The following is a 56,003-nucleotide window of genomic DNA, read 5'->3' on the forward strand; positions in this document are numbered from 1 at the left end:
GATCGACGCCGATCTGTTCATTGGCGCCGGTGGTGGTACCAGTTGGGAGCGTGCCGCAATGGGGTTGCCAACAATTTGCATCGCGGTATCGAATAATCAGCAGGCCAATGGTGAGGTGATGGCGATCTCCGGATCCCATATTTATCTCGGTCGCCACGAGGAGGTCAGTGTCGAACAGTTACGCCAGGCCATTGGGTTTGTCGCAGGCAATCAAGACCTGCGCAGGAGTTTGGCCGAGCGCTCCCGGCAACTGGTCGATGGCTTGGGCGTCCAACGGGTCGCTGTCGCGTTGGCCGGTGCAGTGTTGCGAGTTCGCCCGGCCACACAAGACGACGCCCAATTGCTTTTTGATGGCCGTAACGCCGAGGCTGTGCGCCGTGTGTCGTTGGATACATCGGTGATCGACTGGAGCCGCCATTGCCAATGGCTGCAAACAAGCCTGATCAATGCGCAACGCCTGTTGCTGATCGGCGAAGCGGCAGATGGCCCGGTGGGTGCATTGCGTTATGACCTGCAGGGTGACGAGGCGCTCGTGTCGATTTATCTATTCGAAGACCGGATGGGGATGGGGTGGGGCAAAGCGTTGCTGGCCCGTGGCGAAGCGTTTGCTGCTGTCCACTGGCCTCAACTGCGGGTTCTTACCGCGCAAGTCCTGCCGGCCAATCAAACCTCCCTGAGCCTGTTTCGCCAGGCCGGTTTTATTCAGAGTACTTGCGTGCTCACGCGCGTATTGAAGGACCACCCTCATGAGTAGTTTCAAGATCGGCCACCGTATCATCGGGGCGGAGGCGCCGCCGTTCATCATTGCCGAGATGAGTGGCAACCATAACCAGTCCCTGGAGTTGGCATTGCAGATCGTCGAGGCCGCTGCCCGGGCAGGGGCGCACGCCTTGAAGCTGCAGACCTACACTGCCGATACCATGACGCTGGATCTGAACGAGGGCGAGTTTTTCATCAAGGACCCTAACAGCCTCTGGGCTGGAACGTCGCTTTATGATCTGTATGAAAAAGCCCATACGCCCTGGGAATGGCATGCGCCGATTTTTGCCCGGGCCAAGGCGTTGGGCATGCTGGCGTTCTCGACGCCGTTCGACGAAACGGCGGTGGATTTTCTTGAAAGCCTGGGTGTGCCGGCCTACAAGATCGCCAGTTTCGAAAACACAGACCTGCCACTGATCCGCCGGGTTGCCGCTACTGGTAAACCGTTGATCATTTCCACCGGCATGGCCAGCATTGCCGAACTCGACGATACCGTGCGCGCCGCCCGCGAGGCCGGTTGCAAGGACCTGGTGTTGCTCAAATGCACCAGTACTTATCCGGCCACACCGGCCAATAGCAATGTGCGCACGATTCCCCATCTGCGAGCGCTATTCGGTTGTGAAGTGGGATTGTCTGATCACTCCATGGGCGTCGGAGTGTCTGTTGCCGCCGTGGCATTGGGCGCGACCGTGGTGGAAAAGCATTTCACCCTCGACCGCGCGGCCGGTGGGGTGGACGCCAGTTTTTCCCTGGAACCGTTGGAGCTGGCGGCGTTGGTCGTCGAAACCGAACGCGCCTGGCAGGCCATGGGGCAGGTGCACTATGGCGTGACCGAGGCCGAGCGCAAGTCGCTGGTCTACCGCCGTTCGCTGTACGTGACGAAGGATATGAACCCCGGCGAAACCTTCACGACGCAAAACGTCCGGGCTATCCGCCCGGGCCTGGGACTGGCCCCCAAACATGCGGATGCGTTGATGGGGCGTCGAGCTCGCGAGGCCATCAAGCGTGGTACGCCAATGGCCTGGTCGCTGGTTGAATAGCTTTTTGAGTGAGCTTTATCGGCAAAATAGCGTGACCTGCGAGTCATAACGCGCATCTTCACTGTATTGTATTGACCGGGAAGATGGCGCCTGGCCCTTATCAGGCCCAGTGATAGCCCTTTACACTTCCCGTTTGTCGGCGCCCCTCGATTCCTTGCGAGCGGTGGTATTGGGCTGTTTTTGATTGGGAAGCCGTAATGATTGGCATAAAAAGCATTGCGAGCTACGTTCCTGTAGCCGGCGTGGACAATTACGCACAAGGTGCGAAGTTTGAAAAGGATGAAGAATTCATCCTGGGCAAGATCGGTTCGGCCTTCTTGCCACGCAAGGATGACGGGCAGGAAACCTCGGACCTGTGTGTCGAAGCGGTCAATGCGCTGTTTGCCAACAACCCCGGCCTGAAACGCGAATCCATCGACGTGCTGATCGTTGTCACCCAGAACGGCGATGAAGAAGGCTTGCCGCACACGGCGGCTATCGTCCAGGACAAACTCGGCTTGCCGACCACCGTGGCGGCGTTCGACATCTCCCTGGGGTGTTCGGGTTATGTCTATGGCATCTACGCCATCAAGGGCTTCATGGAGGCCGCTGGCCTGAAGAATGGCCTGTTGGTGACGGCCGATCCGTATTCGAAAATCGTCGACCCGGAAGACCGCAACACCACGATGCTGTTTGGCGACGCCGCCACCGCCACTTGGATGGGTGAAGATGCGCCGTGGCAACTGGGCAAGGCCAAGTTCGGCACTGACGGTTCCGGCGCGCCGCACCTGAAGGTCAGCGACGGCGTGTTCTTCATGAACGGCCGCCAGGTGTTCAACTTCGCCTTGCTCAAGGTGCCAGCCCATCTGCATGAGTTGCTCGCCGATTCCGATCTGCAAGCCAGCGACATTGATGCGTTTTGCATTCACCAGGGCAGTGCGGCGATTGTCGATGCCGTGGCGCGGCGTTTCGAGGGCGAGCCGGAGAAGTTCATCAAGGATATGGTCGAGACCGGGAACACCGTGTCGTCGAGCATTCCGTTGCTGCTGGAAAAGCACGTGCTCGATTCCGAGTGGAAGCGCGTGGCCTTGAGCGGTTTCGGCGTAGGCCTGTCCTGGGGCTCGGCGATCATCTATCGCCCGTGAGCCACTAAAACCCGGGCACAAAAATAGCGTCCAAGGTGTAACCTTGAACGCTATTTTTTTGCCTGATCGAAAAGCGAGGCGCCATGAGCGAGTTTTTTCAGCGCAATCTCCAGGTGATCGAGCAACGCTGGCCGGCGCTGGCCGAGCGGCTGCTGCTGGAGGATGCTGGTGCGTTGCAGGCAGATTTGGTCGAGGGGCTTGGATCGACCTTGAGCATCAATGGCATCCAGTTGACCAGCCGCCATGACCGTCTCGCCGAGGCTGACCTGCAAGCCGCCAGCCTACCGCCGGACGCCGCCGTTGTGCATGTCTATGGCACCGGATTGGGGGACCTGCAAAACCATATGCTGGAGCGGGCAGGGGTTGAACGCCTGTACGTGCATATCCTCAATGGCTCAGTGTTTGCCCTGGTGTTGCAGTTGCTGGATCAATCGCCATGGCTTGCCGACTCGCGGGTTGAACTGCTCTATGCAGGCGATCTGGCGGAAATCCAGTTGCCGTTTTTCGCATTGCCCGCCGAGCTGGTGCTGGCCGATGATTTCAATGCAAAAATTCGCGACCGATTGATCAGTGAAATCCATCTGGCCTTCAGTAATCGGGAATTCGACCCCAAGGCGCCGGAGATCATCGAGCGCCTGCAAGCCACTTTCAATCTTGTGCAAACGGATCACGACGTCACCGAGCTGTTTGGCTCCTTCCATGGACGGGAGGCGTTGGTCATTGCCACAGGACCCAGCCTTGAGCAGCACTTCGAAACATTGCGCAAACTGAATGACCAGGCCGAGCGGCCGCTATTGATTTGCGTCGATACGGCCTACCGACCGCTGATCAATCACGGCATTCGACCGGATATCGTGGTCAGCATCGATCAACGCATCTCGGCGCGCCATCTCCCGCCTGAAGACACCGGCGATATTGCACTGGTTTACCTGCCAATGGCTGAGCCTTCAGTGATTGAAGCCTGGCAGGGGCTACGTTACGTCGGTTATTCCGCCAGCCCCATCTATCACCAGATGCGACAGTTACTGCGCCGAGGTGAACTGTACGTGGGCGGGAGCGTGATTCATCCGGCGGTGGACCTTGCGGTGAAAATGGGCGCGGCGCAAATCACCCTCTTCGGCGCCGACTTTGCTTTTCCCCATGATAAAACCCACGCCGGCTGGGGCGACGGTGATCTGGGGCCACAACTGGGCGTGGCAAAACACTGGGTGCTCGATGGTCATGGGCAGCGGGTCAAGACCCAACTCAACTTCCGCAGCTATCTGTGTGAGTTGGAGCGTTTTATCGCCGGGCATCCCCTGGTACGTTTCTATAACAGCAGTCGGGACGGGGCGCTGATCGTCGGCGCTGATTTCCATCCGGAGTACGTGCAATGACCGGGTTTCAAGGGGTAATCGATGACGCCCGTGAGTGCGCACGGCTGTTTCGCTTGGGGCGAGATGTCGAGGCGGGGCTGGCGATGGTTGCATTGGTCGAGGCGGCGCAACCGTTGGTCGAGCTTATGCAGAGCGACGTCCAATCATCGTGGAACGGGCTGCTGGGGCTGATGTTCAACGATCAGCAGGCTCAGAACTGGCTCTCGCTGGCGGACTATCTTGAGTACGAATGGGTTGAGCTGTTGACCGCTGGTCAGGCGGTGTAATTCCTTTTCTTGATGAGCTGGCGCCGCTGCCCAAGCGAATCGCGCCCCGGCATTTCCCTGGCGTCATTTTTTCACCTGTCGAGCGCCGCCAAGTCCTTGATTTACGAGGGGTGGCACCCTGATGGCAAAATTTTTGAAAAAACTGCTAAAGCAAGTTCCGATTACGACGATAACTATTACGAAGGTTCTCTAGGCCACACCCGGCGGTTGCCAGGGCCGGAAGCCGCAGTACCCAACCAACGAGGAATTCGTCATGGCTTTAACAGTAAACACTAACGTCACATCGTTGAACGTTCAGAAGAACCTGAACAAGGCTTCCGATGCTCTGTCCACTTCGATGACCCGTCTGTCTTCCGGCCTGAAAATCAACAGCGCCAAAGACGACGCCGCCGGCCTGCAGATCGCTACCCGTATGACTTCGCAAATCCGCGGTCAGACTGTTGCGATCAAGAACGCCAACGACGGTATCTCTATCGCTCAGACCGCTGAAGGCGCTCTGCAGGAATCCACCAACATCCTGCAGCGTATGCGTGAACTGGCTGTCCAGGCTCGAAACGACTCCAACGGTACTGCTGACCGTGACGCTCTGAACAAAGAATTTGCTCAGATGTCGGACGAACTGACCCGTATCGCTGATTCGACCAACCTGAACGGCAAGAACCTGATCGACGGTTCCGCTGGCACCATGACCTTCCAGGTCGGTTCCAACACCGGTGCTACCAACCAGATCACTCTGACCCTGGATAGCGGCTTCGACGCTGCAACTTTGAGTGTTGACTCGGCAACCATCAGCATCGTTGGTTCCGATAGCACTGACTCAGAAGCCAAAACCTCGGCGGCAATCGATGCAATCGATGCGGCTCTGGCAACCATCAACTCCAGCCGTGCTGACCTCGGTGCTGCACAAAACCGTCTGACCAGCACCATCTCCAACCTGCAGAACGTCAATGAAAACGCCAGTGCTGCACTGGGTCGTGTACAAGACACCGACTTTGCTGCTGAAACTGCCCAACTGACCAAGCAGCAGACTCTGCAACAGGCTTCCACTTCGGTTCTGGCCCAGGCCAACCAACTGCCATCCGCTGTACTGAAGCTGCTTCAGTAATAGCCGGATGAGTTTTAGCGGGGGAGTGCGCTTGCGTACTCTCTCGCTTTTTCCGTTCAAGAGGTGATGGACATGGATATGAGCGTGAAGCTGAACTTGTCTTATCCAGCTGCGAAGCCGGCGACGACATTTGCCGACAAACCAGTGGAGAAGCCTCGAACCGATGCTGCCACCGTGGTACCGGTCAAGGATGAGCCAAAAGACGCTGTGGCCGAACAAGAGAAATTGAAGAGGGCGGTTCAGGAAATTGAAACCTTCGTTCAGTCGGTCAAGCGCAACCTGGAGTTCTCAATCGATGAGCCTTCAGGCAAAGTAGTTGTCAAAGTGATTGCCAGTGGTTCCGGTGAAGTGATTCGCCAGATCCCTAATGAAGAAGTGCTTAAACTGGCGAACAGTTTGAATGATGCAAGCAGCCTGCTGTTCAGCGCACAAGCCTGATAGCTGGCACGAATTTTGTTGTTTGGTTATTTTGAGCGGTTGTAAAGGTCAAAAGGCCGGCGACACACTGAAGGGAGTCCCACATGGCAAGTCCAATTCTACCTGGCTTGGGTTTAGGCTCTGGCCTTGATACCGGTGCTATCGTCAAGGCATTGGTGGATTCTGACAAAGCAGCCAAGCAAGGTCAGATTGACCGCGCCACCAAGACCAATACGGCCAATATTTCGGGGATCGGCACCCTGAAGTCGCTGCTGGATACCTTTCAATCCGCGCTGAAAAGCCTGGGCAGCACGACCACGCCCCAATTTACTGGGGTCGCCGCGACTTCGGCCAACACCAGTGCATTGACGGTGACGGCCGGCAACTCGGCGGTTAGTGGTATTTACACGGTAAACGTCACTCAACTGGCAACTTCCTCGAAAGTTGCGACGGCTGCTTTCGCAGGCGGTGCTTCCAGCGCAGTGGAGACCGGTACGCTGACTATCAGCCAGGGCGGCACGGATTACACCCTTGATATCCCTGCTGACTCAACGCTGCAGTCGGTTCGGGACGCTATCAATAGCAAATACTCCTCCAGTGGCCTGGCCGCTAACATCGTGACCGACAGTTTCGGTTCGCGTCTTGTGGTGGGATCGACTAAGACCGGTGCGGGCAACGATATTTCCCTCAGCGGCATTGCCAGCCTCGCAGCTGACGGCTCCGTAGCCATGGCCTCATCACCCACCGCGACTTCTTCGGGTTCGCTGGGGTTTGCCAAGGACGCTATTTTTACTGTTGACGGCTTGGCAATGACCAGCCCGACCAACAAGCTGGATAACGTGGTCTCGGGCTTGAGTATGACGTTGCTCGTTGAGGATACCGGCCCAACAACCGTCACTGTTGCCGCTAACACCGACGGCCTGAAAGCTTCGATCCAGAAATTTGTCGACGCCTATAACGCCATCGCGAAGGCTGTGACTTCGTTGACCAGGCCATCGACAGACGCTGAGGGTAACTCGGTTCCGGCAGCATTGACCGGCGACTCGTTGCCTCGCTCGCTTTTGGCGGCCATTCGCGCGCCTTTGTCCGAAACCGGTGCTGGCGATAAGCTGACCGTGTTGTCCCAGTTGGGGATTACGACCAACCAGACGACTGGCGCCCTGGATTTTGACAGTACAAAGTTCGCAACTGCCGTGAACGAAAAACAGTTGGGTGGCGAAATCCAGACCCTGTTCACTGGCGAGAATGGCCTGATCGAGCGCATGCAGAATGCACTCAATCCCTACACGGAGACCAGCAAGAAGGACTCCAATGGGAAGACCGTCGATAACATTCTGACGGCGCGCTCCAAGAATCTTGAAATTCTCAAGGCGAAACTGAGCGAGGACCAGTTGGCCCTGGATCGCCGCGTTGAAACCCTCACCGCCGTACTGACCAAAAAGTACAACGACATGGACACCCTGGTAGGCAGGCTGAAAGCCACCGCCAGCAACATCACCTCCATGTTCGAAGCGATGACGGCACAGCAGAAAAACAGCTGATTTTCGACCGATGCAAAAAGCCCGGCAACGTTTTGACAACGTTCCGGGCTTTCGGCTTTTCGACCTAAAGTTTTTTGACGCAGCGTCGATACGCTGTTTATACGAACCGAAGTTTTTTGATGAGGTAGAACATGAATCCGATGTTAGCCCTTCGCCAATACCAGAAGATTGGCGCCCAGGCGCAAACCTCCGAAGCAAGTCCCCATCGTCTGGTGCAGATGCTCATGGAGGGCGGGCTGGATCGCATTGCCCAGGCCAAGGGTGCGATGGAGCGCAAGGATATCGCCAACAAAGGCGTACTGATCAGCAAGGCCATCGGCATTATCGGCGGTTTGCGTGAAGGCCTGGACCTGGAAAACCGGGCCGAGTCGGTAACCGAGCTGGATAACCTCTACACCTACATGATGAAACGCCTGGCCGAAGCCAACGCCAAGACCGATCCGAAGATCCTCGACGAAGTCGCCGATCTGCTTGGCACGGTCAAGGAAGGTTGGGATGCCATCGCTGTACCGGGTCCGCAATTCTAAGGAGTACGCTCATGAGTCTTGTCTTGCAGCGAATCGAACAAACCCGTGATGCCTTGGTCGATGCCCTGGCTGAGCGTAACTGGGAGGCCATCGGTCAGTTGGACCTGGCCTGCCGTTCCTGCATGGAAGACGTCCTGAGCGAGTCTCAGGTGGATGAGGCGGCGTTGCGGATCAATCTTGAGGAATTGCTGGGGGTGTATCGGCAATTGCTGGAGGCGGCGACTGGAGAGCGTCAGGCGATCGTCGACGAGATGCAACAGATCCATCAAGCACAGAACGCTGCAAAGGTTTACCATCTGTTCGGTTAATGCTCAGTTAATCCGAGCCCGTTGCGCCATAAATTTGACTGTGCACGGTTTTTTGACTTAACTAGTAGCTGTTTACAGATTTAAGGCGTCTACAGGCATGACAAGTCTGCAAGCGTCTAGCTTGCCCCCTAATTTCGGGCATTGGGTTGACTAGGGAAGTTGCTATTGCATGTGGCGTGAAACCAAAATTCTCCTGATCGATGACGATAGCGTCCGCCGCCGCGACTTGGCGGTGATCTTAAATTTTCTTGGCGAAGAAAATTTACCCTGCGGAAGCCATGACTGGCAGCAGGCCGTCGGCTCTTTGTCGTCCAGTCGCGAGGTCATTTGTGTCCTTATCGGGACCGTGAATGCCCCCGCAACGCTTTTGGGCTTGCTAAAGACACTCTCAACCTGGGATGAGTTCCTTCCGGTTTTGTTAATGGGCGAAAATTCTTCCCTTGACCTGCCTGAAGACCAGCGCCGCCGGGTACTTTCCACGCTCGAAATGCCGCCCAGCTACAGCAAGCTGCTTGATTCGCTGCACCGCGCGCAGGTTTATCGCGAGATGTACGACCAGGCCCGCGAGCGCGGTCGGCATCGCGAACCCAACCTGTTCCGCAGCCTCGTCGGCACCAGTCGGGCGATCCAGCACGTGCGGCAGATGATGCAGCAGGTCGCCGATACCGACGCCAGCGTGCTGATCCTGGGCGAGTCGGGCACCGGCAAGGAAGTGGTCGCGCGCAACCTGCATTACCACTCCAAGCGCCGTGAAGCGCCGTTCGTGCCGGTCAACTGTGGCGCGATCCCGGCCGAGTTGCTGGAGAGCGAGCTGTTTGGTCATGAGAAGGGTGCCTTTACTGGTGCGATCACCAGCCGCGCCGGGCGTTTCGAATTGGCCAACGGCGGTACGCTGTTTCTCGACGAAATTGGCGACATGCCGCTGCCGATGCAGGTCAAGCTGTTGCGGGTCCTGCAGGAGCGCACCTTCGAGCGCGTGGGCAGCAACAAGACCCAGAGCGTCGATGTGCGCATCATCGCCGCCACGCACAAGAACCTCGAGAGCATGATCGAGGTTGGCAGCTTCCGCGAAGACCTCTATTACCGCCTCAACGTTTTCCCGATCGAAATGGCGCCACTGCGTGAGCGCGTCGAAGATATCCCGTTGCTGATGAACGAGCTGATCTCGCGCATGGAGCACGAAAAGCGCGGTTCGATCCGCTTCAATTCGGCGGCGATCATGTCCCTGTGCCGCCATGGGTGGCCGGGCAACGTCCGGGAGCTGGCCAACCTGGTGGAGCGCATGGCGATCATGCACCCGTACGGGGTGATCGGCGTGAACGAACTGCCGAAGAAGTTCCGCTACGTCGACGACGAAGACGAGCAAATGGTCGACAGCCTGCGCAGCGATCTGGAAGAGCGGGTGGCAATCAACGGCCACACACCGGATTTCACCGCCAATGCCTTGTTGCCGCCCGAAGGCCTGGACCTCAAGGATTACCTGGGAGGCCTGGAGCAAGGGCTGATCCAGCAGGCGCTGGACGATGCCAACGGTATCGTTGCCCGCGCGGCAGAACGCCTGCGCATCCGCCGTACCACCCTGGTGGAGAAGATGCGCAAGTACGGCATGAGCCGTCGCGAAGGAGATGAACAGGCGGATGATTGACGCCTGTTTTCCAACCGCCTGATTTTCAGGCGGTTTTTTTTCGGCACGGGTATTGCTATAGCCCTCGCAACGTTCCGTTTAACTGACGGTCAGCCAAGCGAGAGAGCACGATGACCCTAGCCGCCCAGATGTCTCCTGTCCCCGAGCCGGAACACATGCCGTCCGCCGAGCAGGCAAGCCGGCTTGGACTTGAGCAGGCATTTTCGCTGTTCAACCAGATGTCCAGTCAACTGACCGATTCCTACAGCCTGCTTGAAGCTCGGGTTACCGAGCTCAAGGGTGAGCTGGCCGTGGTCAGCGCCCAGCGCATGCAGGAGCTGGCGGAAAAGGAACGCCTGGCTAATCGTCTGCAAAATCTCCTCGATCTGTTGCCCGGTGGCGTTATCGTCATCGACGCCCACGGCCGTGTGCGCGAAGCCAACCCGGCGGCTTGCGAGTTGCTCGGCCTGCCGTTGGAAGGTGAGCTGTGGCGGCATGTCATCGCCCGCTGCTTTGCGCCCCGTGAAGACGACGGCCATGAGGTGTCCCTCAAGGATGGTCGGCGCCTGTCCATCTCGACACGTTCGCTGGATGCCGAGCCGGGGCAGTTGGTGCTGCTCAATGACTTGACTGAAACCCGTCACCTGCAAGACCAGTTGGCTCGCCATGAGCGCCTGTCTTCCCTGGGGCGGATGGTGGCGTCGCTAGCCCATCAGATTCGTACGCCGCTTTCTGCCGCGCTGCTCTATGCCAGTCATCTGGCTGAACAGCAATTGCCGATGGAAACCCAGCAACGGTTCGCCGGACGCCTGAAAGAACGCCTGCACGAACTGGAGCACCAGGTGCGCGACATGCTGGTATTCGCTCGCGGCGAGCTGCCGTTGACCGACCGTGTTACCCCCAAGGTTTTATTGCAATCGTTGCAGGCCGCGGCGTTGACCCATGTGCAGGATCTGCCGATCCGCTGGCAGTGCGACAGCCACGTCGGTGAAGTGCTGTGTAACCGCGACACATTGGTGGGCGCGGTGTTGAACCTCATCGAAAACGCGATCCAGGCCAGCGGCGGCAATGTCCGGCTGAAAGTGCACTTATATGCACGCGACAACACCTTGCGCCTGTGTGTCAGTGACAGCGGCACCGGTATCGAGCCGGCCGTGCTGGCACGCCTGGGCGAGCCATTCTTCACCACCAAGACCACTGGCACCGGCCTGGGCCTGACCGTGGTCAAGGCTGTGGCCCGTGCCCATCAGGGAGAATTGCAACTGCGCTCGCGGCTGGGCCGTGGCACCTGTGCGACGGTGTGCTTGCCGCTATTTTCCAATGCGCCAGGGGTGGAGTGAAAGCAATGGCGATCAAGGTGTTGCTGGTTGAGGATGACCGGGCCCTGCGTGAGGCGCTGGCCGATACGCTGGTGCTGGCCGGGCACGACTACGCCGCCGTCGGTTCGGCGGAAGAAGCGCTGCTGGCGGTGGGGCGCGAAGCGTTCAGCCTGGTGGTCAGTGACGTCAATATGCCGGGCATGGACGGCCATCAATTGCTCGGCCTGTTACGTGCCCGCCAGCCGCAACTACCGGTCTTGCTGATGACCGCTCACGGCGCCGTCGAGCGCGCGGTGGATGCCATGCGCCAGGGGGCTGCGGATTACCTGGTCAAGCCGTTCGAGCCCAAAGCCCTGCTGGACCTGGTGGCGCGTCATGCCCTGGGCAGTCTTGCGGTCGAGGGCGAAGGCCCGGTGGCCATCGAGCCGGCCAGTGCGCAACTGCTGGAATTGGCCGCACGGGTGGCTCGCAGCGATTCGACCGTGTTGATTTCCGGCGAGTCCGGTACGGGCAAGGAAGTGCTGGCGCGCTACATCCATCAACAGTCCCGGCGCGCCAGCGAACCGTTCATTGCCATCAATTGCGCGGCAATTCCTGACAACATGCTCGAGGCGACACTGTTCGGTCACGAGAAGGGTTCGTTCACGGGGGCCATCGCGGCCCAGGCTGGCAAGTTCGAGCAGGCCGACGGCGGCACGATCCTGCTCGATGAAATTTCCGAAATGCCGATGGGCCTGCAGGCCAAGCTGTTGCGGGTCTTGCAGGAGCGGGAAGTGGAGCGGGTCGGTGCGCGCAAGCCCATCAGCCTGGATATCCGCGTGGTGGCAACCACCAACCGCGACCTGGCCGGCGAAGTGGCGGCGGGGCGTTTTCGTGAAGACCTTTATTACCGCTTGTCGGTGTTCCCGCTGGCCTGGCGTCCGTTGCGCGAGCGCACCGCCGATATCCTGCCGCTGGCCGAGCGTCTGCTGAACAAGCACGTCAATAAAATGAAGCACGCGGCTGCCCGGTTTTCAGTCGAGGCCCGGGCCTGTCTGATTGCCTACCCGTGGCCGGGCAATGTCCGAGAGCTCGATAACGCCATCCAGCGGGCCTTGATCCTGCAACAGGGCGGTTTGATCCAGCCGGAGGATTTCTGCCTGGCGGGCCCGGTGGCCTGCGCGCCATTGCCTGCATTGTCGCCGGTGCCGGCAGCGGCCTTAGCGCCCCCGGTGGAAGTGGAGGGCGAGTCGGCCGGCGCCTTGGGAGACGACCTGCGTCGTCGCGAGTTCCAGATGATCATCGACACCCTGCGCGCCGAGCGCGGGCGTCGCAAGGAGGCGGCCGAACGCCTGGGGATCAGCCCGCGCACCCTGCGCTACAAGTTGGCGCAGATGCGTGACGCCGGCATGGATGTCGAGGCCTATCTCTTCGCCAGTTGAATAAGCGCCAAAAATCCCTGTGGGAGCGAGCTTGCTCGCGATAGCGGTGGGTCAGTCAAGTTGAGGTTGGATGTGATGGGTTATCGCGAGCAAGCTCGCTCCCACAATGGAGTGGTGCGCGCATTTGTTTCCTGCGGCCATGGAGCTGGCACCCTTGTTGCTAATACCTGAATACCCGCTGAGTAAGTGTCAAAAAAATGCGGGCCGCCAGAGAGAGTAGACCATGAGCCAAGGTATTGAATTTAATCGGTTGATGTTGGACATGCGGGCCATGCAAATGGACGCCATGGCCCAGCCTAAATCGGTCGCGGTCCCCCAGGTGGGTGGCAGCAGCTTTTCCGACATGCTCGGTCAGGCCGTCAATAAAGTGAACGATACCCAGCAGGCATCGAACCAGTTGGCCAGTGCTTTCGAGATTGGCAAAAGTGGCGTCGACCTGACGGACGTAATGATCTCCTCGCAGAAAGCCAGTGTCTCGTTTCAGGCGTTGACCCAGGTTCGCAACAAACTGGTTCAAGCCTACCAAGACATCATGCAGATGCCGGTTTAAGGAAGTTATTGAGTCATGGCAGAAGCAGCCGTAGATAACGTTCCGGCCAAGGCCACTCCGGTAGACGGCAAACCGCCGCTGTTCGGTCTGTCCTTCCTGGAAAATCTCTCCGAGATGACCATGCTGCGTCAGGTAGGCCTGTTGGTCGGCCTGGCTGCCAGCGTGGCGATTGGTTTTGCCGTGGTGCTGTGGTCCCAGCAGCCGGACTACCGGCCGCTGTATGGCAGCCTGGAGGGCATGGACGCCAAGCAAGTCATGGAAACCCTGGCTTCCGCCGATATTCCTTACACCGTCGAACCCAATTCCGGCGCGTTGCTGGTCAAGGCCGACGACGTTGCCCGTGCGCGCCTCAAGCTCGCAGCCGCTGGCGTGACGCCTACCGATGGCAACATCGGTTTCGAGATCCTCGACAAGGACCAGGGCCTGGGCACCAGCCAGTTCATGGAAGCGACCCGTTATCGTCGCGGCCTGGAAGGTGAGTTGGCGCGGACCATTTCCAGCCTGAACAACGTCAAGGGTGCCCGTGTGCACTTGGCGATTCCGAAAAGCTCGGTGTTCGTGCGCGATGAGCGCAAACCCAGTGCTTCTGTACTGGTTGAGTTGTATTCGGGCCGCTCCCTGGAGCCAGGCCAGGTCGTTGCCATTATCAATCTGGTGGCGACCAGCGTACCCGAGCTGAGCAAATCGCAGATCACCGTGGTCGACCAGAAAGGCAACCTGTTGTCCGATCAGGCGGAAAACTCCGAACTGACCATGGCCGGCAAGCAATTCGATTACAGCCGTCGCATGGAAGGCATGCTGACCCAGCGAGTGCACAACATCCTGCAACCGATCCTCGGTAACGACCGCTACAAGGCCGAGGTGTCGGCCGATGTGGATTTCAGCGCCGTCGAGTCGACGTCCGAACAGTTCAATCCCGATCAGCCTGCGCTGCGCAGCGAGCAGTCGGTGAGCGAGCAGCGTACCGCCAGCAATGGTCCCCAAGGTGTACCGGGAGCCCTGAGCAACCAGCCGCCGTCGCCGGCCAGCGCACCGCAAACCACCGGTGGCGCCACCGCAGCCGCCGGCATGGTGCAGCCAGGCCAGCCGCTGATCGATGCCAACGGCCAGCAGATCATGGACCCGGCCACCGGCCAGCCGATGCTGGCGCCGTACCCGGCCGACAAGCGTCAGCAGTCGACCAAGAACTTCGAGCTTGACCGTTCCATCAGCCACACCAAGCAGCAACAAGGTCGTTTGAATCGCCTGTCGGTCGCCGTAGTGGTGGACGATCAGGTCAAGGTCAACGCGGCCAACGGCGAAACCAGCCGTGCGCCATGGAGCGCCGACGAATTGGCGCGCTTCACTCGCCTGGTGCAGGACGCCGTCGGTTTCGACGCCAGCCGTGGCGACAGCGTCAGCGTGATCAACGTACCGTTCTCCCTGGAGCGCGGTGAAGTGGTCGCCGATATTCCGTTTTATTCGCAACCCTGGTTCTGGGATGTGGTCAAGCAAGTATTGGGTGTGCTGTTTATCCTGGTACTGGTGTTCGGCGTGCTGCGTCCGGTGCTCAACAACATCACCGGTGGCGGCAAGAACAAGCAATTGGCAGCTTTCGGCGATGTCGAGCTGGGAGGCATGGGCGGCCTGGATGGCGAATTGGCCAACGATCGCGTCAGCCTCGGCGGGCCGCAGAGCATTCTGCTGCCAAGCCCGAGCGAAGGCTATGACGCTCAGTTGAACGCCATCAAGAGTCTGGTGGCAGAAGATCCGGGTCGTGTGGCCCAGGTCGTGAAAGAGTGGATTAACGCAGATGAGTGATAATCGAGCCGCTGTTGCCAAATTGTCCCGGGTCGACAAAGCCGCGATCCTGCTGCTGTCCCTGGGTTCGACCGACGCTGCCCAAGTGTTGCGCCACATGGGGCCCAAGGAGGTCCAGCGCGTGGGCGTGGCCATGGCGCAAATGGGCAACGTGCACCGTGAGCAGGTCGAGCAGGTGATGAGCGAGTTCGTCGACATCGTCGGCGATCAGACCAGCCTGGGCGTCGGTTCCGACGACTATGTGCGCAAGATGCTCACTCAGGCACTGGGCGAGGACAAGGCCAACGGCCTGATCGACCGGATCCTGCTGGGTGGCAACACCAGCGGCCTGGACAGCCTCAAGTGGATGGAGCCGCGGGCGGTTGCCGACGTGATCCGTTACGAGCACCCGCAGATCCAGGCGATCGTGGTGGCTTACCTCGACCCGGACCAGGCCGGTGAAGTGCTGGGCAACTTCGACCACAAGGTGCGCCTGGACATCATCCTGCGGGTGTCTTCGCTCAACACCGTTCAGCCGGCGGCCCTGAAAGAATTGAACCAGATTCTCGAGAAGCAGTTCTCGGGCAACTCCAATGCCTCGCGCACCACCCTGGGTGGCATCAAGCGCGCGGCGGACATCATGAACTTCCTCGACAGTTCGATCGAAGGTCAGTTGATGGACTCGATCCGCGAGTTCGACGAAGACCTGTCCGGTCAGATCGAAGACCTCATGTTTGTGTTCAACAACCTGTCCGATGTCGACGATCGTGGCATCCAGGCCCTGTTGCGCGAAGTGTCGTCCGACGTGCTGGTGCTGGCCCTCAAGGGCTCGGACGAAGGCGTCAAGGAAAAGATCTTCAAGAACATGTCCAAACGAGCGGCCGAACTGTTGCGCGACGACCTCGAGGCCAAGGGCCCGGTGCGCGTCAGCGACGTGGAAACCGCACAGAAGGAAATCCTCACCATCGCCCGCCGCATGGCCGAAGCCGGGGAGATCGTTCTCGGTGGCAAGGGCGGCGAAGAGATGATCTAAGGTCGTTATGTCTGCCAAGAGTGATGAAGCACCCAGCGACCTGATCCGCGCCCGGGACGTCGGTGGTTTCGACGTCTGGTCGCTGCCCAGCTTCGACCCCCATGTTCCCGAGCCTGAGCCGGAACCGGTGGAAGAACTGCCGGAGCCGGAGGAAGTGCCGCTGGAGGAAGTCCAGCCACTGACCCTCGAGGAAGTCGAGGGCATTCGCCAGGAAGCCTACAACGAAGGCTTTGCCGTGGGTGAAAAGGAAGGCTTCCACAGCACTACGCTCAAGGTCCGCCAGGAAGCCGATGTGGCGCTGACGGCCAAGCTTCGTGCGTTGGAATCGCTGATGCTCAACCTGTTCGACCCCATCGCCGAGCAGGACACCCAGATCGAGAAATCCCTGGTGGGCCTGGTGCAGCACATCGCCAAACAAGTGATTCAGCGCGAACTGGCCATCGATTCGACTCAGATCGAACATGTCATGCGCGAAGCGCTCAAGTTGTTGCCATTGGGCGTGGGGAACGTACGGCTGTACATCAATCCCCAGGACTTCGAGTTGGTCAAGGCGCTACGCGAGCGCCACGAAGAAACCTGGCGCATCGTCGAGGACGCTGCGCTGCTGCCCGGCGGTTGCCGTGTGGAAACCGAACACAGCCGCATTGACGCCACCGTTGAAACCCGCATCAGCCAGATCATGGCCAAATTGTTCGACCAATTGCACGAGCAGGCCCTGCACCCGGCTGCCGCCGACCTGAGCCTGGAGTTGCCGGACGAGCCCCTGATCAGCGCTGATGCGGCGCCAGCCGATGCAGGGTTGGAGGTGCCTGAGTTGGACGCTTCTGCACTGGACAGTCGCGATGCGCCTTGAGCGAACCAGTTTCGGCAAGCGCCTGGGCAGCTACGCCGAGGCCAGCGAACTGGCTGGCCAACCGATCCTGGAAGGGCGCCTGCTGCGCATGGTCGGCCTGACCCTCGAAGCCGAAGGCTTGCGTGCCGCCATGGGCAGCCGCTGCATGGTGATCAACGACGACAGCTATCACCCGGTGCAGGTCGAGGCCGAAGTCATGGGCTTCTCCGGCAGCAAGGTATTCTTGATGCCGGTGGGCAGTGTCGCTGGCATCGCCCCCGGCGCGCGCGTGGTGCCCTTGGCCGACAACGGTCGTCTGCCCATGGGCATGAGTATGCTTGGGCGTGTGCTGGACGGGGCCGGACGGGCCTTGGACGGCAAGGGCGGTATGAAGGCAGAAGACTGGGTGCCAATGGACGGCCCGACGATCAACCCCCTCAAGCGTGACCCCATCAGCGTGCCGCTGGACGTGGGCATCCGCTGCATCAACGGTTTATTGACGGTCGGTCGCGGCCAACGTCTCGGCCTGTTTGCCGGTACCGGCGTAGGTAAGAGTGTGCTGCTGGGCATGATGACCCGCTTCACCGAAGCCGACATCATCGTGGTGGGGCTGATCGGCGAGCGGGGTCGTGAGGTGAAGGAGTTCATTGAGCACATCCTCGGCGAGGAGGGGCTCAAGCGTTCGGTGGTGGTGGCTTCGCCAGCGGACGATGCGCCATTGATGCGTTTGCGCGCGGCCATGTATTGCACGCGTATTGCCGAGTACTTCCGCGACAAGGGCAAGAACGTCCTGTTACTGATGGATTCGCTGACCCGTTTCGCCCAGGCCCAGCGGGAAATCGCCCTGGCGATCGGCGAGCCGCCGGCCACCAAGGGTTATCCGCCTTCGGTCTTCGCCAAGCTGCCGAAACTGGTGGAGCGCGCCGGCAATGCGGAAAAAGGCGGCGGTTCGATCACTGCTTTCTATACCGTGCTGTCCGAAGGCGATGACCAGCAAGACCCCATCGCCGACTCGGCCCGGGGCGTACTCGACGGGCACATCGTGCTGTCCAGGCGCCTGGCCGAGGAAGGGCATTACCCGGCGATCGACATCGAGGCTTCCATCAGTCGGGTCATGCCGTCGGTGATCAGTGCCGAGCACATGAAGCGGGCCCAGCAGTTCAAGCAGTACTGGTCGCGCTACCAGCAAAGCCGCGACCTGATCAGCGTCGGCGCCTACGTTCCCGGCGGTGACCGCGAGACCGACACCGCTATCAGTCTTTACCCGGCCATGGCCGTTTACCTGCGCCAGAGCCTGAACGACAACATCGGCATGGGCGCCAGCGAAGCGCACTTGCAGAGTATTTTCACCCCGGTTGCCGGCGGGTAACCGGCCATGGCCACGAGTCGTGCGGCACGCCTGGCGCCAGTGGTGGACATGGCGGAAAAGGCCGAGAAGACCGCCGTCCAGCGTCTGGCGTATTTCCAGGGCCAGGTCAAAGTCGCCGAAAGCAAACTGGCTGACCTCGAGAACTTTCGACTCGAGTATCAGGAGCAGTGGATCGCCCGTGGCGCCCACGGGGTTTCCGGGCAGTGGTTGTTGGGTTACCAAGGGTTTCTTGCGCAGTTGGGAACCGCTATCGACCAGCAGCGCCAGAGCCTGGTCTGGCACCAGAACAACCTGGAGAAGGCCCGCCAGAGCTGGCAAGAGGCGTTTGCCCGGGTCGAGGGGCTGCGCAAGCTGGTGCAGCGCTATATTGATGAGGCCCGGCAACTGGAAGACAAGCGCGAACAGAAACTGCTCGATGAATTGTCCCAGCGCCTGCCGCGGCAGAATCCCTATTGATGCGAAAGCAGGATTTTGTCGGCTGAATGAGGCAAAACCTTGCTCAGACCTTTACCAGATGCTACACCTTGTACACGTATGTCCATGACAAGGAAGCCGATCATGTCAGTCGTTACCGAAGTATCCCCCGATGGGCACAAGCTGACGATTTCGATCAAGGGTCGATTCGATTTCGGGCGGCATCAGGAGTTTCGTGAGTCCTATGAACGGCTCAATCAGAAACCTGACTCCATTGTGGTGGATTTGAAAGAGGCCACTTATCTCGACAGTTCCGCCTTGGGCATGCTCCTGCTGTTGCGCGATCATGCCGGTGGCGACCAGTCGGATATCCGGGTCGTCAACAGCAGCAATGACGTCAAGAAAATCCTCGCGATCTCCAATTTCGACAAGCTGTTCGACATCAGTTGATCGCCATGCAATCGTCGTCGGAGTCGCTGACGGTCCTGATTGCCGAAGACAGTGCCGCTGATCGACTGCTGTTGTCGACCATTGTCCGCCGCCAGGGGCATCACGTGCTCACTGCGGCCGATGGCGCCGAAGCGGTCGAGGTCTATCTGGAACAGCGTCCGCACCTGGTGCTGATGGATGCGATGATGCCAGTGATGGACGGTTTCGAAGCCGCGCAGAAAATCAAGCAGTTGGCCGGGGACCAGTTGGTCCCGATCATTTTCCTCACCTCATTGACTGAGAGTGAAGCCTTGGCCCGTTGCCTGGAAGCGGGCGGCGACGATTTCCTGGCCAAACCCTACAACCAGGTGATCCTGGCGGCCAAGATCAAGGCCATGGACCGCTTGCGTCGATTGCAGGCCACCGTGGTGGAGCAGCGCGACCAGATCGCCCGGCACCACGACTACCTGCTCAACGAGCAGCGGGTCGCCAAGGCCGTATTCGACAAGATCGCCCACTCCGGCTGCCTGAACGCGCCGAACATCCGGTACTTGCAATCGCCTTATGCCTTGTTCAATGGCGACCTGCTGCTGGCGGCGTTCAACCCGGCCGGCGACATGCACATCCTGCTGGGGGATTTCACCGGCCACGGTTTGCCGGCGGCGGTCGGTGCGATGCCGCTGGCGGAAGTGTTCTACGGGATGACCGCCAAGGGCTACGGCCTGGCGCAGATCCTGCGAGAGATGAATGCCAAGCTCAAGCGCATCCTGCCAGTGGACATGTTCTGTTGTGCGACGCTGTTATGCCTGAGCTTCCAGCGTTGCACGGTGGAGGTCTGGAACGGCGGCATGCCCGATGGGTACCTGCATGACAGCCTCAGCGGTGTGCGCACGCCGTTGCCGGCGCGGCACCTGCCGTTGGGTGTGCTCACCCCTCAATTATTCGATGACCGCACCGAAGTGCATCCGATGTCGCTGGGGGACCGGGTGTTCCTGTTGTCCGATGGCGTAATCGAGACCAGTGATCGCGACGATCAGCCATTTGGCGTGGAACGGTTGCAGCAGGTATTTTCAGCCAACCGTGAACCTGACCGTCTTTTTGAGGATATCCAGCAGGCCCTGCAGGATTTTCGCGGTGAGGCCCGTGACGATTTCAGCATGGTCGAGGTGCGACTGGTCGCACCAACGCAACTCAATCCGCCACCACCGGTCTACTCCGATAGCGGCCAGTCCAGCCCGCTGGATTGGTCGGTGAGCTTCGAGTTCCGGGCGCAGACGCTCAAGCGCTTCAACCCGATGCCCTATCTGCTGCAATTGCTGCTTGAGGTCCATGGGCTCAGGGCGCAGAGTGGCGCCCTTTACAGCGTCATGTCGGAGCTGTATTCCAATGCCCTGGATCATGGGGTGCTCGGGCTCGACTCGAGCCTCAAGCGCGACGCGGCGGGTTTCGCCCGCTACTACCGGGAGCGCAATACGCGCCTGGATGAGCTGAGCGACGGTTACGTGCGGGTACACTTGCATGTCTCGCCAGATGGCGAGGGTGGTCGCCTCGCCATAGAGGTCGAAGACAGTGGCGAGGGGTTTGATGTCGCCAGGGTGCTGGCGCGGCCCGTGGACTGTGATCGGTTGTCGGGGCGCGGCGTGAGCCTGGTACGCCAGTTGAGCCACCAGGCCAGTTGGTCAGACGATGGTCGTAGTGCGCGCGTGGAGTTTTTCTGGGAGGCTCCGGCATAATCGGGGCCACTCTTGATCAGGGAGCGAACAAGTGAACGAGATTCATCTGGACCGCGACGTGCTCAGCACGTTGAAAGAAGTCATGGAGGAGGGGTATCTGGAGTTGCTGGATACGTTTCTCAACGACTCCGAGGCTCGCCTGCGCGTGCTGCATGAGGCACGGGACGCTGAAAAACTGAGCGCCACGGCCCACAGCTTCAAAGGTAGCAGCAGCAACATGGGCGCTATCCGCCTGGCCGAGCTGTGCGGCGAACTGGAACAGCGTGCCAAGCAGCCGTCATTGGGCGGTATCGAGAAACTGGTCAGCGAAATCGACAGCGAATTCGCGCATGTCCGCAAGCTTTGCAGGGAAGAGCGCGAGGGCTTTCACTGCTGAGTTTTGACGGTCGGGCTGACATTGGCCCGTGCCTTGCATTGCCTAGTCTCGACTGTACCTATGATTCCAGTGCAGCGGAGACCTTTTTATGCCCGTTACCCCTAATTCACTGCTTCAGGCCTCTGTCCAGGCCAAGCCCCAGGTCGCCGTCAATTCACCGGCAGCGGCCCCGGATCTCGGGGATAGAGCCTCCAGCTTCGCTCAAGTCTTCGCCAAGCAGGCGCCTGCCAAGTCAGCGGCGGCCCCTGAGCCATCGGTGAAATCGGCGCGCGACAAGACTGCCGACAACACCGTCAAAAAAGACACCGGCAACGAAACCCCTGCCGCCCCGGAACCGACGGTTGCCGATAGCGGCAAACCCTTGCCCGCGGACAAACCGGCCAGCGCCGACGACCAGGGTGACAGCGCCGACGATGCCGACTCGGCGCAAACACCAGTAGCGGATGCTGCACCTGTCGATCCGAGCCTTGATCCAGGGCTGCTTCCAGACACGACGGTGCCGCTCGCGTCAGCCACAGTGGAGCCTGCACCTGTGGTGGTTACGACTGAGGCCCAGATGAGCACGGCAGTTGCGGCGCCGGTTGTCCCGCCGGCCACACCGCTCCCGGCTGCGGTCCCGGTGGACGATCCTGCCTTTGATCCTGAAGCCGACCCGCTCGACGCATTGCCCGCCTTGCGTTTGGCGATGGAGCAGGGTGGTCATGTTTCCGCCGCCAGCCAGGCCCAGCCCAAGAGCGCTGCCCCGGCGTCGCTCGACGGTGAGCCGACTTCGGCGCAGACCTTTGCCGCCGGTATGGCAAGCATGCTCAGCGTGCAAGCCGATCAGAACAGTACCGAGTCCGGCAGCCAGGGCGGCGACAAGGCCTTTGGTGGCTTGATCAGTGAAGGTCTCAAGGATCTGGGCGGCGCTTCCAGTGACACGCGGGTGGACGATTTCGCCAACCGCTTGGCCGCCCTGACCCAAGCCGCAACGCCCAAAACCGCCAACGCTGTGCCGGTCAATCAGCCTATCGCGATGAATCAGAGCGGTTGGACCGAAGAGGTGGTCAACCGGGTAATGTACCTGTCCAGCGTCAATCTCAAGGCGGCCGACATCCAGTTGCAGCCTGCCGAACTCGGGCGCCTGGATATCCGGGTGAACATGGTTCCGGATCAGCAGACCCAGGTCACGTTCATGAGCGCCCACTCCGGCGTTCGCGAAGCCCTCGAAGGCCAGATGCATCGCCTGCGGGACAGTTTTGCCCAGCAGGGCATGGGTCAGGTCGACGTCAGCGTATCCGATCAATCCCGTGGTTCGCAGAATCAGGAGCAGCAGGCCCAACAGCAGGCCCAGGCCGGGCGTACCGCGTCATCTGGCGGGCGAGTGGATTCAGCGGATGAAACTGTTCCTGCCAGCATCGCTGAAGTGGCGGCCAGCACGACCAGCGTCATCGGCACCAGCGCGGTCGACTACTACGCCTGATCCAACGAGTTTTTCCCCTGTGGGAGCGAGCTTGCTCGCGATAGCGGTTTGTCAGTCACCATTTGCTGGGATTGATCCACCGCTATCGCGAGCAAGCTCGCTCCCACATTGGTTTTATGGGGGATTGGAGATCGCATCTGCCCGTCATCCTTAGTACCGACACTTCTGGCATAACACTTGCTCCAGCCTTGCCGTGCATCAGTGAAAACCCCGATTAGTGACGGATTATTGGCATGGCGAAGAGTGAAGCAGCAGCTGTAAAAGACCCTGCAACCAAAGGCAAACTCAAGCTGATCATCATGATCGTGGTGGGTTTGCTCCTGGCGGTCGGTGTGTCCGTGGGGGCGACCTGGTATTTCATGCACAGCGCTCAAAGCAAGCCGGCAGTGGCGGCCGAAGCCGCGCCAGTGGGCAAGCAGCCGGCGATTTTCGAACCGATGGCGCCAGCCTTCGTGGCCAACTACACCCAGAACGGTCGCCAACGCTACATGCAGGTGAGCATTACCCTGCTGGGCCGCAACCAGGCTGACCTGGAAGCGCTGCGGGTGCATATGCCGCTGATCCGCAACAACCTGGTGATGCTGTTTTCCGGACAGAATTTCGACACCCTGGCCACCCCGGTCGGCCAGGAAATGCTGCGCCAGAAAGCCACGGCCAGCGTGCAGGAAGTGGCTCAGAAAGAGCTCGGCAAAGTGGTGATCGAACAGTTGCTCTTCACTAACTTCGTATTGCAGTAGGAACACGACATGGCCGTGCAGGACCTGCTGTCCCAGGACGAAATCGATGCGCTGTTGCATGGTGTCGACGACGGGCTGGTGCAGACCGAAAACGCTGCTGAACCGGGCAGCGTCAAAAGCTACGACCTGACCAGCCAGGATCGCATCGTTCGCGGACGCATGCCGACCCTGGAAATGATCAATGAACGTTTCGCCCGCTACACCCGCATCAGCATGTTCAACATGCTGCGCCGTTCGGCCGACGTGGCCGTCGGTGGTGTGCAGGTGATGAAGTTTGGTGAGTACGTGCACTCGCTGTATGTGCCCACCAGCCTCAACCTGGTGAAGATCAAGCCGTTGCGTGGCACCGCGTTGTTCATTCTTGACGCCAAGCTGGTGTTCAAGCTGGTGGATAACTTCTTCGGTGGCGACGGTCGTCACGCCAAGATCGAAGGTCGTGAATTCACCCCGACCGAGCTGCGGGTCGTGCGGATGGTGCTGGAGCAGGCCTTCGTCGACTTGAAGGAAGCCTGGCAAGCGATCATGGAAGTGAACTTCGAGTACATCAACTCGGAAGTGAACCCGGCCATGGCCAACATCGTCGGCCCGAGCGAGGCCATTGTGGTCTCGACCTTCCACATCGAGCTCGATGGCGGTGGTGGCGACCTGCACGTGACCATGCCGTACTCGATGATCGAGCCGGTACGTGAAATGCTCGACGCCGGTTTCCAGTCGGACCTCGACGACCAGGACGAACGCTGGATCAACGCGCTGCGCCAGGACGTGCTGGATGTCGACGTGCCGATCGGCGCGACGGTCGCCCGGCGTCAACTGCGTCTGCGGGACATCCTGCACATGCAACCGGGGGACATTATCCCCGTCGAGATGCCGGAAGACATGGTCATGCGCGCCAATGGCGTGCCGGCCTTCAAGGTCAAGATGGGCTCTCACAAAGGCAACCTGGCGTTGCAGGTGATCGAGCCGATCGAACGCCGCTGAGCGGTGTCGAATTTTTAAGTTTGCGTTTTTAACTGATTTTTGCCCGCCGAGGACAAATGATGGCTGACGATATGAATACCCAGGATGACCAGGCGCTGGCCGATGAATGGGCTGCGGCCCTGGAAGAAACCGGCGATGCCGGGCAAGCAGACATCGATGCCTTGCTGGCGGCCGACACTGGCGCCCATGCGTCCAGCCGCTTGCAAATGGAAGAATTTGGCAGCGTTCCGAAGAGTCATGAGCCGGTGACGCTCGATGGCCCGAACCTGGATGTGATCCTCGATATCCCGGTGTCGATCTCCATGGAAGTGGGCAGCACCGACATCAACATTCGCAACCTGCTGCAGCTCAACCAGGGCTCGGTGATCGAGCTGGACCGCCTGGCTGGCGAGCCGCTCGACGTGCTGGTCAACGGCACCTTGATCGCCCATGGCGAAGTGGTGGTGGTCAACGAGAAGTTCGGCATTCGCCTGACGGACGTGATCAGCCCGAGCGAACGCATCAAGAAGCTGCGCTGAGTGAAAGGTTTTTTCGCTGCAGTCGCGATGCTGCCATTGAGCGTGCTGGCGGCCGAACCGGTTGCCACGGCCGCCGCTGCGCCGGCAGTAGGCAGTGGTGTCGCCGGACAATTGGCGCAACTGGTGCTTGGCTTGCTGCTGGTGCTGGGCTTGATCTTCTTTCTCGCCTGGCTGTTGCGGCGCGTGCAGCAGGCGGGGCCGGCGGGCAAGGGGCAGGTCATCGACATCATCGGTTCCCGCGCGCTCGGGCCGCGCGACCGGCTGGTGCTGGTGCAGGTCGGCAATGAGCAGATCCTGCTGGGCCTGAGCCCGGGCACCATTACCGCCTTGCACGTCCTCAAGGAGCCGGTGCAGATGCCCTCCGCCGAGCAGGCCAGCCCCGAATTTGCCCAGCGGCTCATGGAACTGTTGGGTAAAGACCAGAAGGATAAAAAGTAATGCCGTTGCGCATTCTGTTGGCATTGGCCCTGATGCTGGCCGCACCGTTGGCGTTCGCCGCCGATCCGCTGTCGATCCCGGCGATCACCCTCGGCACCAATGCCGAAGGGGCCCAGGAATACTCGGTCAGCCTGCAGATTCTGCTGATCATGACCGCGCTGAGTTTCATTCCGGCGTTCGTCATGCTGATGACCAGCTTTACCCGGATCATCATTGTCTTTTCGATCCTGCGCCAGGCCCTGGGCCTGCAACAGACGCCCTCGAACCAGATCCTCACCGGCATGGCGCTGTTTTTGACCATGTTCATCATGGCGCCGGTGTTCGACCGGGTGAACCAGGACGCGCTGCAACCCTACCTGGCAGAAAAAATCACCGCTCAGGATGCCGTGGCCAAGGCTGAAGTGCCGATCAAGGATTTCATGCTGGCGCAGACTCGCAGCAGCGACCTGGAGCTGTTCATGCGCCTGTCCAAGCGCACTGATATCCCCAGTGCCGATCAGGCGCCGCTGACCATCCTGGTGCCGGCGTTCGTGACGTCCGAGCTCAAGACCGCTTTCCAGATCGGTTTCATGATTTTCATCCCGTTCCTGATCATTGACCTGGTGGTCGCCAGTATCCTGATGGCCATGGGCATGATGATGCTCTCGCCGCTGATCATTTCCCTGCCGTTCAAGATCATGCTGTTTGTGCTGGTGGATGGCTGGGCGCTGATCATCGGTACCCTGGCGGGCAGTTTCGGCGGTGTTTAGGCCTTTTGTGCGGGTAGGACGATATGACGCCTGAAGTAGCGGTAGACCTGTTCCGTGAAGCGCTCTGGCTGACGACCATAATGGTTGCCATCCTGGTGATCCCCAGCCTGCTGGTGGGGTTGCTGGTGGCAATGTTCCAGGCCGCGACCCAGATCAACGAACAGACCTTGAGCTTCCTGCCGCGCCTTCTGGTGATGCTGGTGACGCTGATCGTCGCTGGCCCCTGGCTGGTACAAACCTTCATGGAATACATCCTGCAGCTGTACGGCAGTATTCCGCAGTTGATCGGCTGACCCATGTCGATGCTCGCGCTGACGGACACCCAGATCAGTACCTGGGTGGCGTCGTTCATCCTGCCGCTGTTTCGCGTCGCCGCGGTGCTGATGAGCATGCCAGTGTTCGGTACGACCCTGGTGCCGACCCGCGTGCGGCTCTATTTCGCCTTGGCCATCACGGTAGTCATTGCGCCTGGATTGCCACCGATGCCGCCGGTCAATGCCTTGGATCTCAGCGGCCTGATGTTGATTGCCGAGCAGATCCTCATCGGCGCCTTGATGGGGTTTTCGCTGCAGCTGTTCTTCCAGGCCTTCGTGGTGGCCGGGCAAATCATCTCGATCCAGATGGGTATGGCCTTCGCGTCCATGATCGACCCTACCAACGGCGTCAACACAGCGGTGATCGGTCAGTTCCTGACGATGCTGGTGACTCTGTTGTTCCTCGCCATGAACGGGCATCTGGTGGTGTTCGAGGTATTGACCGAGAGTTTCACCACGATGCCGGTGGGCAGTGCGTTGCTGGTCAATCATTTCTGGGAAATCGCCGGCAAGCTCGGCTGGGTCCTGGGCGCGGCGATGGTGCTGGTATTGCCGGCGATCACTGCGTTGCTGGTGGTCAACATCGCGTTTGGCGTGATGACCCGCGCGGCGCCGCAACTGAATATTTTCTCCATTGGCTTCCCGCTAACCCTCGTGCTGGGCATGGTGATTTTCTGGGTCAGCCTGGGGGATATCCTCAACCAGTATCAGCCGCTGGCCACCCAGGCCTTGCAGCTATTACGCGACATGGCACAGGCACGCTGAACCATGGCCGAGAGTGAGAGTGGTCAGGACAAGACAGAAGACCCCACGGAAAAGCGCAAGCGCGAGTCCCGGGAAAAGGGTGAGATTGCCCGATCCAAGGAGCTCAACACGCTGGCGGTGATGCTGGCCGGGGCGGGCGGGTTGCTGATTTATGGTGGCGGGTTGGCCCTGGACCTGCTGGATATCATGCGCCTGAACTTCTCCCTGCCTCGTGAGGTGCTGCTCAGTCCTGGCGCGATGGGTCAGTATTTGCTGCATTCAGGCAAAATCGCGATTCTGGCGGTACAGCCGGTGCTGATATTCCTCCTGCTGGCAGCCATCATTGGTCCTATTTCTTTGGGTGGCTGGTTGTTCGCCGGGAAGAGCCTGGCGCCGAAATTCAGCCGGATGAACCCGGCCAGCGGCCTCAAGCGGATGTTTTCCACGACTGCCTTGATGGAGCTGCTCAAGGCTCTTGGAAAATTCTTCCTGATTCTTTTCGTCGCGTTGACGGTTTTACAAGCCGACATCGACGACCTGCTGCGCATCGCTCACGAGCCGCTTGAACAGGCGATCATCCATAGCGTGCAGTTGGTGGGCTGGAGTACGTTGTGGATGGCCTGCGGCCTGATCCTGATCGCTGCCATCGATGTGCCGATCCAGCTCTATCAGAGCAAGCAGAAGTTGATGATGACCAAGCAGGAGATACGCGACGAGCACAAGGATCAGGAGGGCAAGCCGGAGGTCAAGCAGCGGATCCGTCAGTTGCAGCGCGAGGTCTCCCAGCGGCGGATGATGGCGGCGATCCCCGACGCCGATGTGGTCATCACCAACCCGACTCACTACGCCGTAGCCCTCAAGTACGACCCCGAAAAAGGCAACGCTCCCGTGTTGCTGGCCAAGGGCAGTGACTTCCTGGCGCTCAAGATCCGTGAGATCGCCGTGGCCAATGAGGTGATGCTGCTGGAGTCCCCGGCGCTGGCGCGGTCGATTTACTACTCCACCGAACTCGACCAGGAAATCCCTGGCGGCCTGTACCTGGCCGTGGCCCAGGTGCTGGCCTACGTCTACCAGATCCGCCAACACCGCGCCGGCAAGGGCAAACGCCCCGAACCGCTAAAAGACCTGCCGATCCCGCCGGATTTGCGGCGTGATTCCTGAGGCTTATCGGTGCAGGTTAGCGGTGCGTATAGCTATAGCATGCTCGCGGATATATTGAATTCTTCTTTCAATGGTCTCGCCTGTTTTCGTAAGCATGACATCGCGATAAGCCTCGTTTTTGCTGCCTGGGGTTCGTGATTTAGTGGCTTGCTCACGAAAAAAACCTATTGAGTCGTCAAAGAAATCCGTACGCAGACGCGTTGTCCCGGAAGCATCGGTTTCAGTGTAGGCTCTTTCCGGAGCCGGTATCCCCTCTGCGTCGACCGGAATGTTACGCTGATGCGATAAATATGCTTCAGCAGTATTTTTACTTTTAGTCGGTGTGAGGCTGATCTCGATTTTGTCCGAGAGTGCTTCTTGCAGTGTTTTGGTTTCTGAGATTAACGTTTGCTGATCTTTTAGCGTATTTTTCACAATCGATTGGGCTTTTACCGAGCTCAGTTTTTTTATAGATGACAAGGTTTTTTTGATTCGGGTTAGCGCGGCTAGCTCCAAATACTTGGGTATTAGCGTAGCTGGAACGGGGGTGTGTCCCGTTGGGTCTCTACGGTTGATAGGATCGCCGATGCAATATGCATAAGGGTTCAATCCGCCCTCGCCAAACGGGCTCAATTTATCCGGACTATTAAATCGCATCAAAACCGGATTGAACGCCCGATAACCATTCCCCAAAAAATAATACCCGGTCACCGGGTCCGGTCGTTCCCCGTTGAAGCCGAGCAGGCTCAGCAAGCCATTGCCAGCAGGCCGATAGCCATAGGGCGAATAGGCACAGGATTGTGATTCGTTGGAGGTAATGGCGTGCAATACCGAGCGTTGTTGATCGGTCGCCAACAATGTGGCCTGCCTTGCGTTGCTCTGGGTTTCGGTCTGGGCCAGAAGTTGGTCGTCGTGCTGGACGATCGATCGACTGATAGCGCCCCCAATCTCCGTGGCCAGGCGCGATTTGCAGTAGAACCGCTGGATCGGGGCATAAGTCGTGGTGGTGTGGCTGGTGAGGCGATCCAGTGGGTCGTAGTGGTAAGTGCAGAGCTGCGTGGTTGGCATGATCGACGCTCCGTTTGGATGAGGCTCAGGGGGATTATTGATCGTTCCCACGCTCCTGCGTGGGAACGATCAATAACAAACCCCCGTGGCGAGGGAGCTTGCTCCCGTTCGGTTGCGCAGCAACCGCCAGTAAGCGGGGGACGCTGCGCGACCCAGCGGCTGCAAAACTCGCGTTTCCCTAAAGGATGCGGCGCCACTTCCCAGTGCTGGCGATGTATCGGAACTGGAGGGTTTCTCCTCTGTTAAATTGCACGGGAGTGCCTGATTCGAGGTTGGTGCCCATGACCGTTGACGTATAGCCAGCATTGGAGGTCAGGGTGACCTCGTCGTCCTGCCAAGCTGTGACAGGCAGGGTGATTTGCTCAATCCAGTCGCCATCGCTGAAATGTACCTCGGTTTTTTCTGTGCCTGTGTCTGCCATTTGGGCGCCGGCCTTGAGCGCGCCGTAGACGTGTATGGGCGTCTTGATGGCCTGCCAACTGCCCAGGTTGAACATGAAGAGGAATTGGTCTCCCCGTTGGCAGCGGTAGACCCTATCCCCGGATCGGCGATGGATCTGGCTGTGCCAGCCTTCAGTGGCTGTTATGTAGGAAGCTATCTCGACATAGCGATAGGCCGGTGCAGAGGTCGGCAGGCTGATGCGTTCCGTCCAGTTGTAATCCTCTGTCCGGTACCTGACGAGCTTTTCATCGGCGCGCGGGGTGGGGACCGTATCTCCCGACGTGTTGGGGAAGTAAGTGCTGACAAACTGCAATATCCATTTTGCCAGGCTGCTGTCGTATTCGAATAACAGCACATCGCCCTGCGCCAGGGTCATGTCGGCCACTGGAAAGTCCCATCTGCTGGACTGCAGGGTTGCATTCGATTGAGCCTTGCAAAGGATGAGTACCGTGGACGTGTTCCTGGCACTGGAGGGGAGCAGCATCAGAGGGACCCAATTGCCATTGTAGGTCTCCAGAGCTATCGCCTCGTATCCATGGGGAATGTAGTTTCCGGCAGTGAGATCCGTGGGGTTCAGGTAGCGGGAGGATCTTCTGTTGTTTCTGAAACTGTTCGCATGAATGCAATTATCGATATGCCTGTGACGCAAGGACCAGTCAGTGTTGATGATATAGAATTTCTGGATTGGCGAATTGGCATTGTCCGCTGAAAACCAGTTCATCACGTCTGATGACATATCGTCCGGTTGCCCGACTTTAGTGTATTTATGGGCCTGGATGGCGCGTAGTTCATACGTGGGTTTTGTCTCGCTGGCGACTTCATCGATGAACTCCTTAAGTTCGTCGCTGGAGGGGCGGTTCTTGCCTATCCATCGCTGATTGACTCCTGGCCAGAACTGCGGATCTCGTCGGTTATCGTCATAAGCAATCACGACATTTTTTTGCAAGGCCCAGAGCTGTCTGAGCACCAGTGATTTCCATTTGGGCTCTATCAGTTTATCGCCGAAGGTCGTTTTTATAACCGTGGCCAGCTCGCGATGTGCTGCGTCGGTGAAGTCCCTGAACTCATGAAAGTCCAGGATAATCACCTCTTGGGGGTAAGCGTTGTAAAGATTCATCGCCGCCTGCAGGATGTCGCCACGGACGTTTCTCCCGGAATCGAGGCTGTGGTATATCGTGAATCTTCTCCAATCCCCCGCAGGGTAACCCCAGTAAAACTTGACCCTCAAGTCGAGCGCCCTGATGCCCGTCTGCAATTGGGTATGAGGTGATACGTCCTGGCAAGTGTCATAGCTGTTGCTGTAAGGGGCCTGTTTATCCGAGCCGGAGTTGTGGGTGCCGGGCAGCACCAGTTCATCGACGCGCAGATTGGCAGTGGCGCCGTTGTAGTAGCCCATCCAGTTTGGTCGGACATTGTTGAAGGGCGAGCAGATACCGCCGCTGACGCCGCCGCTTGGGCACCAACCGACCCTGGGTGTCGAAAGCGGTTCATCGCCTGGAGCCGGTTCGCTGTGGGTGAACTGCTCGGTGTCGGGGTATTCGGCGGGTGGGTAAGGGGCAAGCTCTGGTGCCACATACGGTTTTAACGCGCCGTGTTCGTCCAGGTCGGCCGGATGAACACCCATTTGCTCGGCAAGGGAAATGTTTTCGGTCATGACGGGCCTCTGCTCGGTTCGTTGCAGCGGCTGCTTCCCATGGTCCCAGCAGTCGCTGAATAGCTCATTCAACCCCTCATCGCCTCTCTCGACCACTCTCAGAAGTGTCAGGTTGACGTTCGGGAATTGGTGTGCTTGCGACTGCGTGTGTATGAGGTTTGCGCCTTGTATTTCGTTTCGTGATTGGCGCGGGGGAGATGCACTGCGCCTGGTCTGAAGCCTTGCGCTCGACCGTTTTTTCCGGTCCTTGCCAAAGTTGGACGGCTTTTTGCAAAAGCAGGCCATATGACGCTGTCGGCGTCAAAAGATTGCTTCACAGGAACGGGGAATATTGGTGGATCGCTCTCAGTTACTCAGCACCGCACGCAACAACGTAGCAGACCTCAGTCGGGGTAATCTGGGCGTGCCGCTGTTGCTGCTGGTCATGCTCGCCATGATGATGCTGCCGGTACCGCCGTTCCTGCTGGACGTGTTCTTCACGTTTAACATCGCCCTGTCGATCGTCGTGCTGCTGGTATGCGTATACGCCCTGCGGCCGCTGGACTTCGCGGTGTTCCCGACCATTCTGCTGGTGGCGACGCTCATGCGTCTGGCGCTGAACGTGGCGTCCACCCGCGTCGTGATGATCCATGGTCATGAGGGCCACGCGGCTGCCGGTAAGGTGATCCAAGCCTTCGGTGAGGTGGTGATCGGCGGCAACTACGTGGTCGGTATCGTGGTCTTCGCCATCTTGATGATCATCAACTTCGTCGTGGTGACCAAAGGTGCCGGGCGGATTTCCGAGGTGAGCGCACGTTTCACTCTTGATGCGATGCCCGGCAAGCAGATGGCCATCGACGCCGACCTCAACGCCGGCCTGATCGACCAGGGCCAGGCCAAGGCACGACGCCTTGAGGTCGCCCAGGAAGCCGAGTTCTACGGTTCCATGGACGGTGCCAGCAAATTCGTGCGCGGTGACGCCATCGCTGGCCTGCTGATTCTGTTCATCAACCTGATCGGCGGCATGGCCGTCGGTATCTTCCAGCACGGCATGACGTTCGGCGACGCTGGCAAGGTCTACGCCTTGTTAACCATCGGTGACGGTTTGGTGGCGCAATTGCCATCACTGTTGTTATCCACAGCTGCCGCGATCATGGTGACCCGTGCTTCGGGCTCCGAAGACATGGGCAAGCAGATCGGCCGGCAAATGTTCGCCTCGCCCAAGGCCCTGGCGGTTGCTGCCGGCCTGATGGCTGTAATGGGCCTGGTGCCGGGAATGCCGCACTTTTCCTTCCTGAGCATGGCTGCTCTGGCTGCCGGCGGCGCCTACCTGTTCTGGAAAAAACAGAACGTGCAGAAAGTCCAGGCCCTGCAAGAGGTCAAGCGCCAGCAGGAACTGCTGCCGTCGCCGGCCCGCGCCATGGAAACCAAGGAGCTGGGCTGGGATGACGTGACGCCGATCGACATGATCGGCCTGGAAGTCGGCTATCGCCTGATTCCATTGGTCGACCGCAACCAGGGTGGTCAGTTGCTGGCGCGGATCAAGGGGGTGCGCAAGAAGCTCTCCCAGGACCTGGGCTTCCTGATGCCCACCGTGCATATTCGCGACAACCTAGACCTGGCGCCGAGCGCCTATCGCCTGACCTTGATGGGGGTGATTCTGGCCGAGGCCGAGATCTACCCCGACCGCGAATTGGCGATCAACCCCGGGCAGGTCTACGGCAGCCTCAACGGCATCACCGCCAAGGATCCGGCTTTCGGCCTGGAAGCGGTGTGGATCGAAATCAGCCAGCGGGCCCAGGCCCAGTCCCTCGGCTATACCGTGGTGGACGCCAGTACGGTGGTGGCGACCCACTTGAACCAGATCCTGTACAAGCACTCCAGCGAGCTGATTGGTCACGAAGAGGTCCAGCAACTCCTGCAAGTACTGGCAAAAGGCTCGCCCAAGCTGGCTGAAGAGCTGGTGCCGGGTGTGGTTTCGTTGTCGCAATTGCTCAAGGTGTTGCAGGCGCTGTTGGCCGAGCAAGTGCCTGTGCGCGACATACGCAGTATTGCCGAGGCTATCGCCAACAACGCTTCCAAGAGTCAAGATACCGCCGCCCTGGTGGCTGCGGTTCGGGTCGGTGTGTCCCGCGCAATCGTCCAAAGCATTGTAGGCACTGAGTCTGAGCTGCCTGTGATCACCTTGGAGCCAAGGTTGGAACAGATATTGCTCAATAGTCTGCAGAAGGCAGGACAAGGCTCGGAAGAGGGTGTTCTGCTGGAGCCAAGCATGGCCGAGAAGCTGCAGCGTTCGCTGATCGAAGCAGCCCAGCGGCAAGAGATGCAAGGCCAGCCGGTGATCCTGCTGGTGGCCGGTCCGATTCGCACGATGCTCTCGCGATTCGGGCGCCTCGCGGTCCCGGGGCTGCATGTGCTGGCGTACCAGGAAATACCGGACAACAAGCAAGTGACCATCGTTGCGACAGTAGGGCCCAACGGCTGAGGTAGTGGTTTATGCAAGTGAAGCGTTTTTTCGCCGCAGACATGCGTCAGGCCATGAAACTGGTTCGTGACGAGCTGGGCGCTGAAGCAGCCATCATTGGCAACCGTCGTATCGCCGGCGGTGTCGAGCTGACGGCTGCCCTGGATTACAAGCTGTCTGCGTTGGCCCCGCGGGTTCCGAACATGGAACTCGAAGACGAGCTGCGCAAGACCCAATCGCGCATCGCCAGCGCCCAGGCCGAACTGAGCCTGCGCAGCAACGAAGGCGAGGGCGCGGCGGGCACCAATCGTCAATTGTTCGCCGGTCAGCCGCTGACCGCCGGCCTGCCGTTGACCGCTGCCGAACCGCTGATCGAGCAGGCCCAAGCCGAACCGCGTCGTCCTGAGCCGGCGCCAGCAGCGCCTGCCCGGGGTGTCGACCCGCGCGCCCTGGACTCGATGCGCTTTGAACTCAACAGCCTGCGCGAGCTGATGGAAGTCCAGCTCGGCTCCCTGGCCTGGAACCAGCTGCAAGGCAGCCGTCCAGCCCAGGCCAACCTGTGGCGTCGCCTGCAACGCATCGGCCTGTCCGGCCCGTTGTCCCGGGACCTGCTGGCGCTGATCAATGGTATCGAAGAGCCTCGCCAGGCCTGGCGCATGTTGCTGGCGCACCTGGCGCGGATGATCTCCACGCCGGAAGTCGAGCCGCTGGAAGAGGGAGGGGTGATTGCCATGGTCGGTCCTGCCGGCATGGGCAAGACCACCACCCTGGCCAAGCTCGCCGCCCGTTACGTACTCAAGTACGGCGCCCAGAGCATTGCCCTGGTGAGCATGGACAGTTTCCGCATCGGTGCCCAGGAGCAACTCAAGACCCTCGGCCGGATTCTCAATGTGTCGGTGACCCATGTGGATCCTGGTCAATCCCTGGCCCAGGCACTGGAGCCGCTTTTGCGCAAACGCGTCGTGCTGATCGATACCGCGGGCCTGCAAGCCAGCGATCCAGCCCTGCGCATGCAGCTCGAGAGCCTGGCCGGACGCGGTATCAAGTCAAAAAATTATCTCGTGTTGGCAACCACCAGCCAGAAACAGGTTCTAACCGCCGCATACCACAGCTACAAACGCTGCGGGCTGGCCGGCTGCATCCTGACTAAGCTGGACGAAACGGCAAGCCTGGGCGAGGTGTTGAGCCTGGCGATCGGTCATGAACTACCGGTGGCCTACCTGACCGACGGGCCGCGGATCCCGGATGATTTGCATCTGCCGCGCCGTCATCAACTGGTCAGTCGTGCCGTGAGTGTGCAAATGCAGGAAGAACCCAGCGAAGAAGCCATGGCTGATATGTTCGCTGATATCTACCACAGCCCGACCAAGCAGGTCGGCTGAGGTAATCATGAATATTTTTTGTACCTACATCGATGGTCTGCCATGCATTGTTCCGTATGCGAACGCGCAGCCAGTAATGTGGCCTCCGTCTAAGTAAGACAAGGTAAAGAACGAACATGGGCAGCATGCATCCCGTACAGGTGATCGCGGTGACCGGCGGCAAAGGTGGCGTCGGGAAGACTAACGTGTCAGTGAACTTGTCCCTGGCTCTGGCAGAGCTTGGCCGACGGGTCATGCTGCTGGACGCCGATCTGGGCCTGGCGAACGTCGACGTGTTGTTGGGGCTTACACCCAAACGCACCCTGGCGGACGTGATTGAAGGGCGCTGTGAACTGCGTGACGTGTTGTTGCAGGGGCCGGGCGGGATTCGCATCGTGCCGGCTGCCTCCGGCACCCAGAGCATGGTTCACCTGACCCCGGCCCAGCACGCGGGCCTGATCCAGGCGTTCAGCGACATCGGCGACAACCTTGATGTGCTGGTGATCGATACCGCGGCCGGTATTGGTGACTCGGTCGTCAGTTTCGTCCGCGCTGCCCAGGAAGTGCTGCTGGTGGTCTGCGACGAACCGACGTCCATCACCGACGCCTATGCCCTGATCAAACTGCTTAACCGCGACTATGGCATGAACCGCTTCCGCGTCCTGGCCAACATGGCCCAGAGCCCGCAGGAAGGACGCAACCTGTTCGCCAAGTTGACAAAGGTCACGGATCGCTTCCTGGACGTCGCCCTACAATACGTCGGCGCAGTGCCTTACGACGAAAGCGTTCGCAAGGCCGTCCAGAAGCAACGTGCCGTTTATGAAGCCTTTCCACGTTCCAAATGCGCGCTGGCGTTCAAGGCGATCGCCCAGAAGGTCGACACCTGGCCACTGCCGGCCAACCCCCGCGGGCATCTGGAATTTTTCGTCGAGCGTCTTGTGCAACAAACAGCAGGGCCCGTGCTATGACAGCCAGCGGTTACAACCATCTCTACAAAAAATCGGCACGGGACGCCCAGTACGAATTGATCGAGCGTTACGCACCGCTGGTCAAGCGTATCGCCTATCACTTGCTGGCGCGTTTGCCGGCCAGTGTCCAGGTCGAAGACTTGATCCAGGCGGGCATGATCGGCCTGCTCGAAGTGTCGAACAAATACGACGCGAGCAAGGGCGCCAGTTTCGAGACGTATGCCGGTATTCGCATTCGCGGGGCCATGCTCGATGAAGTCCGCAAGGGCGATTGGGCGCCGCGTTCGGTGCATCGCAATACCCGCATGGTCAGCGATGCAATTCGGGCAATTGAAGCTAAAACCGGGCGTGACGCTAAAGATCACGAGGTTGCGGCCGAACTCCAATTGAGTCTCGACGATTATTACGGGATTTTGAACGATACCTTGGGCAGCCGCCTGTTCAGTTTCGACGACCTGTTGCAGGACGGCGAACACGAAGGGCTGCATGAGGATAACGCGAGTGCTCACATGGAGCCGTCGCGTGACCTGGAAGATGAACGTTTCCAGAGTGCGCTGGCGGATGCGATTGCCAATTTGCCGGAGCGTGAGCGACTGGTCTTGGCGCTGTACTACGACGAAGAGCTGAACCTCAAGGAAATCGGTGAGGTCCTGGGGGTCAGCGAATCGCGGGTCAGCCAGTTACACAGCCAGTGCGCGGCCCGTTTGCGGGGGCGTTTGGGGGAGTGGCGAGCGCGTTGACAGGCAGTGTGGGGACGCTGCGAACGAGGCTGGCCTGGCAGGTACTGCGCCAGTCTCCATCCGTTGTGCTCCGGACCGTTGTCGAGTGTTGTGCCGGATTGATTGAAATGGCGCGTCCAGGTGCTGGGCGCGTTTAAGACTGCTTGGAGGTCGAATTGGACAAGAACATGAAAATCCTCATCGTTGATGACTTCTCAACGATGCGGCGGATCATAAAAAACCTGTTGCGTGACCTTGGGTTCACCAACACGGTCGAGGCGGATGATGGCATCACAGCCATTCCGGTCCTCAACAGCGGGAGCATCGACTTTCTGGTAACTGACTGGAACATGCCCGGCATGACCGGTATCGACTTGCTGCGCCATGTGCGCGCCGACGAAAAGCTCAAGCATCTTCCGGTGCTGATGGTCACTGCCGAAGCCAAGCGCGAGCAGATCATCGAAGCGGCCCAAGCCGGTGTAAACGGCTATGTGGTCAAACCCTTCACGGCCCAGGCGTTGAAAGAGAAGATCGAAAAAATCTTCGAACGCATCGGTTAACGGCGCCACGGGGGAGCTATGGACAACGAATCTTCAATGGGCGATTTCGAATCGACCCTGAAAAAACATGCCCGCGAACTGGTCGACAGCCTTGAAAAAGGTCGCTTTGGCGATGCGGTTCAAATGATCCATGAGCTCAACCAGACCCGTGACCGCGGTCTGTATCAGGAAGTGGGCAAGCTCACGCGTGAATTGCACAGCGCGATTGTCAATTTCCAGATCGACCCGCATATGCCGCAGGCCGAGGAAGTCTCGCAGATCACCGACGCCACCGAGCGTCTGGGTTATGTGGTCAAGCTGACCGAGGCCGCGGCCAACCGCACCATGGACCTGGTGGAAAGTGCAACGCCGCTGGTCAATGGCCTGAGCGAAGAAGCCCAGGCCTTGAGTACCGACTGGGGCCGGTTCATGCGTCGCGAAGTCGGCGCTGAAGAGTTTCGGGAGCTGGCCCGTCGCGTCGACGGTTTCCTGACGCGCAGCGGCACCGAGAACCGCGCCGTGGCAAGCAATCTCAACGACATTCTGTTGGCTCAGGACTATCAGGACCTGACCGGCCAGGTGATCAAGCGTGTGACCCAACTGGTCACCGAAGTGGAAAGCAACCTGCTCAAACTGGTGTTGATGGCCAGCCAGGTCGACCGCTTTGCAGGCATCGAACACGACCGTGAAGCGATGCTTGCTGAAAAAGATCCACAAAAACATCTCTCTCAGGGTGAAGGTCCGCAGATTCATGCCGATAAAAGAGAAGACGTTATGTCCGGTCAGGACGATGTGGACGATTTGCTGTCCAGCCTTGGATTCTGAGTTTTAGCCCTGTTTTAGGAGCAGCCATTAATGAGCTTCGGCGCCGATGAAGAGATCCTTCAGGATTTCCTGGTTGAGGCCGGCGAGATTCTAGAGCAACTGTCCGAACAGCTGGTCGAGCTGGAAAGCCGACCAGATGATGCGGATCTGCTCAATGCAATTTTTCGCGGTTTCCACACTGTAAAAGGAGGCGCCGGCTTCCTCCAGCTCAACGAGCTGGTGGAGTGCTGTCACATTGCCGAGAACGTGTTCGACATCCTGCGCAAGGGTGAGCGTCGCGTTGATTCGGAATTGATGGACGTGGTGCTTGAAGCGCTGGATGCGGTCAACAGTATGTTCAGCGAAGTGCGTGAGCGCTCGCCGATTACGGCTGCCACCCCCGAATTGCTCGCCGCGCTGTCGCGCCTGGCCGAGCCGCAATCGGCTGACGAAGCGGCTCCGGTTGCCGAGGCCGTGGTTGAAGAACCGGTTGCCGAGGAATCGGGCGACATCACCGATAACGAATTCGAACAACTGCTGGACTCCCTGAATGCCGTCAAGGCCCAGGCCGAGGCACCGGCTGCACCTTCTGCGCCTGCAGCGCCGGCCGCCGATGGGGCTGGCAGCGATGAAATCACCGATGCCGAGTTCGAGTCACTGCTCGACCAGCTCCATGGCAAGGGCCAGTTCGCGCCTGATGCCGTGGTCCCGGCGGCGGCCCCCGCCGCGCCGAAAGCCGCGGGCGACAGCTCGGACATCACCGACGACGAATTCGAAGCGTTGCTCGATCAGTTGCATGGCAAGGGCACCTTTGCCGTTGACGCACTGGATTCGGCCATCGCTTCGGCGCCGACGCCGGCCAAGCCCGCCGCCGCTGCCGCGGGCAGCGACCTGATCAGCGACCACGAATTCGAATCCCTGCTCGATGAGCTGCATGGCAAAGGCAAGTTCAGCGAAGTCGGTACGGCTTCTGCTGCGCCTGCTGCCGCCACTGCTGCCGCACCGGCGGCCAAGGCTGTGCCCAAACCCGCTGCCAAGGCATCGGAACCGAAGGCCGAACCCGCCAAGCCTGCCGCTGCTGCTCCGGCGCCAGCCCGTGCTCCGGCGGCTGCGCCAGCGGAAAAACCGGCCAGCGAAGCCGAGACCACCGTTCGGGTCGATACCGCACGCCTGGACGAGATCATGAACATGGTCGGCGAACTGGTGCTGGTGCGTAACCGTCTGGTGCGCCTGGGCCTCAATAGCCAGGACGAAGCCATGTCCAAGGCCGTGTCGAACCTCGACGTGGTCACGGCAGACCTGCAGACCGCGGTCATGAAGACCCGGATGCAGCCGATCAAGAAAGTCTTCGGGCGCTTCCCGCGCCTGGTTCGCGACCTGGCTCGCCAGCTCAAGAAAGAAATCAACCTGGAACTGGTGGGTGAAGAGACCGACCTCGACAAGAACCTTGTCGAGGCCCTGGCCGACCCGCTGGTCCACTTGGTGCGCAACGCAGTTGACCACGGCATCGAGTCGCCGGAAGAACGCGAAGCTTCAGGCAAGGTCCGTGGCGGCAAGGTGATCCTGGCCGCCGAGCAGGAGGGCGACCACATCCTGTTGTCGATCTCCGACGACGGCAAAGGCATGGACCCGAACGTGTTGCGTGCCATCGCGGTGAAACGCGGTGTGATGGACAAGGATGCCGCCGACCGCCTGAGCGACACCGAGTGCTACAACCTGATCTTCGCCCCGGGCTTCTCGACCAAGACCGAGATCTCCGACGTGTCGGGCCGTGGCGTGGGCATGGACGTGGTGAAAACCAAGATTTCCCAGCTCAACGGTTCGATCAATATCTACTCGACCAAGGGCCTGGGCTCGAAGATCGTCATCAAGGTCCCGTTGACCCTGGCGATCATGCCGACCCTGATGGTGATGCTGGGCAACCAGGCATTCGCCTTCCCGCTGGTCAACGTCAACGAGATCTTCCACCTCGACCTGTCGCGCACCAACGTGGTGGACGGCCAGGAAGTGGTGATCGTACGGGACAAGGCACTGCCACTGTTCTACCTCAAGCGCTGGCTGGTCAGCTCCGCCGCTCATGTAGAGCAGGGCGAGGGCCATGTGGTGATCCTTTCGGTGGGCACCCAGCGGATCGGCTTTGTCGTCGACCAGTTGGTGGGCCAGGAAGAAGTGGTCATCAAGCCGTTGGGCAAGATGCTCCAGGGCACCCCGGGCATGTCCGGCGCCACCATCACCGGCGACGGTCGCATCGCATTGATTCTCGATGTGCCAAGCATGCTCAAGCGTTACGCCGCCCGGCGTATTTGATTCTGGAGGGGCGTGGCCCAGGGCCGCGCCTCGTCTAACGGAGTGTTTATGGTAGTTAAAGTCCTGGTGGTGGACGATTCGGGGTTTTTCCGCCGCCGCGTCTCGGAAATTCTTTCGGCGGACACGAGTATTCAGGTCGTCGGTACCGCGACCAACGGCAAAGAGGCGATCGATCAGGCCCTGGCACTCAAGCCGGACGTGATTACCATGGACTACGAGATGCCGATGATGGACGGCATCACGGCCGTGCGGCATATCATGCAGCGCTGCCCGACGCCGGTATTGATGTTCTCCTCCCTGACCCACGAAGGCGCCCGAGTGACCCTCGATGCGCTGGACGCCGGGGCGGTGGATTTCCTGCCGAAGAACTTCGAAGACATTTCGCGCAACCCCGACAAGGTCCGGCAGTTGCTATGCGAAAAAGTCCATAGCATTTCCCGCAGCAACCGCCGTGTCGGTGCCTACAGCGCACCGGCGCCAGCCCCTGTTGCGGCGCCAAGCCCGGCACCGTCGCCGACGCCGACTGCATCGAGCAGCTTCAATCCGGCACCGGTACGCAGCGCCCCGGCACCTGCGCCGGCTCGCCAGGCGCCCGCCAGTGCGTCGTCGCCGGCACCCAAGCGCAAGGCCTACAAGCTGGTCGCTATCGGCACGTCCACGGGTGGCCCGGTGGCGCTGCAACGGGTCCTGACCCAGTTGCCGGCCAACTTCCCTGCCCCCATCGTGCTGATCCAGCACATGCCCGCAGCGTTCACCAAGGCGTTTGCCGAGCGTCTGGACAAGCTGTGCAACATCAGCGTCAAGGAAGCCGAGGATGGCGACATCCTGCGTCCAGGCCTGGCGTTGTTGGCACCCGGTGGCAAGCAGATGATGATCGATGGCCGTGGCGCGGTGAAAATCCTGCCGGGCGACGAGCGTCTGAACTACAAGCCTTGCGTGGACATTACCTTCGGTTCTGCGGCCAAGTCCTACGGTGACAAAGTTCTGGCGGTGGTGCTCACCGGCATGGGGGCCGATGGTCGCGAAGGCGCGCGCCTGCTCAAGCAGGGCGGCAGTGCAATCTGGGCCCAGGACGAAGCCAGTTGCGTGATCTACGGCATGCCAATGGCCATCGTCAAAGCCGATCTTGCCGACGCGGTGTACGGATTGGACGACATCGGTAGACACCTGGTCGAGGCCTGCATTTAATGGATGTGCTCAGCCTGATTGGCATCATCATGGCGTTCGTCGCCATCATTGGCGGCAATTATCTGGAAGGCGGTCATCTGGGCGCGTTGGCCAACGGCCCGGCGGCGTTGATCGTGCTCGGTGGCACCATTGGCGCGGCGCTGTTGCAGTCGCCCATGAGTGCTTTCAAGCGTGCCATGCAAGTGCTGATCTGGATTCTGTTCCCGCCCCGTGTCGATTTGGCCGGTGGTATCGATCGCGTGGTGAACTGGAGCCTGACCGCGCGCAAGGAAGGCTTGCTGGGCCTGGAAGGGGTGGCTGATGCCGAGCCCGACAGCTACTCACGCAAAGGCCTGCAATTGCTGGTGGACGGCGCCGAGCCGGAAGCCATCCGCAGCATCCTGGAGGTGGATTTCTACACCCAGGAAAGTCGCGACATCGAGGCCGCCAAGGTATTCGAAAGCATGGGCGGCTACGCGCCGACCATCGGCATCATCGGTGCGGTGATGGGCCTGATCCATGTGATGGGCAACCTGGCCGATCCGTCGCAACTGGGCAGCGGCATCGCCGTGGCGTTTGTCGCCACGATCTACGGCGTAGCGAGTGCCAACCTGGTGCTGCTGCCCATCGCGGCCAAGCTCAAGTCCATCGCGTTGCGCCAGTCGCGCTATCGCGAAATGCTGCTGGAAGGGATCCTGTCGATCGCCGAAGGTGAAAACCCGCGTTCCATTGAGTTGAAGCTGCAAGGCTTCATGGACTAAGGCCATGGCACGTCGCAGACACCGTGAAGAACATGTCAACCATGAACGCTGGCTGGTTTCCTACGCCGACTTCATCACGCTGCTGTTCGCTTTTTTCGTGGTCATGTATTCGATTTCGTCGGTCAACGAAGGCAAGTACAAAGTCATTTCCGAGGCGTTGATCGGTGTCTTTACCGACTCCGATCGCGCCCTCAAGCCTATCCCCATCGGCGATGAGCGGCCCAAGACCACCACGCCGGCCAAACCCTTGGTCAAGGACAGCGAGCAGGTCGATGCCGGTATCGCCGGTGGCAGCGATCCATTGAAAAGCATCGCCGACGATATCAGCGCGGCGTTCGGCGACCTGATCAGCTCCAACCAGATGACCGTGCGCGGCAACGAGTTGTGGGTCGAGATCGAACTCAATTCCAGCCTGTTGTTCGGCAGCGGCGATGCCATGCCCAGCGACATGGCGTTCAACATCATCGATAAGGTCGCGGCGATCCTCAGGCCCTTCGACAACCCGATCCATGTCGAAGGCTTCACGGACGACCAACCGATCCGTACCGCGCAGTACCCGACCAACTGGGAACTGTCCTCGGCCCGTTCGTCGAGCATCGTGCGCATGCTGGCGATGCAGGGCGTGAAGCCTGGTCGCCTGGCCTCGGTGGGCTATGGCGAGTTCCAGCCGGTCGCCAATAACGCCACTGCCGAGGGGCGTGCGCGCAACCGGCGGGTGGTGCTGGTGGTGTCGCGTAACCTCGATGTGCGTCGCAGCCTGACCGGTACCGGTACGACCAATGCAACTCCGGATGCGGCACTGAAGCGGGCTGGCACACAAACTGCACCGGCTCCGGTCAAGTCGCCGGGAAGACAGAGTGCCGTCAATTCTCCGTCACCCGCTTTATAACCGAGCTATTTCTCGGTCGAGCCTGTTTCGGCCGGGAGGAACGATCCGAATGAGAGTCTGGGCAGTCGCCAATCAAAAAGGTGGTGTGGGCAAGACCACATCTTCCATCGCTTTAGCCGGGTTGCTGGCCGAGGCGGGCAAGCGCGTGGTCATCGTCGATCTGGACCCCCATGGCTCGATGACCAGCTATTTCGGCTACGATCCCGACAGCTTGGAGCACAGCAACTACGACCTGTTCCTGCACAAGGGCGTTGTGCCCGAGGGCCTGCCGGGGCAGTTGCTATTGTCCACCAGCGATGAGCGGATTTCCCTGCTGCCGTCGAGCACCGCCCTCGCCACCCTGGAGCGACAGTCGCCCGGGCAGAGCGGGCTTGGCCTGGTGATCGCCAAGAGTCTGGCGCAGCTGTGGCAGGATTTCGATTACGCGATCATCGACAGCCCACCGTTGCTGGGTTTGCTGATGGTCAATGCCTTGGCAGCCAGCCAACAATTGGTCATTCCGGTACAGACCGAGCACCTGGCGGTCAAGGGCCTGGAACGCATGGTCAATACACTGGCGATGGTCAACCGCTCGCGTAAGCAGACGCTGGCCTTCAACATCGTGCCAACCCTGTTCGATCGTCGTACCCAGGCCTCCTTGGGCACCTTGCGGGTGTTGCGGGACAAATACCCGGAGGACATCTGGCAAGGCTATATCCCCGTTGATACTCGCTTGCGGGACGCCAGCCGCGCCGGTGTGACCCCGTCGCAATTCGATGGCAAGAGCCGCGGCGTGCTGGCCTATCGGGCGCTGCTCAAGCACCTGTTGACCCAACAGCTTGTTCCGCAGCAGGTGGCTTAAGTGACGAGGCTTTCCACTGGCATCGTGTTCGCTTGCGAGCGCTCAAGTCCTACCGCATTCATGCCGATAACCTCTTCAAGTGGCGCACTGTTCCTATGAGCCGCCCGATAAAGACAACCTCGCGTCCGCAAATGGCCCTGCAATCCTATCTGGATGGGCTGTTGCAGGAAGCGACCGAAGAAATGCCACCACAGCCAAGCGTGATCGAGGCGTTGCCCGAGAATGTCGAAGCCAAGGGTGTGCTGGATGAATTTCAAGCGGCCGTGCTCGAAGAGCAGGCCCGTGACGCACAGAAAGCAGTAGTAGCTGCAGCGGTCGAGGCACCGTTTATCAAGCCTCAGGTGGCGGTCATGGACGCGCCTGCGCCGATCCTGGCGCCGGTCTCGACCGTAGCCCCGCTGCTGCAGGGCCTGGTGACGCCGGTGGTGGAAGTCCACTTGCCGCCGAGCAACCCACCACCACCGGTGCCGGGCGACGATCGTCCGGCCTGGGCTGCCGAGCCGTTCGAGTGTTTGTTGTTCGATGTGGCCGGGCTGACCCTGGCGGTGCCGTTGGTATGCCTGGGGTCGATTTACTCCCTGGCCGGGCAGGAATTGACGCCGTTGTTTGGCCAGCCGGAATGGTTCCTCGGGATCCTGCCGAGCCAGGCCGGCAACCTGAAGGTACTGGATACCGCGCGCTGGGTCATGCCGGACCGTTATCGCGATGATTTTCGCCAGGGCTTGCAGTACGTGATTTCGGTGCAGGGTTACGAGTGGGGTTTGGCGGTGCATCAGGTCAGCCGTTCGCTACGCCTGGACCCGAACGAGATCAAGTGGCGCAGCCATCGAGGGCAACGGCCATGGCTGGCCGGTACGGTGATCGAGCACATGTGCGCCTTGCTGGACGTTTCCGAGCTGGCGGAGCTGATCGCCAGCGGCGGGGCAAAACACCTGGGCGGCAGCAAGCCGGTCCAGAAACCGAAATAAGACAACCGGTGGCGCACAGCGTCGCCGGACAGAGTACACGCCGCCACAGGCGGTTTTTCGAGGGGTCAGGGTATGAATGATAAGGCGTCGTCTCAAAAGGGTTCTGAAGATCCGATTCTGCAATGGGTGACCTTCAAGCTCGATAACGAAACCTACGGCATCAACGTGATGCGCGTTCAGGAAGTGCTGCGCTATACCGAGATCGCCCCGGTTCCGGGTGCGCCGAGCTACGTGCTGGGCATCATCAACCTGCGTGGCAACGTGGTCACGGTGATCGATACCCGCCAGCGCTTCGGCCTGATGAATGCCGAGATCAGCGACAACACCCGGATCGTCATCATCGAAGCCGACAAGCAAGTGGTTGGCATCATGGTCGACAGCGTCGCCGAAGTGGTTTACCTGCGTCAGTCGGAAATCGAGACTGCGCCGAACGTGGGTAACGAAGAGTCCGCCAAGTTCATTCAGGGCGTGTGCAACAAGAACAACGAGTTGCTGATTCTGGTTGAACTGGACAAGATGATGAGCGAAGAAGAGTGGTCGGAACTGGAGAGTATCTGATTTGATTCTTGAGGTAGCAGTCATTGTCCTGTTCCTTTTCTGGGCAGGCACGCTGGCGATGTTCTTGGCGTACATACGTGGCCAGCGGCAGATCGCCGCTCAGCAGGCCCAGGGCGATGCGCTGCGCGACCAGCGCATCAAGGACCTGGCCAAGCGCGTCGACGATTATCAGAACGGCACCGTGCGCATGGGCGAAGCGCTCCATGAGCTGCGTGCCGTGGTCGCGCCGTTGCCGGATAAACTCGCCCAGTTGGAACAGCGCGACCCCTCCAGCCTGTCCTTCGCTCAGGCCGCCCGCCTGGTGGGCATGGGTGCGAGCGTCGACGAACTGACCCAAGCCTGCGGCCTGACCCAGGCCGAGGCGGAGTTGATGAGCAAGCTGCACAAGGGCGGCTGATCGCCTTCACCCCCAATCCAATGTGGGAGCGAGCTTGCTCGCGATAGCGGTGTGACAGTCTCTCAATATTGACTGACAGGGCCCCATCGCGAGCAAGCTCGCTCCCACAGGTTTTTCTGGGCTTGCAGATTGATCATTTCCAACCCAAAACGCAGCCCAGGTGGCTAATACCTGTCAGTTAAACAGCAAGCCTGTGGGAGTAAGCTTTGCTCCCACAGGATTATGCCGTTTGCTCCTAACTGACAGGCATTAATCCAGGTGGCTGTGATTAATAATCGTCGCCGCGGTCGGTTACATCCTTCTCGACACTCTGCACATTCGGGTCATGGCCTTGGGGAAACTTGCCCTTGAGGTTCCAGGCAAACGCGATGATCTCGGCTATCGTGCGGTACAGCTCTTCCGGGATGCTGTCTCCTAACTCCATCCGTGCCAACAGCTTCACCAGCTCGGCATTTTCATAGATCGGTACTTCGCTTTCGCGGGCAATACGCAGGATTTCCTCGGCCAGGGCTTCGTCGCCCTTGGCGGTGAGGGTCGGGGCGTGGTGGCCATCGTACTTGAGGGCAATGGCCTGGCGGGGTTCGGTGTGGGTTGTCATGCGGTTTCGTCCACCCAGCGTTGTTCCAGGCGCGTCTTGGGGCCTTGGGGCGGGGTGCCGAGGTGGCAGTCCAGGTCGCCGACGTTCAGGCCACAGGTCACCAGGCGCTCCCGCAAGGCTGTCAGGTTGTTTTCGATCAAGCTCGCGGTATACGGCCGTTCTGCCCACAACTGGCTGGACAGGCTGCCGCTGAGCAACTGGGCCTGAACCTGCAAGGGGCCAAGCGGTTCCATGTCGAATGCCAGTTCCACCCGCCAGAGTTGCTGTTTCGGCTCGCGTTCTTCCCTGCGCTCGTTGGGCTGCTCCCGGGGCGGGGTTTCCTCGCGCTGGAACTTGACCTGTAACGGCACGATGTCCTGCAGGTTGCGCATCGGGATTTCCAATTGCCAGGTGCTCATCAGCCGACCGTCGTCGGTCAGGCCGGTCTGCTCCAGGCTCGACAATTGATGGCTTTGCAGGCGTGACACGGCGGCAGCGGCCAGGCGCAGCAGGTGTTCGAGGTCGCCTTCTTCGTCCTGGCCTTTCATCTGGCGCGAGGGCAGGGGGAAACTGGTGGGTTGCGGCTTGGCGCTGACCTGGCCGAGCATCCCCAGGGCGCTGCGTACGAAGCTCGGCAGGACTTGGGCCAGCGTATTGGCGGCAATGATGGCGCTGAGGTTGGTGGAGGCGGGCAGGGCCGGTGTCAGCTGGGCGATCAGTTTCAGCAGGTCACCTTTCATGTCCGGCGCCAGGCTCGATGGTTGCCCAGCGAGCAATTTGCTTTCCAGGAATACGCCGCTGGCGACCATGGCTTGGGCCAAGCCCTTGGGTGTGCTCAGTTGCTGGATATCCGGCAGGCCCGCCAGCAAACGAGTCACCGCGGCGCGCAGCTCGGTGCCGGTGTCATCAGTGGCCGGCAGGTTTTGCAGGGCGCTGATCAGGCTGTCCAGCGAGCCCTGGCGACTCACTTGGGTGACCAGTTGCTGGCTCACCGCCAGTTGCTCCTGGCGGTTGCTCAGCGGAACGAATTTCAGCGTCTGGGCATCTTGCACCTGGGCGCTCAACAGCGTGCCGATGCGCAGCGGTTGGGGGCTGTCGATGTCCAGGGTAGTGCCAGCCTGGGCGGTGTTGAGCAGGCTCACCAACGACCGATAGACCGCCGGTTGCCCGGGCAATGCTGGCAACGCCTGGCTGGTCAGCACCTTGCCTTGCAGCAGCGTGCCGACCGGCATCTGCGCCGTGTCGATGCGCGTCAAGGTGGCCACGCTGGACGCCACGGCCTGTTGCACGGCAATCGCCAGGTTGCTGGCGGACGGTTGGGTCACGGCCAGGCTGGTGCCCTGAGGGAGCGGCTGGGTGCTGGTGGCTTGCACGGTGGTCTGGCGGCCGCTCTCCAGGGTGACCTTGAGCAACAGCTGGAAAGTCTGGTCGGCCTGCTTGAGCGATAGCACTTCGGCCTGGGCGGTCTGGCCCGAGCCGATCAGGCCTTGGGCTGGCACCAGCAGTTTGAGCAGCTCGCCACTGACCACCGGCGTACGCGTCGTTGCCGTGGGCTGGGGCAGCGGCAGGATGTTCATGTCGCCTGTCATTTGCGGTCTTACCTTGGGGAAATAAGCTCTCTTGAGAGTAGGTTAGGGCATGTATAATGCCGCCCGTCTTTCAGGGAGTGGCGAAAACCTTGCAATTGTTTGACGCAGCTCTGTGGAACAGGTCGTCAAAGCATCTATGCTGCACCTCTTTAACGGCCACTGCACCGCCGACTTGAACCGTATAAGGCCCGCGATCCCTTGACCAATCCTCTCCTGCAAACCGTCGGCCTCGCCTGTGAGCGAGACTTGCGACTGCTTTTCGAAAATCTCGAATTGAGACTCTCGCGTGGCGATATGGTGCAAATCAGTGGCCCCAATGGTAGCGGCAAGACCAGCCTGCTGCGCCTGCTGGCCGGTTTGATGCAACCGACCGCAGGCCAGGTGCTGCTCAACGGCCAGCCCTTGCACAATCAGCGCAGCGAACTGGCCCGCAATCTGCTCTGGATCGGCCATGCCGCCGGCATCAAGGACTTGCTGACCCCCGAAGAAAACCTCAGTTGGCTCTGCGCATTGCATACGCCGGCCGGCCGCGAGGCGATCTGGCAGGCGTTGGCGGCGGTAGGGCTGCGCGGCTTCGAAGACGTGCCGAGCCACACCCTGTCCGCCGGCCAGCAACGCCGCGTGGCCCTGGCCCGGCTGTACCTGGACAGCCCTCCGTTGTGGATTCTCGACGAACCATTCACCGCCCTGGACAAGCAGGGCGTCGCGCAGCTCGAGGAACACCTGGCCCGGCACTGTGAAAACGGCGGCATGGTGCTCTTGACCACCCACCACACGCTGGCGCGAATGCCGGCCGGTTATCGCAACATTGATCTGGGGAACTGGGCCGTATGAGTGTGTTTGGCCTGTTGCTTGCCCGCGAAGCGCGCCTGCTGTTCCGTCGTCCGGCCGAACTGGCCAATCCGCTGGTGTTCTTCGCGATCGTCATCGCGCTGTTCCCGTTGGCGGTCGGTCCGGAGACTCAATTGTTGCAAACCTTGTCTCCGGGGCTGGTCTGGGTGGCCGCGCTTTTATCGGTCCTGCTCTCACTGGACGGGCTTTTCCGCAGTGATTTCGAAGACGGTTCACTGGAACAGTGGGTCCTTTCGTCGCACCCCCTGGCCCTTCTGGTTTTGGCCAAGGTACTGGCACACTGGGTTTTTTCCGGGCTGGCACTGGTGCTGCTCTCGCCGCTGCTGGCGATGATGCTGGGGCTGCCCGGCGCGTGCATGCCGGTGCTGCTGGTGTCGCTGCTGCTGGGCACGCCGGTGCTGAGCCTGCTCGGTGCGGTGGGCGCGGCATTGACGGTGGGTTTGAAGCGCGGCGGCCTGTTGCTGGCGCTGCTGATCCTGCCGTTGTATATCCCAGTCTTGATCCTGGGCAGTGGTGCCTTGCAAGCGGCCTTGCAAGGGATGCCCGCGACCGGTTATCTGCTGTGGCTTGGGAGCCTGACCGCCCTGGCGATAACCCTGACACCCTTTGCAATAGCCGCTGGCCTGAAAATCAGCGTCGGCGAATAATAACGAGGCCTGGTCAAAAACTGACCACTTCTTCGGAAGTAAAGGCTGACCCGGCGGTTCGCGATGGCGAGCCGCAACCGTGATGGAAACAGCAATGAACTGGACCTGGTTTCACAAGCTCGGCTCACCCAAATGGTTCTACGGCATCAGCGGCAAACTGCTCCCATGGTTGAGCATTGCTGCGTTGTTGCTGATTGGTTTTGGCGTAGTCTGGGGCCTGGCCTTCGCACCGCCGGACTACCAGCAAGGCAACAGCTTCCGCATCATCTACATCCACGTGCCCACGGCGATGCTGGCCCAGTCCGTCTACGTGATGCTGGCGGTGTGCGGTGTGGTCGGGCTGGTGTGGAAGATGAAGCTGGCCGACGTCGCCCTGCAATGCGCCGCGCCCATCGGTGCCTGGATGACCGCCGTGGCGCTGGTCACCGGGGCCATCTGGGGCAAGCCGACCTGGGGGTCGTGGTGGGTCTGGGATGCGCGACTGACGTCGATGCTGATCCTGCTGTTCCTGTACTTCGGTCTTATTGCGCTGGGCAACGCCATCAGCAATCGTGACAGTGCCGCCAAGGCCTGCGCCGTGCTGGCGATTGTCGGTGTGATCAACATCCCGATCATCAAGTACTCGGTGGAGTGGTGGAACACCCTGCACCAGGGCGCGACCTTCACCCTCACCGAAAAACCGGCGATGCCCGTCGAAATGTGGCTGCCGCTGTTGCTGACCGTGCTGGGTTTCTACTGTTTCTTCGGCGCGGTGCTGTTGCTGCGCATGCGCCTGGAAGTGCTCAAGCGCGAGTCCCGGGCCAGTTGGGTGAAGGCCGAAGTACAGAACAGCCTGGAGGCCGCTCGATGAGTTTCGCTTCATTCGGCGATTTCCTCGCCATGGGCCATCATGGCCTGTATGTCTGGTCAGCCTATGGCATTTGCTTGGCAGTGGTAGTCCTCAACGTGGCGGTGCCGATCCTGGCCCGCAAGCGGTATCTGCAACAAGAGGCGCGTCGTCTGCGCCGGGAGAACGGTCAGTGAATCCGCTGCGCAAAAAACGTCTTATCATCATTCTTGCGATCCTGGTGGGTGTCGGTGCCGCAGTCGCCCTGGCCCTGAGCGCCTTGCAGCAGAACATCAACCTGTTCTACACCCCGACCCAGATCGCCAACGGCGAAGCGCCGAAAGACACGCGTATCCGCGCCGGCGGCATGGTGGAAAAAGGTTCGCTGGTGCGTTCCGGGGATTCGCTGGACGTGAAGTTCAACGTCACCGACTTCAGCAAGACCGTGACCATCACCTATCGCGGCATCCTTCCGGACCTGTTCCGCGAAGGGCAGGGCATCGTTGCCCTGGGCAAGCTCAATGCCGACGGCGTGGTGGTGGCCGACGAAGTGCTGGCCAAGCACGACGAAAAATACATGCCGCCGGAAGTGACCAAGGCCCTGAAAGACAGCGGCCAGTCGGCGCCCGCTCCCGTGAAGGAGGGCTGATTCATGACGACCGGCATCTTTATTCCCGAGTTGGGCCACCTGGCGATGATCCTCGCCTTGTGTTTTTCCGTGGTGCAAGCCGTGGTGCCCTTGCTGGGGGCCTGGCGCGGTGATCGCTTGTGGATGAGCCTGGCCCAGCCGGCGGCGTGGGGGCAGTTCGCCTTTATGCTGTTCGCCTTCGGTTGCCTGACCTATGCGTTCATGGCCGATGACTTTTCCGTGGAATACGTCGCCAGCAACTCCAACAGCGCCTTGCCCTGGTACTACAAGTTCAGCGCCGTGTGGGGCGCCCACGAGGGCTCGCTGTTGCTTTGGGCGTTGATCCTCGCCGGCTGGACCTTCGCGGTCTCGGTGTTCTCCCGACAGTTGCCGCAAGTGATGCTGGCCCGGGTGCTGGCGGTGATGGGCATGATCAGCACCGGTTTCCTGCTGTTTTTGATCGTCACCTCCAACCCGTTCGAGCGCATCCTGCCGCAGATGCCGACGGATGGCCGTGACCTCAACCCATTGCTGCAAGACATCGGCCTGATCGTTCACCCGCCGATGCTCTACATGGGCTACGTCGGCTTCTCCGTGGCCTTCGCTTTCGCCATCGCCGCGTTGCTCGGTGGTCGTCTCGATGCCGCCTGGGCGCGCTGGTCGCGTCCATGGACCATCGTCGCCTGGGCCTTCCTCGGCATCGGCATCACCCTCGGTTCGTGGTGGGCCTACTACGAACTCGGCTGGGGCGGCTGGTGGTTCTGGGACCCGGTGGAAAACGCCTCGTTCATGCCCTGGTTGGTGGGCACGGCGCTGATCCACTCCCTGGCCGTCACGGAAAAACGCGGTGTGTTCAAGAGCTGGACCGTGCTGCTGGCCATCGCGGCGTTCTCGCTGAGCCTGCTGGGGACGTTCCTGGTGCGTTCCGGCGTGCTGACGTCGGTGCACGCCTTCGCCTCGGACCCTGAGCGTGGCGTGTTCATCCTGATGTTCCTGATGTTCGTGGTCGGCGGCTCGCTGACGTTGTTCGCCCTGCGTGCGCCAGTGGTCAAGAGCCAGGTCGGCTTCAACCTCTGGTCGCGGGAAACCCTGCTGCTGGGCAACAACCTGGTGTTGGTGGTGGCCGCGTCGATGATCCTGCTGGGAACGTTGTACCCGCTGGTGCTCGACGCGCTGTCCGGCGCCAAGCTGTCGGTCGGGCCACCGTACTTCAATGCGCTGTTCATTCCGCTGATGGCGATCCTGATGGTGGTGATGGCCATCGGCATGCTGGTGCGCTGGAAAGACACCCCGGTCAAGTGGCTGCTGGGCATGTTGACCCCGGTGCTGCTGGGCACGGCCGCCCTGGCCGTGGTGGCCGGCGTGGCGTATGGCGACTTCAACTGGGCGGTGCTGGCGACGTTCGTGCTGGCGGCCTGGGTGTTGCTGGCGGGGGTACGGGACATCTTCGACAAGACCCGGCACAAAGGCCTGATCAAGGGCCTGCCGACCCTGACCCGCAGTTACTGGGGCATGCAGATCGCCCACCTGGGCATCGCCGTCTGTGCCCTTGGTGTGGTGCTGTCCAGCCAGAACAGCGCTGAGCGCGACCTGCGCCTGGCGCCGGGTGAGTCCATGGACCTGGCCGGCTATCAGTTCGTTTTCGAGGGTGCCAAACACTTCGAGGGCCCGAACTTCACGTCCGACAAAGGCACCGTACGGGTCATCCGCAACGGCCAGGAAATCACTGTGCTGCACCCGGAAAAACGTCTCTACACCGTGCAGAACTCGGTCATGACCGAAGCCGGGATCGATGCCGGTTTCACCCGCGATCTCTACGTGGCGCTAGGCGAGTCCCTGGGCGACGGCGCGTGGGCGGTGCGGGTCCATGTCAAGCCGTTCGTACGCTGGATCTGGTTCGGTGGCTTGCTCACCGGCCTGGGTGGGGTGCTGGCGGCGCTGGATCGTCGTTATCGAGTCAAAGTGAAAACCCGGGTGCGTGAAGCCTTGGGCGTGACGGGAGCCACTGCATGAAACGTTGGTTGATGTTGGTGCCGCTGGCATTGTTCCTGTTGATGGCGGTGTTTTTGTATCGTGGGCTGTACCTGAACCCGACCGAGTTGCCCTCGGCGATGATCGGCAAGCCGTTCCCGGAGTTCTCCCTGCCTTCGGTGCAAGGTGACAAGACCCTGACCCGCGCCGACCTGCTGGGCAAACCGGCCCTGGTCAACGTATGGGGCACCTGGTGCATTTCCTGCCGGGTTGAACACCCGGTGCTGAACAAGCTGGCCCAGAACGGCGTGGTGATCTACGGCGTCAACTACAAGGACGTCAACGCCGACGCCTTGAAGTGGCTGGCCGAGTTCCATAACCCGTATCAGCTGGACATCCGTGACGAAGACGGCTCCCTGGGCCTGAACCTGGGTGTCTATGGCGCGCCGGAAACCTTCTTCATCGATGCCAAGGGCATCATCCGCGACAAGTTCGTCGGCGTGATCGACGAACAGGTCTGGCGCGAGAAACTGGCCGCCAAGTATCAGGCACTGGTGGACGAGGCCAAACAATGAAGCGCTGGTTAGCCGCTGCCATCCTCGGTTTGAGCCTGGCCGGTGTGGCCCGTGCCGCCATCGACACCTACGAATTCGCCAACGACGGCGAGCGCGAGCGGTTTCGCGAACTGACCAAGGAACTGCGCTGCCCCAAGTGCCAGAACCAGGACATCGCCGACTCCAACGCGCCGATTGCCGCCGACCTGCGCAAGGAAATCTTCCGCATGCTCGGCGAGGGCAAGGACAACCAGCAGATCATCGATTTCATGGTCGATCGCTACGGTGAGTTCGTGCGTTACAACCCCGCCCTGTCCTCCAAGACCGCGCTGCTCTGGTTCGGCCCTGCCGGGCTGTTGCTTGGCGGTTTCGTCGTCATTGCAGTGATCGTCCGTCGCCGTCGGGTCCAGCGCACGGCCGCCCCGGACACGCTTTCTGTCGAAGAGCGCCAGCGCCTCGACCAACTGTTGGATAAAACCAAGCATGATTGATTTCTGGCTCGCCGCAGGTCTGCTTCTTCTGGTTGCCCTGAGTTTTCTGTTGATCCCTGTACTGCGTGGTCGTCGCGCTCAACGCGAGGAGGACCGTACCGCGCTCAACGTGGCGCTGTACCAGGAGCGTGTTGCCGAACTGCAGGCCGAGCGTGAGGAGGGCGTGCTCAACGCCGCGCAACTGGACACCGGTCGCGCCGAAGCCGCCCGTGAATTGCTCGCCGACACCGAGGGTGCCGATGCGCCGCGCGAATCCCGGTTGGGCAAGCCGTTGCCGTTGCTCGCCGCCGTGCTGGTGCCGGTGCTGGGCCTGGCGCTGTACCTGCATTTCGGCGCCAGCGACAAGGTCGAGTTGACCCGTGAATTCGCCCAGGCGCCGCAGTCGATGGAAGAGATGACCCTGCGCCTGGAACGCGCGGTGGCGGCGCAGCCGGATAACGCCGAGGGCCTGTATTTTCTTGGGCGTACCTACATGGCCCAGGATCGACCCGCCGACGCGGCGAAGCTCTTCGAGCGCACCGTGGCGGTGGCCGGTCGTCAACCCGAACTGCTGGGCCAATGGGCCCAGGCGCAATATTTTGCCGATGGCAAGAAATGGTCGGACAAACTCCAGGCGCTGACCGACGAAGCGCTGAAGCTCGATCCGAAGGAAGTCACCAGCCTCGGCCTGTTGGGCATTGCCGCCTTTGAGGGCGAACGCTATCAGGACGCGATCGATTACTGGGGGCGTCTGCTGGTGGAGCTGCCGGAGGGCGACAAATCCCGTGAAGCGCTGCAGGGTGGCATCACCCGCGCCACCGAGAAGCTGCAAGCCAGTGGCGGCAAGGTCGCCCAGGCTCCTGTGGCCAAGGCTGCGGCGCTGCTCAAGGTGCGCGTCGACCTGGCGCCGGCACTCAAGGCCAAGGTGCAACCGGGCGACAGCGTGTTCATCTTCGCTCGCGCCGTCAGCGGCCCGCCGGCGCCGCTGGCCGCCAAGCGCCTGACGGTCGCCGATCTGCCGGTCACGGTAGAACTGGGTGACGCGGACGCAATGATGCCGCAGTTGAAACTGTCGAACTTCCCCGAAGTCCAACTGGTGGCGCGCATCTCCCGGGCCGGCCAGCCGACCGCGGGTGAGTGGATCGGCCGCAGCCAGCCCCTGGCGAGCAGCACCACGGCGCAGCAACAACTGACCATCGACAGCCCGGATAAATAACAGGAATTCGCACCATGACCGCCCTCGCTCGTATCACCCTGCTCACGCTCGTCATGGGCCTGAGCGCTTGTGCGGTCCAGCGCCCGTCGGAGCCCTCGGCGCCGCTGCCACCGATCCCACCGTCGACCCCGACCACCAAACCGGCCCCGTCCACACCGCCGGTCAAGCCTGTTATCCCGAACAAACCGGCCAAACCACTGCCGCGCACCTCCGCCAGTTTCGCCCCGCCGCCAGGTGGCAACAGCCATTGGGACGCCAAGCTTGGGGTCTATGTGCTGGACAACCAGACGAACACGTTCTATCGCCAGCGTACCTATTACCGCTGGAACAACGGTTGGAGCCGTTCTGTCAGCCCGAATGGCCCAT

Annotated in this window: 59 protein-coding genes (2 of these 59 cut by a window edge); 55 read left to right on the forward strand and 4 right to left on the reverse strand. The window is 60.4% G+C overall.

The window, feature by feature from the left end; translation table 11 throughout:
* From pseG to flhB, 31 genes are all read left to right on the forward strand, one after another.
* A protein-coding gene (gene pseG / locus Q7F16_RS24840; RefSeq protein ID WP_409556439.1) for a UDP-2,4-diacetamido-2,4,6-trideoxy-beta-L-altropyranose hydrolase crosses the window boundary here: on the forward strand, positions 1-754 show its 3' portion. The gene continues 752 nt to the left of window position 1, outside the view; only the last 754 of its 1,506 coding nucleotides appear in the window; its start codon lies off the left edge, out of view; the stop codon is at positions 752-754.
* Positions 747-1,799: a pseudaminic acid synthase gene (pseI, locus tag Q7F16_RS24845; RefSeq protein ID WP_409556440.1), complete on the forward strand. Its 1,053-nt coding sequence runs from the start codon at positions 747-749 to the stop codon at positions 1,797-1,799. Before pseG ends, pseI begins: the two co-directional genes overlap by 8 nt.
* Positions 1,800-1,996: 197 nt before the next feature.
* Entirely contained in the window at positions 1,997-2,923 is a 927-nt protein-coding gene (locus Q7F16_RS24850) for a ketoacyl-ACP synthase III (protein ID WP_014337150.1), read from the forward strand.
* 83 nt (positions 2,924-3,006) lie between these two features.
* Positions 3,007-4,299, forward strand: coding sequence for a motility associated factor glycosyltransferase family protein (locus tag Q7F16_RS24855; RefSeq protein ID WP_409556441.1), 1,293 nt, complete (start codon positions 3,007-3,009; stop codon positions 4,297-4,299).
* Positions 4,296-4,565 carry a hypothetical protein gene (locus tag Q7F16_RS24860; protein WP_046062986.1) on the forward strand — a complete coding sequence of 90 codons (270 nt, stop codon included), beginning with the start codon at positions 4,296-4,298 and terminating at the stop codon, positions 4,563-4,565. The genes Q7F16_RS24855 and Q7F16_RS24860 overlap by 4 nt, the downstream gene beginning before the upstream one ends.
* 253 nt (positions 4,566-4,818) lie before the next feature.
* Complete coding sequence (locus Q7F16_RS24865) at positions 4,819-5,670, forward strand: flagellin domain-containing protein (protein ID WP_409556442.1); 852 nt, start codon at positions 4,819-4,821, stop codon at positions 5,668-5,670.
* A 72-nt stretch (positions 5,671-5,742) separates the two neighbouring features.
* On the forward strand, positions 5,743-6,108 hold the full coding sequence (locus tag Q7F16_RS24870; protein WP_053186546.1) for a flagellar protein FlaG: 366 nt from the start codon (positions 5,743-5,745) through the stop codon (positions 6,106-6,108).
* 83 nt (positions 6,109-6,191) lie between these two features.
* On the forward strand, positions 6,192-7,628 hold the full coding sequence (gene fliD / locus Q7F16_RS24875) for a flagellar filament capping protein FliD (protein ID WP_409556443.1): 1,437 nt from the start codon (positions 6,192-6,194) through the stop codon (positions 7,626-7,628).
* Between the two features lie 131 nt (positions 7,629-7,759).
* On the forward strand, positions 7,760-8,155 hold the full coding sequence (gene fliS / locus Q7F16_RS24880) for a flagellar export chaperone FliS (RefSeq protein ID WP_409556444.1): 396 nt from the start codon (positions 7,760-7,762) through the stop codon (positions 8,153-8,155).
* Between the two features lie 11 nt (positions 8,156-8,166).
* Positions 8,167-8,463, forward strand: coding sequence for a hypothetical protein (locus Q7F16_RS24885; RefSeq protein ID WP_014337157.1), 297 nt, complete (start codon positions 8,167-8,169; stop codon positions 8,461-8,463).
* Positions 8,464-8,632: 169 nt separating this feature from the next.
* Complete coding sequence (locus tag Q7F16_RS24890; protein WP_003199076.1) at positions 8,633-10,108, forward strand: sigma-54 dependent transcriptional regulator; 1,476 nt, start codon at positions 8,633-8,635, stop codon at positions 10,106-10,108.
* Positions 10,109-10,218: 110 nt separating this feature from the next.
* A complete protein-coding gene (locus tag Q7F16_RS24895) occupies positions 10,219-11,427 on the forward strand; it encodes a sensor histidine kinase (RefSeq protein WP_409556445.1) in 1,209 nt (402 codons plus the stop codon).
* 5 nt (positions 11,428-11,432) lie between these two features.
* Entirely contained in the window at positions 11,433-12,827 is a 1,395-nt protein-coding gene (gene fleR, locus Q7F16_RS24900) for a sigma-54-dependent response regulator transcription factor FleR (protein WP_046062989.1), read from the forward strand.
* A gap of 223 nt (positions 12,828-13,050) precedes the next feature.
* The gene (gene fliE / locus Q7F16_RS24905; RefSeq protein WP_003199082.1) at positions 13,051-13,377 is read left to right on the forward strand and encodes a flagellar hook-basal body complex protein FliE; all 327 of its coding nucleotides are present in this window, start codon (positions 13,051-13,053) and stop codon (positions 13,375-13,377) included.
* A gap of 15 nt (positions 13,378-13,392) precedes the next feature.
* The gene (gene fliF, locus Q7F16_RS24910; protein ID WP_014337160.1) at positions 13,393-15,177 is read left to right on the forward strand and encodes a flagellar basal-body MS-ring/collar protein FliF; all 1,785 of its coding nucleotides are present in this window, start codon (positions 13,393-13,395) and stop codon (positions 15,175-15,177) included.
* Entirely contained in the window at positions 15,170-16,189 is a 1,020-nt protein-coding gene (gene fliG / locus Q7F16_RS24915) for a flagellar motor switch protein FliG (protein WP_003199086.1), read from the forward strand. Before fliF ends, fliG begins: the two co-directional genes overlap by 8 nt.
* Before the next feature lie 7 nt (positions 16,190-16,196).
* Positions 16,197-17,042 carry a flagellar assembly protein FliH gene (gene fliH, locus Q7F16_RS24920; RefSeq protein WP_046062990.1) on the forward strand — a complete coding sequence of 282 codons (846 nt, stop codon included), beginning with the start codon at positions 16,197-16,199 and terminating at the stop codon, positions 17,040-17,042.
* Positions 17,032-18,390 (forward strand): flagellar protein export ATPase FliI, encoded by a 1,359-nt coding sequence (gene fliI / locus Q7F16_RS24925; RefSeq protein ID WP_046062991.1) that lies wholly within the window; start codon positions 17,032-17,034, stop codon positions 18,388-18,390. Before fliH ends, fliI begins: the two co-directional genes overlap by 11 nt.
* A gap of 6 nt (positions 18,391-18,396) precedes the next feature.
* Positions 18,397-18,846 (forward strand): flagellar export protein FliJ, encoded by a 450-nt coding sequence (gene fliJ, locus Q7F16_RS24930; protein WP_003199091.1) that lies wholly within the window; start codon positions 18,397-18,399, stop codon positions 18,844-18,846.
* Between the two features lie 102 nt (positions 18,847-18,948).
* Entirely contained in the window at positions 18,949-19,254 is a 306-nt protein-coding gene (locus Q7F16_RS24935) for an STAS domain-containing protein (RefSeq protein WP_014337164.1), read from the forward strand.
* A gap of 5 nt (positions 19,255-19,259) precedes the next feature.
* A complete protein-coding gene (locus Q7F16_RS24940; protein ID WP_204127035.1) occupies positions 19,260-20,966 on the forward strand; it encodes an ATP-binding SpoIIE family protein phosphatase in 1,707 nt (568 codons plus the stop codon).
* Between the two features lie 31 nt (positions 20,967-20,997).
* Positions 20,998-21,342 (forward strand): Hpt domain-containing protein, encoded by a 345-nt coding sequence (locus tag Q7F16_RS24945; RefSeq protein ID WP_014337166.1) that lies wholly within the window; start codon positions 20,998-21,000, stop codon positions 21,340-21,342.
* 88 nt (positions 21,343-21,430) lie between these two features.
* Entirely contained in the window at positions 21,431-22,804 is a 1,374-nt protein-coding gene (locus Q7F16_RS24950; protein WP_409556446.1) for a flagellar hook-length control protein FliK, read from the forward strand.
* 233 nt (positions 22,805-23,037) lie between these two features.
* The gene (gene fliL, locus Q7F16_RS24955) at positions 23,038-23,541 is read left to right on the forward strand and encodes a flagellar basal body-associated protein FliL (RefSeq protein ID WP_046062994.1); all 504 of its coding nucleotides are present in this window, start codon (positions 23,038-23,040) and stop codon (positions 23,539-23,541) included.
* A 9-nt stretch (positions 23,542-23,550) separates the two neighbouring features.
* A complete protein-coding gene (gene fliM / locus Q7F16_RS24960; RefSeq protein ID WP_003199105.1) occupies positions 23,551-24,519 on the forward strand; it encodes a flagellar motor switch protein FliM in 969 nt (322 codons plus the stop codon).
* A 59-nt stretch (positions 24,520-24,578) separates the two neighbouring features.
* Entirely contained in the window at positions 24,579-25,037 is a 459-nt protein-coding gene (gene fliN, locus Q7F16_RS24965) for a flagellar motor switch protein FliN (protein ID WP_003199107.1), read from the forward strand.
* Positions 25,038-25,475, forward strand: coding sequence for a flagellar biosynthetic protein FliO (gene fliO, locus Q7F16_RS24970; RefSeq protein ID WP_079305270.1), 438 nt, complete (start codon positions 25,038-25,040; stop codon positions 25,473-25,475).
* Positions 25,475-26,224, forward strand: a complete 750-nt coding sequence (fliP, locus tag Q7F16_RS24975; protein WP_003199111.1) for a flagellar type III secretion system pore protein FliP — start codon at positions 25,475-25,477, stop codon at positions 26,222-26,224. The genes fliO and fliP overlap by 1 nt, the downstream gene beginning before the upstream one ends.
* Before the next feature lie 23 nt (positions 26,225-26,247).
* The gene (gene fliQ / locus Q7F16_RS24980; RefSeq protein ID WP_014337170.1) at positions 26,248-26,517 is read left to right on the forward strand and encodes a flagellar biosynthesis protein FliQ; all 270 of its coding nucleotides are present in this window, start codon (positions 26,248-26,250) and stop codon (positions 26,515-26,517) included.
* Between the two features lie 3 nt (positions 26,518-26,520).
* Complete coding sequence (gene fliR, locus Q7F16_RS24985; RefSeq protein ID WP_014337171.1) at positions 26,521-27,303, forward strand: flagellar biosynthetic protein FliR; 783 nt, start codon at positions 26,521-26,523, stop codon at positions 27,301-27,303.
* Between the two features lie 3 nt (positions 27,304-27,306).
* Positions 27,307-28,443: a flagellar biosynthesis protein FlhB gene (gene flhB / locus Q7F16_RS24990; protein WP_046062996.1), complete on the forward strand. Its 1,137-nt coding sequence runs from the start codon at positions 27,307-27,309 to the stop codon at positions 28,441-28,443.
* A 3-nt stretch (positions 28,444-28,446) separates the two neighbouring features.
* Here flhB and Q7F16_RS24995 read toward each other — a convergent pair whose 3' ends face one another.
* Positions 28,447-29,490, reverse strand: coding sequence for an RHS repeat-associated core domain-containing protein (locus Q7F16_RS24995; RefSeq protein WP_409556447.1), 1,044 nt, complete (start codon positions 29,488-29,490; stop codon positions 28,447-28,449).
* 178 nt (positions 29,491-29,668) lie between these two features.
* The gene (locus Q7F16_RS25000) at positions 29,669-31,585 is read right to left on the reverse strand and encodes a hypothetical protein (RefSeq protein WP_409556448.1); all 1,917 of its coding nucleotides are present in this window, start codon (positions 31,583-31,585) and stop codon (positions 29,669-29,671) included.
* Positions 31,586-31,919: 334 nt separating this feature from the next.
* On the opposite strand from Q7F16_RS25000, the gene flhA reads away from it, so the two are divergent.
* The 14 genes from flhA (at position 31,920) to Q7F16_RS25070 (ending at position 46,307) form a co-directional block, all read left to right on the forward strand.
* The gene (gene flhA / locus Q7F16_RS25005) at positions 31,920-34,049 is read left to right on the forward strand and encodes a flagellar biosynthesis protein FlhA (RefSeq protein WP_046063053.1); all 2,130 of its coding nucleotides are present in this window, start codon (positions 31,920-31,922) and stop codon (positions 34,047-34,049) included.
* A gap of 11 nt (positions 34,050-34,060) precedes the next feature.
* Positions 34,061-35,410, forward strand: a complete 1,350-nt coding sequence (gene flhF / locus Q7F16_RS25010) for a flagellar biosynthesis protein FlhF (RefSeq protein WP_014337176.1) — start codon at positions 34,061-34,063, stop codon at positions 35,408-35,410.
* Positions 35,411-35,526: 116 nt separating this feature from the next.
* On the forward strand, positions 35,527-36,357 hold the full coding sequence (gene fleN / locus Q7F16_RS25015) for a flagellar synthesis regulator FleN (protein ID WP_003184001.1): 831 nt from the start codon (positions 35,527-35,529) through the stop codon (positions 36,355-36,357).
* A complete protein-coding gene (gene fliA, locus Q7F16_RS25020; RefSeq protein WP_014337177.1) occupies positions 36,354-37,097 on the forward strand; it encodes an RNA polymerase sigma factor FliA in 744 nt (247 codons plus the stop codon). Before fleN ends, fliA begins: the two co-directional genes overlap by 4 nt.
* A 167-nt stretch (positions 37,098-37,264) precedes the next feature.
* A complete protein-coding gene (locus Q7F16_RS25025; RefSeq protein ID WP_008006721.1) occupies positions 37,265-37,636 on the forward strand; it encodes a chemotaxis response regulator CheY in 372 nt (123 codons plus the stop codon).
* 18 nt (positions 37,637-37,654) lie between these two features.
* The gene (locus tag Q7F16_RS25030; RefSeq protein WP_041475794.1) at positions 37,655-38,440 is read left to right on the forward strand and encodes a protein phosphatase CheZ; all 786 of its coding nucleotides are present in this window, start codon (positions 37,655-37,657) and stop codon (positions 38,438-38,440) included.
* Between the two features lie 30 nt (positions 38,441-38,470).
* Positions 38,471-40,726 carry a chemotaxis protein CheA gene (locus Q7F16_RS25035; RefSeq protein ID WP_409556449.1) on the forward strand — a complete coding sequence of 752 codons (2,256 nt, stop codon included), beginning with the start codon at positions 38,471-38,473 and terminating at the stop codon, positions 40,724-40,726.
* A 48-nt stretch (positions 40,727-40,774) separates the two neighbouring features.
* Positions 40,775-41,914 carry a protein-glutamate methylesterase/protein-glutamine glutaminase gene (locus Q7F16_RS25040; RefSeq protein WP_014337181.1) on the forward strand — a complete coding sequence of 380 codons (1,140 nt, stop codon included), beginning with the start codon at positions 40,775-40,777 and terminating at the stop codon, positions 41,912-41,914.
* Positions 41,914-42,654 (forward strand): flagellar motor protein, encoded by a 741-nt coding sequence (locus Q7F16_RS25045; protein WP_003199135.1) that lies wholly within the window; start codon positions 41,914-41,916, stop codon positions 42,652-42,654. Before Q7F16_RS25040 ends, Q7F16_RS25045 begins: the two co-directional genes overlap by 1 nt.
* Positions 42,655-42,658: 4 nt before the next feature.
* The gene (motD, locus tag Q7F16_RS25050; protein ID WP_046062998.1) at positions 42,659-43,543 is read left to right on the forward strand and encodes a flagellar motor protein MotD; all 885 of its coding nucleotides are present in this window, start codon (positions 42,659-42,661) and stop codon (positions 43,541-43,543) included.
* A 49-nt stretch (positions 43,544-43,592) separates the two neighbouring features.
* Positions 43,593-44,384, forward strand: coding sequence for a ParA family protein (locus tag Q7F16_RS25055; protein WP_046062999.1), 792 nt, complete (start codon positions 43,593-43,595; stop codon positions 44,382-44,384).
* Positions 44,385-44,479: 95 nt separating this feature from the next.
* Positions 44,480-45,352 carry a CheW domain-containing protein gene (locus Q7F16_RS25060; protein WP_046063000.1) on the forward strand — a complete coding sequence of 291 codons (873 nt, stop codon included), beginning with the start codon at positions 44,480-44,482 and terminating at the stop codon, positions 45,350-45,352.
* A 72-nt stretch (positions 45,353-45,424) separates the two neighbouring features.
* Positions 45,425-45,910 (forward strand): chemotaxis protein CheW, encoded by a 486-nt coding sequence (locus Q7F16_RS25065; RefSeq protein WP_003199144.1) that lies wholly within the window; start codon positions 45,425-45,427, stop codon positions 45,908-45,910.
* 1 nt (position 45,911) lies between these two features.
* Positions 45,912-46,307 (forward strand): DUF2802 domain-containing protein, encoded by a 396-nt coding sequence (locus Q7F16_RS25070; RefSeq protein ID WP_003183966.1) that lies wholly within the window; start codon positions 45,912-45,914, stop codon positions 46,305-46,307.
* A gap of 268 nt (positions 46,308-46,575) precedes the next feature.
* Here Q7F16_RS25070 and Q7F16_RS25075 read toward each other — a convergent pair whose 3' ends face one another.
* Both Q7F16_RS25075 and fliK read right to left on the reverse strand, forming a co-directional pair.
* Positions 46,576-46,905 carry an EscU/YscU/HrcU family type III secretion system export apparatus switch protein gene (locus Q7F16_RS25075; protein WP_046063001.1) on the reverse strand — a complete coding sequence of 110 codons (330 nt, stop codon included), beginning with the start codon at positions 46,903-46,905 and terminating at the stop codon, positions 46,576-46,578.
* Positions 46,902-48,473 (reverse strand): flagellar hook-length control protein FliK, encoded by a 1,572-nt coding sequence (gene fliK, locus Q7F16_RS25080; protein WP_046063002.1) that lies wholly within the window; start codon positions 48,471-48,473, stop codon positions 46,902-46,904. Before fliK ends, Q7F16_RS25075 begins: the two co-directional genes overlap by 4 nt.
* 198 nt (positions 48,474-48,671) lie before the next feature.
* Here fliK and ccmA point away from each other — a divergent pair, with 198 nt between their 5' ends.
* The 10 genes from ccmA to Q7F16_RS25130 all read left to right on the forward strand — a co-directional run.
* Positions 48,672-49,307 (forward strand): cytochrome c biogenesis heme-transporting ATPase CcmA, encoded by a 636-nt coding sequence (gene ccmA / locus Q7F16_RS25085; protein WP_409556450.1) that lies wholly within the window; start codon positions 48,672-48,674, stop codon positions 49,305-49,307.
* A complete protein-coding gene (ccmB, locus tag Q7F16_RS25090) occupies positions 49,304-49,972 on the forward strand; it encodes a heme exporter protein CcmB (protein ID WP_003199151.1) in 669 nt (222 codons plus the stop codon). The genes ccmA and ccmB overlap by 4 nt, the downstream gene beginning before the upstream one ends.
* A gap of 94 nt (positions 49,973-50,066) precedes the next feature.
* A complete protein-coding gene (locus Q7F16_RS25095; protein ID WP_014337189.1) occupies positions 50,067-50,822 on the forward strand; it encodes a heme ABC transporter permease in 756 nt (251 codons plus the stop codon).
* The gene (ccmD, locus tag Q7F16_RS25100; RefSeq protein ID WP_014337190.1) at positions 50,819-50,995 is read left to right on the forward strand and encodes a heme exporter protein CcmD; all 177 of its coding nucleotides are present in this window, start codon (positions 50,819-50,821) and stop codon (positions 50,993-50,995) included. The genes Q7F16_RS25095 and ccmD overlap by 4 nt, the downstream gene beginning before the upstream one ends.
* Complete coding sequence (gene ccmE / locus Q7F16_RS25105) at positions 50,992-51,447, forward strand: cytochrome c maturation protein CcmE (protein WP_014337191.1); 456 nt, start codon at positions 50,992-50,994, stop codon at positions 51,445-51,447. Before ccmD ends, ccmE begins: the two co-directional genes overlap by 4 nt.
* 3 nt (positions 51,448-51,450) lie before the next feature.
* Positions 51,451-53,439: a heme lyase CcmF/NrfE family subunit gene (locus Q7F16_RS25110; RefSeq protein WP_046063003.1), complete on the forward strand. Its 1,989-nt coding sequence runs from the start codon at positions 51,451-51,453 to the stop codon at positions 53,437-53,439.
* The gene (locus Q7F16_RS25115; protein ID WP_409556451.1) at positions 53,436-53,972 is read left to right on the forward strand and encodes a DsbE family thiol:disulfide interchange protein; all 537 of its coding nucleotides are present in this window, start codon (positions 53,436-53,438) and stop codon (positions 53,970-53,972) included. Before Q7F16_RS25110 ends, Q7F16_RS25115 begins: the two co-directional genes overlap by 4 nt.
* Positions 53,969-54,442, forward strand: coding sequence for a cytochrome c-type biogenesis protein (locus tag Q7F16_RS25120; RefSeq protein ID WP_409556452.1), 474 nt, complete (start codon positions 53,969-53,971; stop codon positions 54,440-54,442). The genes Q7F16_RS25115 and Q7F16_RS25120 overlap by 4 nt, the downstream gene beginning before the upstream one ends.
* On the forward strand, positions 54,435-55,637 hold the full coding sequence (gene ccmI, locus Q7F16_RS25125; RefSeq protein ID WP_409556453.1) for a c-type cytochrome biogenesis protein CcmI: 1,203 nt from the start codon (positions 54,435-54,437) through the stop codon (positions 55,635-55,637). The genes Q7F16_RS25120 and ccmI overlap by 8 nt, the downstream gene beginning before the upstream one ends.
* Positions 55,638-55,651: 14 nt before the next feature.
* Positions 55,652-56,003, forward strand: partial view of a hypothetical protein gene (locus tag Q7F16_RS25130; RefSeq protein ID WP_046063005.1) — the 5' portion only. It continues 56 nt past the right edge of the window; 352 of the gene's 408 nt are visible here — the first part of the coding sequence; it begins with the start codon at positions 55,652-55,654; its stop codon lies off the right edge, out of view.

Source organism: Pseudomonas sp. Lb2C2 (genome assembly GCF_052112205.1).
Classification (GTDB): domain Bacteria; phylum Pseudomonadota; class Gammaproteobacteria; order Pseudomonadales; family Pseudomonadaceae; genus Aquipseudomonas; species Aquipseudomonas kilonensis.

Excerpts from the sequence above, each read along its gene's own strand:
- fleN (WP_003184001.1), top strand. The coding sequence starts at position 35,527 with ATGGGCAGCATGCATCCCGTACAGGTGATCGCGGTGACCGGCGGCAAA.
- fliF (WP_014337160.1), top strand. The coding sequence starts at position 13,393 with ATGGCAGAAGCAGCCGTAGATAACGTTCCGGCCAAGGCCACTCCGGTA.
- Q7F16_RS24855 (WP_409556441.1), top strand. The coding sequence starts at position 3,007 with ATGAGCGAGTTTTTTCAGCGCAATCTCCAGGTGATCGAGCAACGCTGG.
- fliA (WP_014337177.1), top strand. The coding sequence starts at position 36,354 with ATGACAGCCAGCGGTTACAACCATCTCTACAAAAAATCGGCACGGGAC.
- ccmB (WP_003199151.1), top strand. The coding sequence starts at position 49,304 with ATGAGTGTGTTTGGCCTGTTGCTTGCCCGCGAAGCGCGCCTGCTGTTC.
- Q7F16_RS24865 (WP_409556442.1), top strand. The coding sequence starts at position 4,819 with ATGGCTTTAACAGTAAACACTAACGTCACATCGTTGAACGTTCAGAAG.
- Q7F16_RS24885 (WP_014337157.1), top strand. The coding sequence starts at position 8,167 with ATGAGTCTTGTCTTGCAGCGAATCGAACAAACCCGTGATGCCTTGGTC.
- Q7F16_RS25030 (WP_041475794.1), top strand. The coding sequence starts at position 37,655 with ATGGACAACGAATCTTCAATGGGCGATTTCGAATCGACCCTGAAAAAA.
- flhF (WP_014337176.1), top strand. The coding sequence starts at position 34,061 with ATGCAAGTGAAGCGTTTTTTCGCCGCAGACATGCGTCAGGCCATGAAA.
- fliK (WP_046063002.1), bottom strand. The coding sequence starts at position 48,473 with ATGACAGGCGACATGAACATCCTGCCGCTGCCCCAGCCCACGGCAACG.
- Q7F16_RS24850 (WP_014337150.1), top strand. The coding sequence starts at position 1,997 with ATGATTGGCATAAAAAGCATTGCGAGCTACGTTCCTGTAGCCGGCGTG.
- Q7F16_RS24895 (WP_409556445.1), top strand. The coding sequence starts at position 10,219 with ATGACCCTAGCCGCCCAGATGTCTCCTGTCCCCGAGCCGGAACACATG.
- Q7F16_RS25075 (WP_046063001.1), bottom strand. The coding sequence starts at position 46,905 with ATGACAACCCACACCGAACCCCGCCAGGCCATTGCCCTCAAGTACGAT.
- Q7F16_RS25110 (WP_046063003.1), top strand. The coding sequence starts at position 51,451 with ATGACGACCGGCATCTTTATTCCCGAGTTGGGCCACCTGGCGATGATC.
- Q7F16_RS25025 (WP_008006721.1), top strand. The coding sequence starts at position 37,265 with ATGAAAATCCTCATCGTTGATGACTTCTCAACGATGCGGCGGATCATA.
- Q7F16_RS25095 (WP_014337189.1), top strand. The coding sequence starts at position 50,067 with ATGAACTGGACCTGGTTTCACAAGCTCGGCTCACCCAAATGGTTCTAC.
- fliJ (WP_003199091.1), top strand. The coding sequence starts at position 18,397 with ATGGCCACGAGTCGTGCGGCACGCCTGGCGCCAGTGGTGGACATGGCG.
- ccmI (WP_409556453.1), top strand. The coding sequence starts at position 54,435 with ATGATTGATTTCTGGCTCGCCGCAGGTCTGCTTCTTCTGGTTGCCCTG.
- flhB (WP_046062996.1), top strand. The coding sequence starts at position 27,307 with ATGGCCGAGAGTGAGAGTGGTCAGGACAAGACAGAAGACCCCACGGAA.
- Q7F16_RS25115 (WP_409556451.1), top strand. The coding sequence starts at position 53,436 with ATGAAACGTTGGTTGATGTTGGTGCCGCTGGCATTGTTCCTGTTGATG.
- fliM (WP_003199105.1), top strand. The coding sequence starts at position 23,551 with ATGGCCGTGCAGGACCTGCTGTCCCAGGACGAAATCGATGCGCTGTTG.
- fliR (WP_014337171.1), top strand. The coding sequence starts at position 26,521 with ATGTCGATGCTCGCGCTGACGGACACCCAGATCAGTACCTGGGTGGCG.
- Q7F16_RS25065 (WP_003199144.1), top strand. The coding sequence starts at position 45,425 with ATGAATGATAAGGCGTCGTCTCAAAAGGGTTCTGAAGATCCGATTCTG.
- fleR (WP_046062989.1), top strand. The coding sequence starts at position 11,433 with ATGGCGATCAAGGTGTTGCTGGTTGAGGATGACCGGGCCCTGCGTGAG.
- fliQ (WP_014337170.1), top strand. The coding sequence starts at position 26,248 with ATGACGCCTGAAGTAGCGGTAGACCTGTTCCGTGAAGCGCTCTGGCTG.
- fliG (WP_003199086.1), top strand. The coding sequence starts at position 15,170 with ATGAGTGATAATCGAGCCGCTGTTGCCAAATTGTCCCGGGTCGACAAA.
- fliS (WP_409556444.1), top strand. The coding sequence starts at position 7,760 with ATGAATCCGATGTTAGCCCTTCGCCAATACCAGAAGATTGGCGCCCAG.
- motD (WP_046062998.1), top strand. The coding sequence starts at position 42,659 with ATGGCACGTCGCAGACACCGTGAAGAACATGTCAACCATGAACGCTGG.
- fliE (WP_003199082.1), top strand. The coding sequence starts at position 13,051 with ATGAGCCAAGGTATTGAATTTAATCGGTTGATGTTGGACATGCGGGCC.
- Q7F16_RS25055 (WP_046062999.1), top strand. The coding sequence starts at position 43,593 with ATGAGAGTCTGGGCAGTCGCCAATCAAAAAGGTGGTGTGGGCAAGACC.
- Q7F16_RS24870 (WP_053186546.1), top strand. The coding sequence starts at position 5,743 with ATGGATATGAGCGTGAAGCTGAACTTGTCTTATCCAGCTGCGAAGCCG.
- fliN (WP_003199107.1), top strand. The coding sequence starts at position 24,579 with ATGGCTGACGATATGAATACCCAGGATGACCAGGCGCTGGCCGATGAA.
- Q7F16_RS24860 (WP_046062986.1), top strand. The coding sequence starts at position 4,296 with ATGACCGGGTTTCAAGGGGTAATCGATGACGCCCGTGAGTGCGCACGG.
- Q7F16_RS25040 (WP_014337181.1), top strand. The coding sequence starts at position 40,775 with ATGGTAGTTAAAGTCCTGGTGGTGGACGATTCGGGGTTTTTCCGCCGC.
- Q7F16_RS25000 (WP_409556448.1), bottom strand. The coding sequence starts at position 31,585 with ATGACCGAAAACATTTCCCTTGCCGAGCAAATGGGTGTTCATCCGGCC.
- pseI (WP_409556440.1), top strand. The coding sequence starts at position 747 with ATGAGTAGTTTCAAGATCGGCCACCGTATCATCGGGGCGGAGGCGCCG.
- fliI (WP_046062991.1), top strand. The coding sequence starts at position 17,032 with ATGCGCCTTGAGCGAACCAGTTTCGGCAAGCGCCTGGGCAGCTACGCC.
- ccmD (WP_014337190.1), top strand. The coding sequence starts at position 50,819 with ATGAGTTTCGCTTCATTCGGCGATTTCCTCGCCATGGGCCATCATGGC.
- fliD (WP_409556443.1), top strand. The coding sequence starts at position 6,192 with ATGGCAAGTCCAATTCTACCTGGCTTGGGTTTAGGCTCTGGCCTTGAT.
- Q7F16_RS24935 (WP_014337164.1), top strand. The coding sequence starts at position 18,949 with ATGTCAGTCGTTACCGAAGTATCCCCCGATGGGCACAAGCTGACGATT.
- Q7F16_RS25045 (WP_003199135.1), top strand. The coding sequence starts at position 41,914 with ATGGATGTGCTCAGCCTGATTGGCATCATCATGGCGTTCGTCGCCATC.
- fliP (WP_003199111.1), top strand. The coding sequence starts at position 25,475 with ATGCCGTTGCGCATTCTGTTGGCATTGGCCCTGATGCTGGCCGCACCG.
- Q7F16_RS25035 (WP_409556449.1), top strand. The coding sequence starts at position 38,471 with ATGAGCTTCGGCGCCGATGAAGAGATCCTTCAGGATTTCCTGGTTGAG.
- Q7F16_RS25060 (WP_046063000.1), top strand. The coding sequence starts at position 44,480 with ATGAGCCGCCCGATAAAGACAACCTCGCGTCCGCAAATGGCCCTGCAA.
- Q7F16_RS24995 (WP_409556447.1), bottom strand. The coding sequence starts at position 29,490 with ATGCCAACCACGCAGCTCTGCACTTACCACTACGACCCACTGGATCGC.
- Q7F16_RS24950 (WP_409556446.1), top strand. The coding sequence starts at position 21,431 with ATGCCCGTTACCCCTAATTCACTGCTTCAGGCCTCTGTCCAGGCCAAG.
- fliL (WP_046062994.1), top strand. The coding sequence starts at position 23,038 with ATGGCGAAGAGTGAAGCAGCAGCTGTAAAAGACCCTGCAACCAAAGGC.
- fliH (WP_046062990.1), top strand. The coding sequence starts at position 16,197 with ATGTCTGCCAAGAGTGATGAAGCACCCAGCGACCTGATCCGCGCCCGG.
- Q7F16_RS24940 (WP_204127035.1), top strand. The coding sequence starts at position 19,260 with ATGCAATCGTCGTCGGAGTCGCTGACGGTCCTGATTGCCGAAGACAGT.
- Q7F16_RS24890 (WP_003199076.1), top strand. The coding sequence starts at position 8,633 with ATGTGGCGTGAAACCAAAATTCTCCTGATCGATGACGATAGCGTCCGC.
- Q7F16_RS25120 (WP_409556452.1), top strand. The coding sequence starts at position 53,969 with ATGAAGCGCTGGTTAGCCGCTGCCATCCTCGGTTTGAGCCTGGCCGGT.